Origin of the sequence: Saccharothrix violaceirubra (assembly GCF_014203755.1) — a bacterium.
GTDB classification, from domain to species: domain Bacteria; phylum Actinomycetota; class Actinomycetes; order Mycobacteriales; family Pseudonocardiaceae; genus Actinosynnema; species Actinosynnema violaceirubrum.
In genome coordinates, this window is the sequence record NZ_JACHJS010000001.1 from 624,560 (window position 1) to 682,230 (window position 57,671).

Below are 57,671 nucleotides of genomic sequence, written 5' to 3' on the forward strand. Positions count from 1 at the left end.
TCGGCGACCCAGCGGATGGGCTCGTAGGGCAGGCGCAGCGACGTGAAGACGTCGTCGTAGAAGCCGTCCTCGCCGAGCAGGAGCTGGTGGATGCGCTTGAGGAACTCGCCCGACTCCGCGCCCTGGATGATGCGGTGGTCGTAGGTCGAGGTCAGCGTGATGATCTTGCTGACGCCCATGTCGGTGAGCGCCTGCTCGCTGGTGCCCTGGAAGTGGGCGGGGTACTCCATGGCGCCGACGCCGATGATCGCGCCCTGGCCTGCCTGCAGGCGCGGCACCGAGTGGTTGGTGCCGATCGTGCCTGGGTTGGTCAGCGAGATGGTCGTGCCCGAGAAGTCCTCGGTGGTCAGCGAACCGCCGCGGGCCTTGCGGATCAGGTCCTCGTACGCCTGCCAGAACTGCGTGAACGTCATGTTCTCGCAGCCCTTGACCGAGGCGACGACGAGCGTGCGCGAGCCGTCCTTGCCGGGCAGGTCGATGGCCAGGCCGAAGTTGACGTGCTCGGGCGTGATCGCGAACGGCTTGCCGTCGATCTCGGCGTAGTGCCGGTTGAGGTTCGGGAACGACTGGAGCGCCCGGACCACCGCGTACCCGATCAGGTGGGTGAAGGAGACCTTCCCACCGCGGGTGCGCTTGAGGTGGTTGTTGATCACGATGCGGTTGTCGGCCAGCAGCTTGGCGGGCACGGCGCGCACGCTCGTCGCGGTCGGAACGGTGAGCGACAGCTCCATGTTCTTCGCGATCGCGGCGGCGGCACCGCGCAGCTGCTTCTGCTCCTGCCCGGCCTGCTCCTTCACCGGGGCGGCCTTGGCGGCGCTCGCCGGTGCGGGCTTGGCCGCGGGCTTGGTCTGGGGTGCGGGCTTCGCCTCGGTCTTGGGCGCGGGCCGGGCCGCCGGCTTCTCGGGTGCGGGCCTCGTCGCCGTGGCGGTGGGTGCCGCCGGCGCCGTGCCGCTCTCCGCCTGTGCGGCCGTCGCCCCGTTGCCCGACCGCTGCGTCGACTTGTAGTCGGCGAAGAAGTCGTGCCACGCGGGGTCCACGGACGACGGGTCGGCGAGGAACTGCTCGTACATCTCCTCGACCAACCACTCGTTGGGGCCGAACTGTGAAGCCGGACTGCTGCTGGACACGGCTGACGCTCGCCTCTATCCATCTCGCTTGTTCTGATGACTCAACTCATGGTCAGGCTAGTACCCCGACCGGGGCGATTAACACAGAGGCGGGTGCGGGCAAGGAGGTCTCTGTCACAGGATCGGTCACGGCATCGGTCCCGATGGTGGCGCTCCGGTATCGCTTGAGGTCAGGGGCTCGCGCATGCCCCTGGACGCTAGTGGCTCGGTGCCCGATCGGCGACTGTTCGGAGTCGTGGTCAACCAGTTGGTTGACTAAGGCGGCGGGGGTGCGTACGGTCTTAATCAACCAACTGGTTGAGTAAAGGGGTTGCCGTGGCGAACGACCTGTCGCGGGTCTTCGCGGCGCTGGCCGACCCGATCCGGCGCGACATGGTCGCCCGGCTGGCGTCCGGCGACGCGACCGTGAACGAGCTGGCCGAGCGGTACCCCGTGACCCTCCAGGCGGTGTCCAAGCACGTGAAGGTGCTGGAGGACGCGGGCTTGGTGAGTCGCGGCCGGGACGCCCAACGGCGACCCGTCCACCTCGAAGCGGAGGTGTTCGACCTGATGACCAAGTGGATCGAGCGGTACCGGCGGCAAGCCGAAGAGCGGTACCGGCGACTGGACGAGGTGTTGGCGGAGTCCCTGCCGGACACCGCGGAGAAAGGGGAAGCGTCATGAGCGAGACCACCATCGAGGCGGGCAAGGACACGCCCACGATCGTGATCGAACGGGAGTTCGCCGCACCACGCGCGGCCGTGTTCCGCGCCCACGTGGACGTCGAGCTGGTGAAGCGCTGGCTGGGCCCACGCCGCTTGGAGATGAAGGTCGACGAGTGGAACGCCGTGACCGGTGGGTCGTACCGGTACACGCACGTGGAGGAGAACGGCGAATACGCGTTCTACGGCTCGTTCCACGAGGTGCGCGAGGACACGCGGATCGTGCAGACGTTCACGTTCTGCGGCATGCCCGAGGGCGTGAGCCTGGAAACCCTGACCTTCGAGGACCTGGGCGACGGCCGCACCCGTCTGCGCGGGGTGAGCGTGTTCGACTCGTTCGAAGTCCGCGACCTGGCCCTGTCCAGCGGCATGGAACACGGAGTCGTCGAGGGCTACGAGCGCCTGGACGAGGTCCTCGCCTCCTGACCCGTCCAGTGCACATTTCGCGGTGCCTGAACGCACAACTCACGGTGTCCGAGTGCACAACTCGCGCGTTCGGAACCACAGCCACCGGCAGTACGGCAGCCGGAAACTAAGAAATGCCGTGCGCCCAGAGCGAGGCGTAGACGCCGCCGGCGGCCAACAACGCCGAATGACTGCCCACCTCGACGATCCGCCCCCCGGACAGCACCACGATCCGATCCGCCCGAGCCGCCGTAGCCAACCGATGAGCGACGACGAACGTGGTCCGAGAAGCGGCAAGCCGCCCACCCGCGGCCAACACCGCAGCCTCCGTGGCCGGATCCAACGCCGCCGTCGCCTCGTCCAACAGCAACAGATCAGGCGACACCAACTCGGCCCTGGCCAACGCCACCAACTGCCGCTGCCCGGCCGACAGGTTCTGCCCCCGCTCACCGACCTGCTGACCAAAGGCCGAAGGCAGCGCCGCGACCACCGGCAACGCCCCCACCTCCCGGGCCGCCGACTCGATCGCCGACCGCGACGCGTCCGGCTCGGCATAGGCGATGTTCTCCGCCACGTCCCCGCCGAACAGGTGCGCCTCCTGCGGCACGACCCCCAACCGGGCCCGCAGTTCGCCCAGGTCGTACTGCCGGATGTCCGTGCCGTCCACGAGAATCCGACCATCGGTCACGTCGTAGTACCGGGCGATCAACTTCACCAACGTCGACTTGCCCGCCCCGGTCTCACCCACCAGCGCGACTGTCTCCCCGGCCCGCACGTGCAGCGAGACGGCGTCCAGCGCCGGCACGGAAGTCCCGGGGTACACGAACGTCACCCCGCACAGCTCGACCTCACCGCGCAACGACGTCACCGACACCGGATCGGCTGCCGGCGGCACGCTCGTCGGCGTCCGCAGCAGTTCCCCGATCCGCGACAACCCGACCCGGGCCTGCTGGTACCCGTCGAACACCCCCGACAACTGGAACAACGGCGCGAAGAACAACCCCAGGTACAGCACGAACGCCAACAACACCCCGGGCGAGAGATCACCGACGGCCACCCGGTAGGCCCCCACCACCAGCACCCCGGCCTGCGCGACCCCCGACAGCAGGGCCAGGAACGGGAAGTACGTGGCGATGTACCGCTGGGCTCTGATCCGCGTCCGCCGGTACTCGTCGCTCCGCTCGGCGAACGCCGCCGCCGACCGGTCCTCCCGCGCGTACGCCTGGGACACCCGAAGCCCCGACACGTTCTCCTGGAGGTCGGCGTTCACCGCGCTGACCTTCTCGCGAGCCTCGGCGTACGTCCTCGACGACAACCGCTGGAACACCGCGGTGGCGATGATCAACGGCGGCAGCACCGCCAACGCCACGAGCGCGAGCTTGAGGTCGGTCACGACCAGCGCCACCGCGATGCCGCCCACGGTCAGGAAGCTGATCACGAACGTCGTCAGCCCGGTCTGCAGGAAGGTCGACAGGGCGTCGACGTCCGTCGTCATCCGGGTCATGATCCGGCCGGCGGCCTCGCGCTCGTAGTAGTCCAGGCCCAGCCGCTGGAGGTGCGCGTAACTGCGCACGCGCAGCAGGTACAGCAGCCGCTCGCCGACCCGCGACGTGACCACGGTCCCGGCCGCCGACGACAGCCACCCGGCGACGACCAGCAGCAGGCCGCCCAGCGAGGCCGCCCACAACCACCCCGGCTCGCCGCCGACCACGCCCCGGTCCACGCCCAGCCGGACCAGGTTGGGCAGCCCGATCGCCAGCGCCGAGTCGACCAGCAGCAGAGCGCCGACCGCGAGCATCGCCAGGCGTACGGGTCTGAGCAGCGTCCACAGGCGGAACCCCGGATCCGGTGCGCGCGGGTCCTCGCCCCGCAGCTCCGGTTCGTCGGCCGCGGCCGGCAGCGCGTGGATCCGGGCCAGCAGTTCCGGCGTCGGCGGGGTCGCGCCGACCAGCGCGGTGGTACCGCCACCCCCACGGTGACCGCGCGACGGTCGGGCCGTGCGCACGGCCCGGTTCGCCGCCCGCACGGCGAGTTCGTCCTCCTCGGACTCGGGCCACAGCTCGGGGGTGTACCCGTCGGGACCGGGTTCAAGGGGCACGCCCGCCCGCCGGTCCACCTGCTCGATCGCCTCGCCCGGACCGGCCAGCAGATCCCGGTACAGCGCGCACCGCGCGTGCAGTTCCGCGTCGGTGCCCACGTCCACGACCCGGCCCGCGTCCAGCACCGCGATGCGGTCGGCCAGGGCGAGGGACGACCGCCGGTGCGCGATCAGGACCGTCGTGCGGGATGCCGTCACGGCCGCGAGCGTGCGGTGGATCGCGGCCTCGGTCGCGGTGTCCACGGCCGACGTCGCGTCGTCGAGCACGAGCACACGGGGATCGGACAGCAGCGCCCGTGCCAGGGCGACCCGCTGCCGCTGGCCGCCCGACAGGGTCAGGCCGCGCTCGCCGACCACGGTGTCGTAGCCGTTCGCCAGCGCCGAGATGAACCCGTGCGCCTCGGCCGCCCGCGCCGCGGCCTCCACCTGCTCGTCCGTCGCGTCCGGCACGCCGTAGGCGATGTTCGCGCGCACGGTGTCGGAGAACAGGAACGCCTCCTCGAACACCACGCCCACGGCCCGCCGCAACGACCCCAGGCGCAGCTCGCGCACGTCGACACCGCCGACCGACACCGACCCGGCATGCACGTCGTAGAACCGGGGCAGCAGCAGCGACACCGTCGACTTGCCGGACCCGGCCGTGCCCACGATCGCCAGCGTCTCGCCCGCCGCGACCCGCAGCGTCACGTCCGACAGCACCGGTTCGCTGCGGGTGTACCCGAACCCGACCCCGTCCAGCGCCACCGCCAACGCGCCGTCCGGCAGCTCGCGCCCGCCGTCCACCACGTCCGGCTGCGAGTCGACCAGCTCGTACACCCGCTCGACGCCGGCCCGGGCGAGCTGCGCGGTCACCGTCAGGTTCGACAGCAGCCGGGTCGGGCCGACCAGCGCGGCCACGTAGCTCGCGAACGCGAGGAACGTGCCCAGCGTGACCTGCCCGTGCAGCACGAGGTACCCGCCCAGCAGCAACATCCCGACCTGGCCCAGGTAGGGCAGCGCGGCCAGCGTCGCCGACGGCCGCGCGGTCAGCCGGGCCGCCCGCATCCGCTCCGCGAACAGCACCCGGGCCCGCGCCTCCAGCCGGGCGACCTCTCGTGCCTCCTGCCCGAAGCCCTTGACCACGCGCACGCCGGTCACGGTCTCCTCGACCTGCTGCGCCACGTCCGCCGCCCGCTGCTGCGCCGACCAGGTCGCCGGGAACAGCGTCAACCGGCTGCGACCCGCGACCACCGCGATCGCGGGCAGGACGACCAGCACGACCAGGGTCAGCGTCGGCGACAGCCACAGCATCGCGCCCAGCGAGACCACCGTGAACACCACGGTGCCGAACGCCAGCGGCGCCATGGACAGCAGGCTCTGCACGAGCTGGAGGTCGGTGATCGACCGCGACACCACCTGCCCGGTGCGCAGCGCGTCCTGCTTGGGGCCGTCCAGCCGCTGCACCGCGCGGAACACGGCCTGCCGCAGGTCGTGCTGCACCTCCACGGCCAGCCGACCGCCCAGGTAACGCCGCACGAACGCGGTGCCGAACGTCAGCAGCTCCAGCGCCACCAGGCCCACCGCGAGCCAGGCCAGCCGGTCGGTGCGCCCGGCCACCGAGTCGTCCACCGCGACCTTGACCAGCAGGGGCGTGACCGCCTGGAAGCCGACGCCGACGACCGCGGCGGCCACGGACAGCACCACGAGCGCGCGGTGCCGCCCGCACGCCCTGGCGAGCCTGCGTACCCAGCCGTCGGTTCCGGTCACGCGCTCCACACTAAGCACGGGCACCGACAGTCCCGGACGCAGGTGGGGCCGCCTTCCCGGAGGAAAGCGGCCCCGCCGAGGCGAAGATCACCCGATCACGTGATGTCCTTGCGCTGCGTCGACAGCCAGCCGAACACGAAGAACAACGCCGTCCACGCGAGGAAGATCAACCCGCTGAGCCACCACTCGTGCGCGCCGAGCCCGCCCGCGAGCGCGCGCATGACGTCCTCGAGTTCGTCGGGCACCACGCCCGCGTCGGCCAGGAACAGCGACGCGGCCACCGAGCCGGTCAGGCCGTTCACCGCGCCGTTGGGCAGGAACCCGATCACGTCGGACGCCTCGTTCGCGGTCAGCACGAGCTGGATGCCGTTCTCGATCACCAGCATGTACATGACCAGCACGACGGTCGTCGCGACCACGCTGTTGAGCAGCGCGCCGACACCGACGCCGAACATGGTCATCAGGATCGACGAGAGCAGGCCGACGCCGACCATGGCCAGCCAGCCGGCCGCGTCGGGCAGCGTGTTCGCGGGTGCGGTGAGCGCGATGCCGATGCTCATCGCGGCGACGATCGCGATGCCGTAGAGCGCGCCCCACGCCACGTAGACGATCATCTTCGCGGACAGGGAACTCACCCGGTTCGGCGCGGTGAGGAACGTCGTGGTGATCGTCTTGCGGTTGATCTCGTTCGCGATCGCCAGCCCGCCGAAGATCATCGGGAAGATCGTGGCGATGTTGATGGCGCGCGCCATGCCGAACAGCGACACCTGCCACTGGTCGGGCGAGAGGCCGAACGCCGTGGTCAGCTCCTCGACGTCGCTGCTCTGGACGGCCTCCATGAGACCTTCGCCGATCAGACCGGCGCCCAGGCCCCAGCCCAGGGCCACGAGCACGGTCGGGATCAGCAGGCCCCACCACAGACCGGTGGTCAGGATCTTGCGGAACTCGGACTTGATCAGATTGCCCATCACGCACCGCCCCCGAGGCCGCCCTGGTTCCGCTGTCCGCCCGGCTGTCCGTCCGGCGGTGGTGCCTCACCCGGCGGCACGACCGGATCGGGTGCCGTCCGGTCCGATGCCGGGTCGCCCGGCCGGTCCCCGGCCTGCTCCGCCGTCGGGAAACCCGACTGGTCGGGCGTGACCGCCCCGGACCGGTCGACGACCTGCGTCGGGTGCCCGGCCTGGTCCGACGAGGGGAAGCCCGGCTGCTCGGGCGTGACCGGTCGGGTGTACCCGGACTGCTCGACGGCCTGCGTCGGCTGCTCGGGCGTGACCGGTCGGGTGTAGCCGGACTGGTCGGGGGCCGTCGGCGCGTAGCCGGACGGGCCGGGCGCCCCGTACCCCGACTGGTCGGGCGCCGGGAAGCCCGGCTGCGCGTTCCCCGACGGGAGCGGGGGCGGCGCGTAGCCGGTCTGCCGGGCGTACCCGGACTGGTCCGGCGGCGGGAAACCGGGCTGCGGCGGCGCGTAGCCACCCGGCGGGGGCGCGTACCCGGACTGGTCCGGTGCCGGGAACCCCGGCTGGGCGTACCCCGGCGGCGGCGCGTACCCCGGCGGCACCTGGCCCTGCGGCGCATAACCTGCCGGTGCCGCGTAGTGCGGCCCCGGCGGCGGCTGCTGCCCGTACGGGCCCTGGCCCGTGTACTGGCCGTTGGTGAGCTGGAAGAAGAGCTGCTCGAGGTCGACCTTCTCCTCCTGGATGCCGTAGATCGACACCCCGGCCTGCAACGCCACGTCCGCGATCCGCTTGGCGTCGCCGCCCACGACCGCGATCCGCCCGTCCGGCGCCTGCTCCAGGTTCGTGATCCCGGCCTCCTGCAACGCCTTGACCAGCGCGGGAATGTCCGAGGGCTGCACGAGCACCCGGCCTTCACGCCCGGCGCGCAGGTTCTCCAGCGGCCCGTAGAACATGGTCTGGCCGCGGCTGACGATCACCACCTGGTCGACGGTCTGCTCGACCTCGGCCAGCAGGTGACTGGAGATCAGCACGGTCCGGCCGCTGCGCGCGTACGACTGGAGGAACTGGCGCAGCCACGCGATGCCCTCCGGGTCGAGGCCGTTGGCCGGCTCGTCGAGCACGAGGATCTGCGGGTCGCCGAGCAGCGCGGTCGCCAGCGCGAGCCGCTGCTTCATGCCCAGCGAGAACCCGCCCGCCCGACGGTCGGCCGCCGCGCCGAGCCCGACGAGTTCGAGCACCCGGTCGGCCTGCTGGTCGGGCACGCCGATGGCCGCCGCGTACACCCGCAGGTGGTTGCGGGCCGTGCGCCGGGGGTGGAACCCCTGGGCCTCGAGCACCGCGCCGACGACCCGTGCCGGGTTGCCGAGCTGGTGGAACGGCCGACCGTTGATCAGACCGACCCCGGAGGTCGGCGTCACGAGCCCGAGCAGCATGCGCAGGGTCGTGGTTTTGCCCGCGCCGTTGGGGCCGAGGAAGCCGGTCACCGTCCCGGGTTCGACCGTGAAGCTGAGATTCTGCACCGCTGCGACCGGACCGAACTGCTTGGTCAGGTTCTGCACCACGATGCGGCCAGTGCCGTCGTGCACGCGTCCCTCCCGAATGCTCCTACCGGGCGTCATCCTGCCCTAGGAGGATCATTCAGGTAGCGAATGGCGTGGTTTCGTGTCCACTTCCGTGCGACTTTGTGCCGGTATGCGGGTGAACGGGTTGCGCAACGGGCGCCTCCGCTCACGATGCGTCTCGCCCTCGCCGATGAGGTGGCGGTGCGCGGTCGTCCACACGCGGCACGGCCAGCGCCGGTTGCGCAGGACGCCCTGGCAGGAGTCGCAGCGGCCGTCGGGGTCGGGCTGGTGCAGGCTGAGCAGTAGGCGCCAGCCGTCGGCCAGCCGGTTGATGCCGGTGCGGGCCAGCGGCACCAGCGACTCGGCCTCGTCGTGCGCCACGGCCTGGTCGAGCTGGGCCAGTCGGCGCAGGACGGCGTCGCGCAGGGTCTCGTCCACGCCTTTCACATCCGCCTCGCGGCCTGGCCGAGCAGCGCCCGGAGCCTTCGGGTCTGCGTGACGGACATCACGGCGGACTCGCCGGGTGGTGCGACCAGCAGCACCCGGTCGTCCGCGACGAGGACGGTCATCGACCGGTCGCGCCCGAACGGGTCGTGACAGTCGATCCAACCGTGCGGTTGTGCCATGAGTGCTCCGATCCGAGGTGGTCAGGGGCTCACGCGGGGCGACCGGTCCGCCGCGCTGCGTAGCCGTCGGGTCCTGTGTCCCACCATCGGCCGGATGGACGTCGTGACTTACCCGTTACCCGCTGAATTCACTCGTTTGCTTGAGTCCGATACCGAAGCGCCGGTGAAGAAACCCGCACGGCACTGGGCACCGCACCCCCGGCGACGCTAGGATGGGCTGCGCGGCCCGCTCCCAGTGACCCCCAGGCTGGTTGAGCGGGTCGCCTCTTTTTGCCCGGAAACGCCGAAGGGCGCCCACCGGTCGGGTGGACGCCCTGGTGCGGCGGCGATCACGCTTCGTAAGCGGTGAACTCCAGGTCGTGCGCCTGCGCGACGGGCTCGTTGGTGAGCAGCCCCTCGTGCGCGTTCAGGCCGAGCGCGAGCGAGCGGTCCGCCCGCAGCGCGGTCTGCCAGCCCTTGTCCGCCAACGCCACCGCGTAGGGCAGCGTCACGTTGGTCAGCGCGTACGTCGACGTGCGCGGCACGGCGCCGGGCATGTTGGCCACGCAGTAGAAGACCGAGTCGTGCACGGCGTAGGTCGGGTCGGCGTGCGTGGTCGGCCGGGAGTCGGCGAAGCAGCCGCCCTGGTCGATCGCGATGTCGACGAGCACGGTGCCCGGCTTGAGCTGCGACACCAGCTCGTTGCTCACGAGCTTGGGCGCCTTGGCGCCGGGGACCAGCACGGCGCCGATGACCAGGTCGGCGTCGCGCACGGCCTGCTCGATCGAGTACGAGTTGGACGTGACGGTGCGCAGCCGGCCCTGGAAGAGCGCGTCGATGTGGCGCAGCCGGTCGACGTTGGTGTCCAGGATCTCGACGTCGGCGCCGAGGCCGACGGCGATGGTCGCGGCGTTGAGGCCCGCGACGCCGCCGCCGATGACGACCACGCGCGCCGGGTGCACGCCGGGCACGCCGCCGGGCAGCACGCCGCGCCCGCCGGACGGCTTCATCAGGGCGAACGCGCCGACCTGGGGCGCGAGCCGGCCCGCGACCTCGGACATCGGGGCGAGCAGCGGCAGCGCGCCGTTGGGCGTCTGCACGGTCTCGTAGGCGACGGCCGTGGTGCCGGAGTCGATCAGCGCCTTGGTCAGCGGCAGGTCGGCGGCGAGGTGCAGGTACGTGAACAGCACCTGGCCCTTGCGCAGCCGCGGGTACTCGACCGCGATCGGCTCCTTGACCTTGAGCACGAGGTCGCCCTCGGCCCAGACGTCGTCGGCGGACGCCAGGACCTTGGCACCGGCGGCGACGTACTCCTCGTCGGTGATCGCCGAACCGAGGCCGGCGCCGGCCTCGACGAACACCTCGTGACCGCGGTTGGTCAGCTCGTGCGTGCCCGCGGGGGTCAGCGCGACGCGGTACTCGTGGTTCTTGATCTCGCGGGGTACAGAGATCCGCACGGTGGGCTCCTTCGGCGACAGTCGGTACGCCAAAGGTCGGATACCCGGCTCGAACTGTCATCGTGCCGCGAGCACGAACGCCGGCCCTCCGGTTTGTGGCGATCGGACAACGGCCGACGTCCGTTGACACTTGTCGTGACGGGCACCTAGCGTGGCGACACCCAACTGAATACCGGCCGCGATGCCGTCATGCAGGCATCAGAACCCGCGCGGGAGAGTCCTCGGCACGCGCCGGGGCGCCGAAGGAGCAAGCACCCCGCACACTCTCAGGCAGCGAGAACCGCTCGGGCGAGGCGACTCTGGAAAGCGTGCGACACGCGCGCACCCACGGTGCAAGCCGCGACGAAGCGGTGAAGCTCTCAGGTCCCAGGACAGAGCAGGGGACCCGACCTCGGACACCTTGGAGCGCTGCCGTGACCTACCCGGAACATCTGCTTTACACCGAAGAACACGAGTGGGTCGACTGGAAGCCGGGTACCCGGGATCCCGTGTCGGTAGGCATCACGTCGTACGCCGCGTCCTCGCTCGGCGACATCGTGTTCGTCCAGCTCCCGGACCCGGGCACCGTCGTGAAGGCGGGCGAGGTGTGCGGCGAGCTGGAGTCCACCAAGTCGGTGAGCGACCTGTTCGCGCCGGTCGCCGGTCGGGTCGTCGAGGTGAACACGGCCGTGGTCGACGACCCCGCGCGGATCAACAACGACCCGTACGGCGAGGGTTGGCTGTTCAAGGTCGAGGTCACCGCTGCCGAGGGCCTGCTGACCGCCGCGAAGTACGCGGATTTCACCCGGGAATGACCCGCCGTGGCGATCAGCGTCTTCGACCTGTTCTCCGTGGGCATCGGGCCGTCGAGTTCGCACACGGTCGGCCCGATGCGGGCCGCGGCCCTGTTCGCGGCGCGGCTGCCGCTGGACCGGGTCGACCGGGTCCACGTCGAGTTGTTCGGCTCGCTCGGTGCCACCGGGCACGGCCACGGCAGCCCGAAGGCGGTGCTGCTCGGCCTTGAGGGGCACCGGCCCGAGGAGATCGACCCCACGGCGGCCGACGACCGCGTGGCGGTGATCAGGGAGTCCAAGCGGCTGTCGCTCGGCGGTCGGCGCGAGATCGCGTTCGCCGAGGACACCGATCTGGTCATGCACCGCCGCAAGTCCCTGCCGCTGCACCCCAACGGGATGCGGTTCGCCGCGTACGGCTGCGGCGAGGTCGTCGACGAGGCCGTGTACTACTCGGTCGGCGGCGGGTTCGTGGTCGACGAGACCGCGTCCGGCACGGACCGGATCAAGGCGGACGCCACGCGCCTGCCGCACCCGTTCCGAAGCGGCGACGAGCTGCTGGCCCGCACCCGCGAGACCGGGGCGCCGATCAGCGAGCTGATGCTGGCCAACGAGCGGGTGTGGCGGCCCGAGGCGGAGATCCGCTCGTCGCTGCTGCACATCTGGCAGGTGATGCAGGACTGCGTCGAACGCGGTTGCACGCGGACCGGTGTGCTGCCGGGCGGGCTGAAGGTCCGCCGACGTGCGGCCGAGCTGCGCGACCGGCTGGCCTCCGAGCACTTCGCCACCGACCCGTTGCGGGTGACCGACTGGGTCACGCTGTTCGCGCTCGCGGTCAACGAGGAGAACGCGGCCGGCGGGCGGGTGGTCACGGCACCGACCAACGGCGCGGCCGGCATCGTGCCGGCGGTGCTGCACTACTACGCCCGGTTCGTGCCGGGCGCGTCGGACGACGGCGTGGTGCGGTTCCTGCTCACGGCGGGCGCGATCGGGGTGCTGTTCAAGGAGAACGCGTCGATCTCGGGTGCCGAGGTCGGGTGCCAGGGCGAGGTCGGTTCGGCGTGCTCGATGGCGGCCGGCGGATTGGCCGAGGTGTTGGGCGGTACTCCCGAACAGGTGGAGAACGCCGCCGAGATCGCGATGGAGCACAATCTCGGCCTCACCTGCGACCCGATCGGCGGTCTGGTGCAGATCCCGTGCATCGAGCGCAACGCGTTGGCGGCGATCAAGGCGATCACGGCCGCGCGGATGGCGTTGCGCGGCGACGGATCGCACTTCGTGTCCCTGGACAAGGTCATCAAGACCATGCGGGAAACCGGTCGGGACATGAAGGTCAAATACAAGGAGACGGCCCGCGGCGGACTCGCCGTGAACGTCATCGAGTGCTGAAGTCCGGGCGCCGACCCGATCGGGTCGGCGCCCGGACCCGCGTCACACCTGGCCGGAGAAGACCGCTTTGTCGGCGTTGAAGCCGGGCTGGAGCGTGATCTCCAGCTTTCCGGTCTGCGGGCTGACCGAGTAGGCCACGTCGTAGGTGAACGAGCTGCCCGGTGCGACGGACTGCGTCTCGACGCCGCCGCCGCAGCCGCCGTCGGGGGAGTCCTGGATCAGGTCGGCCTTGCGGTTGTCGAACTTGCCGTCGCCGCCGACGCGGGTCAGCACGGCCGCGTCGAACGGCCGGTCGGTGCCGTTGGTGACCGTGATGGTGACCTTGACCGCGCGGTTGATCTTGCGCGGCACGGCGAACGTGCCGGTCGTGCACACGGTCGGCGTGGCGATCTCGGCGACCAGGCCGTCCTTCCACTTGAACCGCTGGTTCCAGGTCAGCCCGTCGGGCGCGGCCGACGGGCTCGCGGTCGCGCCGCCGCCGACCGTGGCCACGTCGGTCGAGCCGGTGCGCACGACGACCGTGGACGCGATCGCGAGCACGCTGAGCACCACGCCGACCGTCGCGAGCAGCTTGCGTCCGCCGAACAGCGCGATGACACCGAGCACCACGCCGACGCCCGCGACGATCGCGGTGATCCGGTTGATGCCGAGCACCGGCGAGCACGCCAGTCCGACGACGCCCAGGGCGATCGACGGCCACGCGAGCACGCCGAACCAGACCGTCCCGACCGGGTCCTCCGACGCGGGTCTGCGCGGTGCCTCGGGCGATCGGACATCGGACATGCCGGACTCCTCGTGCTCGGTGTACGCGATAGTTCGCGCCTCGCGAAATGTTCGTTACCGAAGAAGCCGGGCGAATATACTCGATCGGGTGATAACGATGTTACGGCAATGCCGACTCGATCGCCTTGATCACCTCGGGCGCTTCCGGGTCGGTGCGGGGTCGAAAGCGCCCGACAATTTCGCCGTCGGGCGAAACGAGGAACTTCTCGAAGTTCCACTGCACGTCGCCCGCTGTGCCCTCCTCGTCCGCGTGCGTAGTCAATTCGGCGTACAGCGGATGCCGCCCCGGGCCGTTCACCTCGATTTTCTCGAATAGCGGGAACGAGACGCCGTACGTCGTGGAACAGAACTCGGCGATCTGTCCGGCGGTACCGGGCTCCTGTCCGGCGAACTGGTTGCACGGGAAACCGACGACCGAGAAGCCCCGTTCGCCGTACTCGCGCTGGAGCCGTTCGAGCCCGGAGTACTGCGGGGTGAGGCCGCACCGTGACGCGACGTTCACCACCAGCAACGCCTTGCCGCGCAGCGAGCCCAGGCTCGAAGGTTCGCCGGACAGGGTGGCCACCGGGATGTCGTGGATGCTCATGCGCCCAGGCTATTGAGTGCGCGGCCGGAAGACGGTCAGGACCACGCGCATGCCCAGCAGCATGCTGATCACCAGCAGGTTGTAGCCGAACACCTGGAACAGCGTGAGGTCCGGACCCACGCGCGGACCGCCGGTCGTGTTGAGCAGCAACGCGGCCATCAGCCCGGCCGTCGCGCCCAGGACCGTGAGCATCACCTGGTGCAGCAGCCCGGTGACGAAGCCCCGGTCCCGCTCGTCGGCGAACAACCGCACGCCCATGCTCAACCGGCCCTGCTCCAGCGCCGACGAGATCCGCTCGGCGCGGCGCGGCAACCGGCGCAGCATCGGCAGCACCGAGTACAGCTCCTCGGTCAGCGTCCGCCGCACCGACTCGGGCGTCAGCCGCGACTCGAACACCCGGTCGGCGAACGCCCGCGACTCGACCACGATGTCGAAGCCCGGCGACAGCGTGCCCAGCGTCCCCTCGACCGTGGCCAGCGTGCGGAACACGGCCGCGATCTCCGGCGGGATGCTCAACCCGTACCGGTACACCAGGCGGACCAGGTCGCCGAACATGTCCACGTCCGCGCGCCCGCCGCCGCCAAGGTGGCGGGCCATGAACTGGCCCAGCGCGCGTTCCAGCCGCTGCTCGTCGATCTCGTCCGGGCGGCTCACCAGTTCCAGCAGCGCGTCCCGCACACCCGCCGGGTCGCCGTGGTCGATCGACAGCAGCAGCTTGCCCAGCGCGGAGCGCAACGCCGCGTCGATCCGGCCCACCGAGCCGAAGTCGAGCATGCCCAGCCGCCCGTCCGACAGCAGGAGCAGGTTGCCCGGGTGCGGGTCGGCGTGGAAGACGCCGGTGACCATCACCTGGTGCAGCAGCACTTCGAGCAGCGACCGGGCCAATGCCGTCCGGCGTTCGGGCTCGACGTCGGCCGCGCGGATCGGCACGCCGGACAGGAACTCCATCACGAGCACGCGCTCGCCGCTGAGGTCCTCGAACACCTGCGGCAGCACCACGTCCGGTGCGCCCGCGCCCGACCGCACCGCGTGCAGGTTGCGCGCCTCGACCCGGAAGTCCAGTTCCTCGCGCAACGCGGCGGCGAACCCGGCCGCCAGGTCGCGCACGCCGATCGCCCGTCCCCAGCGCGTGCGCTGGTGCAGCGTGCCGGCCAGCCGGGTCACGATGTCCAGGTCGCCCTCGGTGGTCCGCCGCACGCCCGGTCGGCGCACCTTGACGACCACGTCCTCACCGGAGTGCAGCCGGGCCCGGTACACCTGGGCGATCGACGCGGCGGCGAGCGGCTTCTCGTCGAACTCGGCGAACACCTCCTCGGGCGGGCGGCCGAGGTCGGCCGTCAGCGCCTCGCGCACCCGGTCCCACGGAGCCTCGGACACCTTGTCCTGCAAGCGGGTCAGCTCGTCGATCACGTCGGCGGGCAGCAGGTCCGGCCGGGTGGACAGGACCTGGCCGAGCTTGACGAACGTGACGCCGCCGTCCTCCAGCGCACGGCGCAGCGACCGGGCCAGACCGGTGTCGGTGCGTTCACGACCGCGCAGGTAGGGGCCGAGGCCGTGGCGGACGGCGATGGCGGTGATGCGGGAGTAGCGGCGGGTGCGGGCGATCCGTCCCCGGATCGCCCGCACCCACTCGGTCGGCGGCGGCACGGACCCGGTCGGGACGACGATCTCGATGAACGTCAGCGTGCCGATCATCAGCAGCAGCGAGATGCCGAGCTGGACGGTCGCGAGAGCGGGTGTGTCGCGCGCGTCGGCGATGCCCGACAGCACGGCTTCGCTGAACGAGAAGCCGAGCATGCAGGCGATGGTGGTGCGGATCAGTCCGACCCGCAGGCCCAGGATGCGCCGGGCGGCCAGTGCCATGCCCAGCACCAGGGCCAGGAACGTCAGCGGAACGCCGACGCTGTAGAGCAGGAAATCGTCCATTCGGTCCTCCCCCGGGCGGATACGCGCGGAGGATAGGACGGGCGGGCTGAGAACGTCGGTCGGGTCACTCGAAGAACGCGAACACGCGGGCGGACTCCGCGTAGGTGACGCACCGGTTGGGGAAGGTCTCCTGGAACGACCGGCGTTGGCCGCGCCACTCGCCCCGCGCCAGGACGCTCACGGGGTCGTACTCCATGGTGCACATGACACCCTGGCCACCGAGGCGCTCGATCCGGCCGTTGACGCGGGACAGGTCGGCGCACGCCTCCATGTGCCGGGGGTGGGTACCACCGTCGGGCCGACAGTTGAGGTTCACCGATCTCGTCACCCCTTGGTAGGTGACGTCGAGCAGGAACGCGTTGCGGGGCGCGACGACGGCATCGGTGACGACTACGGAGGGTAGGAGTGCGGCGAAGGCCGCGATAATCGGGAGTGCCATGGCTCCACACTGAACTGACGGCGACCTGCCGTTCTAGCCAACTCACCGCATCGTGTGAAGACTTCACCAGTCGATCTTCACCCGCCGGGTATCACTCTCCGTGGATGTGACGTGGCCCACTGTAGGAGTCCGGCCCGGTCCGGGAAGGCCAGGGTGAGGGGCATGGGGTCACCAGGAGTGCGCAACGGAGTGCGCAGGGTCGCACTCGCCGCGTCGGCCGGGAACGCGGTCGAGCTGTACGACTTCCTGCTGTACGGCACCGCTTCCGCGCTGGTGTTCGACAAGCTGTTCTTCCCGTCCGTCGACCCGCTCCTCGGCACGTTCCTGGCGCTGGCGACCTTCGGCGCGGGCTTCCTGGCGCGGCCGTTGGGCGGCGTGGTGATCGGGCACTTCGGCGACCGGGTCGGCCGGCGGTCGATGCTCGTGCTCACGCTGACCGTCACGGGCCTGTGCACGGCCGCGATCGGCCTGCTGCCCACCTACGACAGCATCGGCGTGGCGGCACCGATCCTGTTGCTGTGCTTGAGGTTGGTGCAGGGCTTCTTCCTCGGCGGCGAGCAGGGTGGCGCGGCCCTCATGGTCGTCGAACACGCCCCGCCCAACCGCACGGGCTGGTACGGCGGGTGGACGTTCCTCGGTTCGCCGCTGGGACTCCTGCTCGCCAACGCGGCGGTCGCGGGCGCGGTCGTGGTGTCCGGCGACGCGTTCGGGGACTGGGGGTGGCGCCTGCCCTTCCTGTTCAGCCTGGTGCTCGTCGGCGTCGGCCTGTACGTGCGGCTGGGTGTCGCGGAAAGCCCGCAGTTCCGCCGGATGCGCGCCGAGCGCGGGACCGAACGGCTGCCCGTCGTGGTGGTGTTGCGCGATTCCTGGCGGCGCGTGCTGCTCGGCGCCGGGGTGAACGCGGGCTTCAACGCGTTCATCTTCGTGGTCGCGACGTTCGTGATCTCCTACGGCACCAAGCAGTTGGCGCTGCCCCGCTCGGTCATGCTCGACGCGAGTCTGCTCGGGGCGTTCGCGCAGGTGCTCGCGATCCTGGGGTTCGCCCGGCTGTCCGACCGGGTCGGCCGGCTGCCGGTGATGCTCGGCGGCGCGGTGTTCCTGGCGCTGTACGCGTTCCCGCTGTTCTGGCTGCTGGAGACGCGCGTGACCGGGTTGGTGGTCCTCGCCGTCGTGATCGGGTTCGCGGGCGCGGCGGCGGTGTTCGGGCCGATGCCCGCCTACTACTCCGAACTGTTCGGCACGGGCGTGCGGTACACGGGCGTCTCGTTGAGCTACCAGCTCGGCGCGGTGCTCGGCGGCGGGTTGTCGCCCGCCGCCGCGCAGTGGCTGCTCGCCGCGGGCGGGTCCTGGTCGGTGTCGCTGTACCTGGTGGTCGGTGCCGCGGTGAGCACCGCGTGCCTGCTGGTGGTGGGGGAGACGCGGCGGTCAGCGTGACAGGACCGCGTCGAGCACCCGCGTGACGGTCGTGGCCGGGTCGTCCGGCACCGCCCTGGTGCGCCAGGCGACCACGCCGTCCGGGCGGATCAGCGACGCGCCGTCCGGGCCGGTGCCCAGGCGCCGGGCGAGCAGGCCCTCCGGGTCGTCCAGCTCCGGCACGCGGACGGGTGCGTCGCGCCACGCCGCGTGGTCGGCGGTGAGCAACGTCCACTCGCCCGTGAAGTCCACAGTGGACACCTGCCGCCCGGCGTGTCCGACGACCACGTGCGGGACGCGGAAACCCGGTCGCCCGGTGGCCGTTCGCGGGTCCTCGAGTTCGTCGTCGTCCTCGACGAGCACCGCGCCCGAACGGCACCGCTGACCCATGATCAACGTGTCGTGGTCGATCGCCGCGGGCACGTCCGGGCCGGCCAGGTGCGGCGCGAACCGCTCGACGTAGTTGTGGAACGACCCGTCGACGATCCGCCGCGCGTACGGGCGGCGTTCGGCCTCGTAGCTGTCCAACAGCCCGGGGCCGGCCTCGCCGCGCAGGACGGCCGCGAGCTTCCACGCCACGTCGTACCCGTCGCCGATCGCGGTGTTGCCGCCGAGGCCGCCGGTCGGCGGCGTGACCTTGGCCGCGTCGCCGACGAGGAACACCCGGCCGACCCGGAACGCGTCCGCGACCCACGCCGACATCTCCCACGACGTGATCGCGGTGATCTCCGGTCGCAGGTCGGGCCGGTCGGTCGCGACCCGCAGCAGGTCGACGCAGCGCTCGGGCGGGAAGTCGGCGGGCGTCTGCCCGGATCCGGGGTCGTACTCGACGGTGAACAGGTTGTGCGGCCAGGAGTGCGCCGTGGCGAACGCGCCGGTGAAGGCGGGGTTGCGCAGGTAGTAGAGCGTGAACCGGCCCCCTCCGACGTCCGCGCCGACGTCGCCGCGGAAGATCACGCCGATGTGCGTTGCCAGGTGGCCGGGGCCCTGTCGGCCGACGCCGAGCAGCGTGCGGACCAGGCTGCGCCCGCCGTCCGCGCCCACGGCGTAGTCGGCGGTGACCGTGTACTCCTCGCCGGTCCCGCGGTCGAGCAGGAGCGCGGTGACGCCGTCCGCGTCCTGGCGCAACGACCGCAGTTCGGTGTGGAAGCGGACTTCCGCCCCGAGTTCCCGCGCGCGGTCCACCAGCACGGGTTCGACGTGGTCCTGGCTCGCCATGGCGTACGGTTCGGGGCCGAGTCCGCCGTCGATCTCGTCCTCCTCGTGCACGATCGTCCGGAAGACCGGCCCGCCGAGGCTCTCCGCGATCCTGATGACCATGCCGCCGGTCGCGCCGCCGGCCCGGACCTCGTCCGCGACGCCCCCGACGCGCAGCAGTTCCATGGTCCGATAGGTCTGCCCGGTGGCGCGCGGGTGCGGCATCGTGCCCCGGTGCTTCGAGATGCCGAGCACGTGGATGCCAAGGCGGGCAAGGAAAAGCGTCGTGCTCGCGCCGCCGAGGCCGGAGCCGACGACCAGTACCTGGACCTTCATGTCCCCTCTCATGTCGGAAATCTTAGAGACTAAGAGACTTGCTCGACAAGAGGTATGGCGCTCCGGTTGCCGGGGCCCGGGGTCGGCGGTTCGATGCCGTGCGTGCAGCCCATACCGGAACGCCGTGCCCCGCGCGGGCACGCCCGCGTGGTTCCCACGACGTGGACGTACTGTCGCAGGTCGTCACGCAGCGCTAATTTCTTCGCCATGAGTCGGCTCGCGGCACCACGGCACGAAGCACACGTGCCCGCCCCGGGCATGGCCTGTCGCCTCGGCTGATCCACCCGTTCCCGCACGTCGTCCACCTTCGTCGTGCACGCGCATCGCCACAGCCAGACAGGAGCCCCCTGACATGTCCTGGTCGTTCGAAACCAAGCAGGTCCACTCCGGAGCGTCACCGGACCCGGTGACCGGCGCCCGCGCCACCCCGATCTACCAGACCACGTCCTTCGTCTTCCGCGACACCGCGCACGGCGCGGCGCTGTTCAGCCTCGCGGAGCCGGGCAACATCTACACCCGGATCGGCAACCCGACGCAGGACGTGCTCGAGCAGCGGGTGGCGGCGCTGGAGGGCGGTGTCGCGGCGGTCGCGTTCGCGTCCGGTCAGGCGGCCGAGACCGCGACCATCCTCAACCTCGCCCGCTCCGGCGACCACGTGGTGTCGAGCGCCTCGCTGTACGGGGGCACGTACAACCTCTTCCGCTACACGCTGCCCAAGCTGGGCATCGAGGTCTCGTTCGTGGAGGACCCGGACGACTTCGACGCCTGGCGTGCCGCCGTCCGCCCGAACACCAAGCTGTTCTTCGCCGAGACGCTGGGCAACCCGCGCGGCAACGTCCTCGACATCGAGGCCGTCGCGGAGATCGCGCACACGGCCGGGGTGCCGCTGGTCATCGACAACACGGTGACCACGCCGTACCTGCTCCGGCCGCTGGAGCACGGTGCGGACATCGTGGTGCACTCGGCCACCAAGTACCTGGGCGGACACGGCACCGCCATCGCCGGCATCGTCGTCGACGGCGGCAAGTTCGAGTTCTCGGACCCGGAGAAGTTCCCGGACTTCAACGAGCCCGACCCCAGTTACGGCGGGCTGCAGTACTGGCCCGCCCTCGGTCACGGTGCCTTCGCCGCCAAACTGCGGGTGCAGGGCCTGCGGGACACCGGCGCGGCGATCGCACCGCTGACCAGTTTCCTGATCCTGCAAGGGATCGAGACGCTCTCGCTGCGCATCGAGAAGCACGTCGCGAACGCGCGTGCCATCGCCGCGTGGCTTGAGCAGCGTGATGAGGTCGAGAAGGTGCACTACGCGGGGTTGCCGTCCTCGCGTTGGCACTCGCTCGCCTCGAAGTACCTGCCGCACGGCGAGGGCGCGATCGTGTCGTTCGAGCTGCGCGGCGGGGTGGATGCCGGACGGGCGTTCGTGGACGGCGTCGAACTGTTCAGCCTCCTGGTGAACATCGGCGACGTGCGCAGCCTCATCGTGCACCCGGCGTCGACGACCCACGCTCAGCTCTCGGCAGGGGAGCAGCTGATCGCGGGCGTCACGCCGGGTCTCGTGCGGCTGTCCATCGGCATCGAAGGGGTCGAGGACCTCAAGGCCGACCTGGAGGCCGGTTTCCGGGCAGCCAAGTCGGTGCTGTGAGCGTCGTTGTCGGGCGGACCCCTCTCGCCGGGTGGCGGGAGGGCGACCCGGAAGGCCGTCGGCAGTGGGTCTCGGGCTCACTGCCGGGCCTTCCCCTGCGCATCGCCTACGAGACGTGGGGCACCTTGAACGCGTCCCGGTCCAATGCCGTGCTCGTGCTGCACGCGTTGACCGGGGACAGCCACGTGGCGGGCGTCGTCGAGCCGGGCCACCCCACGCCGGGGTGGTGGGACGGCCTGATCGGGCCGGGTCGTGCCCTGGACCCTTCGCGGTGGTTCGTGGTCGCGCCCAACGTGCTGGGCGGGTGTCAGGGGACGACCGGGCCCGGGTCTTCGGCGCCCGACGGTCAGGTGTGGGGCTCTCGTTTTCCTCGGGTATCCGTGCGTGATCAGGTGGCGGCCGAGGTGCTGGTGGCCGATGCGCTCGGGATCTCTTCTTGGGCCGCTGTTCTCGGTGGGTCGATGGGTGGCATGCGTGCGTTGGAATGGGCCGTGTCCTATCCGGATCGGGTCCGTTCCCTGCTGGTGCTGGCCGCGCCCGCTGCTTCCTCGGCCGAGCAGATCGCTCTCGCGTCCGCGCAGTTGCACGCCATCCGCCTGGATCCTGTTGTCGGGTTGGGTATCGCCCGGCGGATCGCGCACATCTCGTACCGCAGCTATGCGGAACTGGACGCGCGCTTCGGGCGGGAGGTGCAGGCGGATGGCCGGTATTCCGTGGAGTCGTACCTGGACCACCACGCTTCGAAGTTGATCAACCGGTTCTCCCCGGAGAGCTACGTCGTCCTCACCGAGGCCATGAATGGCCATGACGTCGGGCGTGATCGTGGTGGTGTGCGTGAGGCTTTGTCCCGGATCACCGCGCGGACCATCGTGGCCGGGATCGACAGCGACCGGCTGTACCCGTTGTCGCAGCAGGAGGAACTGGCCGACGGGATCCCGTCGGTGGACAAGGTCGAGGTCGTGACGTCGCCCTACGGTCACGACGCCTTCCTCCTGGAGACCGACCAGGTCACCCCCTTGGTCCACACCCTCCTCTCCTGACTCCCGCGAGTCCTCCACCCGGACACCCCGAACCACGCACTCAGGCACCCCGATCGGGTGCCACCCTCCCTGATCGCGCGAGTTATACGTTCGGACACCGCGAGTTGTGCGTTCAGGCACCGCGAGTTGTGCGTTCGAGGCGCCGAAAGGTGGGCGGCCTGCGTGCGGGGCTTGGGTCGCCGTGTGGTGGGTTGGTCCGGGGTTGGCTGCTCTGACGAACGAGAAGGGCGGCCCCACCTGGTGGTGGGACCGCCCTCGGGATCAGGGTCGGCTCGCCGGCGCGAGCCGTTCCGGCCGGCTCAGAAGCCGGCGGTGATGCGGGTGAACTCCCATTCCTGCTGGGGCACGCCCGAGCAGCTGCCGGACACCTGGCCGTCGCAGCCGCCGCGGTCGCGGTTGAGTGCCCAGTAGGTGAACCGGCCCAGGCCGTTGGACTTCGCGAAGTCGCGCAGCGCCGTCCAGGTCTGGGGGGTCGTCACTTCCTTCTGGTCCGACAGGCCGTTCATGCCGGAGATGCCCGAGTGCGCCCACGCCTGGGCGTCGGTCCAGCCGAACGTCGACTTCAGCTTGTCCTTCAGCGCCGTCACCGCGTTGATCGTGTCGGTGCGGATGTCGGTGCTGCCGAAGTCGAACGGCATCAGGGTGAAGACGTCGATGTTCGACCCGATCGCCTTGGAGCGCTCGATCAGCCGGTTGCCGTGGGAGTTCGGGCCGGTCTTGAGGGTCGGGATCGTGACGATCGTCTGGATGCCCGGGTTGTTCTGCTTGACGATCTTGAGCGCCTCGAGGATGCGATCCGCGACGGTGGCGTTCTCGAACTCGTCGGTGTTCTCGATGTCGATGTCGATCGCCTTGAGCTTGTAGGCGTCGATCACCTTCTGGTAAGCGCCGGCCAGGGCCTGCGCCGTGGAGCAGTTCGGGCCGAGCTTGTTGCCGCTCCACCCGCCGAACGACGGGATGATGTCGCCGCCCGCCGCGCGGATCTGGTTGATGACGTTGGCATCGTTGCCGCCGGTCAGCGGGCGCTGGCCGTCCCACGACGGGTTGCACCCGTTCTGCGCCAGGATGAACGCCATCGTGAACCACTTGATGCCGGTCGCGTTCATGACCGAAGCGGGCGACGGCGGGTTGCCCCAGCCCAGGTACAGGTACGGTGCGCCACGGTTGCCAGGAGGCGGCGTGGTGCCCGGGTCGGTCTTGGCGGTGACCGCCGTGCTGGCGCCCGACACGTTGCCCGCCGCGTCACGGGCCTTCACCGTGAACGAGTAGGAGGTGTCGGGGTTCAGGCCGTTGACCGTCGCGGTGGTGCCCGGGACGGTCGTGGTCGCACCGCCGGCGACGGTCACGTCGTAGCCGGTGACGCCGACGTTGTCGGTCGACGCGGTCCACGACAGCGAGACGCTGGAGCTGCTCTTGCCGGTGACCGTCAGGCCCGTCGGCACGCTGGGCGGCGTGGGGTCGTTCGGGATCTCGCCGCCGGCGCACGACGCACCGTTGATCTTGCAGTTCTGCGGGACACCCGAGCCGGTGCCGACGAACCCGAAGGTCCGGTTGGCGCCGACCGCGATGCCGCCGTTGTACTCCCGGTTCGTCGCGGTGACGTGGCTGCCGTCCTTGGTGATGATGGCATCCCAGTACGACCCGAGCGTGGTGCCGGCCGGCAGGTCGAACTCGACCTTCCAGCTCGACAGTGCGGTGGTTCCGCCATTGGTGATCGTGAACTTGCCTTCGAAGCCGCTGCCCCAGTCCTGGGGCTTGGCGAACGTGGCGGTGACGCCTGCGGCGGCAGAGGCAGGGGCCCCGACCACCAGAAGTGAACCCATGGCCAGCGCGCTCGCCGCGAGCAACGCTCCCATTCTTGGTTTCATCACGGACTCCTCGGCGGGATTGCAGGGATGAATCGCGCCCAGGGCGAGACTGGTCTAGACCAAAACGCTTGTCAAGACTCCTTAATAACTACTCCTCGAGCGCGGCCTCGATCCACCCCGCCACGGCCAGGTCACGGGTACTGCACTCGGTCGCGAGCTTCACGGTCCAGCGCAACGCCTGCAGCACGACGGTCGCCAGCTCCTGCGGACGCCCGTTGGCCAGCGCGATCTCGATCTGCTCGGCCGCCGCCTCCTGGTCGCCGTGCACCTCCGCGAGCAGCGTGCGGATCGCGGTGCGCACGGGCGGGTCGGCGTCGTCGATCGGCACCTCCTGCCCGTCCTCGTCGAAGACCTGCATCTTCACCGGGGTCGAGCCACCGGAGCCCAGGTGGGACACCATGTCGCTGCACTCGGAGAACAGCAGGAGCACCAGCTCTCTGATCTCCTCGTTCCCCTCGGGCGAACCGCTCAGGTAGCCGGTGACGAGGTCGACGGCGACCGCGTCCTCTCCGACCTTTGCCGCGGCCAGGGCTTCGCCGGCCACGGCCTGTAGCCGCGCCCTGCGGTCCGGATCTCGCTGCGGGTGCATTCAGCCATCTTCCAACACTGCTCGTGGGTGCACAGCTCTCCAGCACTGCCTACCCGGTGGCGTTCGGGTGTCGCAACGGCTTGTCGAGCGGACCACCGGGGTGATACCCGGGTATGACACTCCGCGGGTGCATGTGCCGCAACGCCCCGCCCCCTAGAGTCGGCCGGGTGTTCCGCACCTTCGCGCAGGTCGTGTACGTGTCCGACCGGACGCGGGTGTTCGCGCGGGCGCGACTCCGCCTGGTCTTCCTGGTGGCCGCGCTGGTCTACGGACTCGTCCTCGCGATCGGCACGAGTGCGGACTACGTCGAGTACGAGAGCCCGGACGGCTGGTGGCCGCTGCTCTTCGCGATCGTGTTCGGCTCGTACGCGATCCTGCCGTTCTCGACGATCACGGCCTGGCGGCTGGCCACCGTGTCCCTGCTGGTGTTCCGGGTCCTGCTCCGGACCGAACCGGACGTCGTCGGCTCCTGGCAGTGGTGGTTCTACCTGCCTGTACTGCTGGTCGTAGCCGCCACGCACACCACGCGCGTCGTGCTGCTGGTCGGGCTGCTGACCTCGGGCACGATCGTCCTGGCCGGTCAGTTCAGTGTCTCGTCGTCGGTCGTGCCCACGATTTCCCTGCTGATGGTCCTCTACCTGCTCGCCTTCGCCCTCGGCTCCAGAGGACGGGCCGAGCGCAGGTTCCACGCCGAACGCGACGAGAAAGCCGCGCTGGTCGAACGCGCCCGCATCGCCCGCGAGATGCACGACGTGGTGGCGCACCACATGTCGTTGGTCGTGGTGCGGTGTGAAACCGCGCCCTATCGGATCACCGGGTTGCCCGAACCGGCCGTGCGCGAGTTCGCCGAGCTGGGGGAGTCCGCGCGGTCCGCGATCACCGACATGCAACGGCTGCTCGGCGTGTTGCGCGCCGCCGGCCACCTTGCCGATACCGCGCCCCAACCGGGCCTGGCGCAGATCCGGGAGATCGTCCCGGACGCCGACGTGCCCGACGCGGACGTGCCCGAGGCCGTCGCGCTGACCGCGTACCGGGTCGTGCAGGAGGCGACGACGAACGCCCGCCGCCACGCGCCCGGTTCGACGGTGACCGTGCGCGTGAGCCTGGTCGGGGACGCTTTGGAGGTGGTGGTCCGCAATACGGCGGGCGGCCCGTCGACCGGCGGCGGCAGCGGCCACGGCCTGATCGGCATGCGGGAACGGGTCGGCGTGCACGGCGGCACGGTGACGGCCGAACCCCTGCCCGACGGCGGGTTCGAGGTGCTGGCACGGGTTCCGGTGGGGTGAGGCGTGATCAAGGTGCTGGTCGTGGACGACCAGGAGATGGTGCGCGAGGGGTTCTCCGCGCTGCTGGACGCCCAACCCGACATCACGGTGGTGGGTTCGGCGGGCGACGGCGTGGCGGCGGTCGCGGCCGTGCGCGCGCTGCACCCGGACGTGGTGCTGATGGACGTGCGCATGCCGGAGATGGACGGCCTGACCGCGACGCGGCTGCTGGCCGACGACCCGGTCCGCGTGCTCGTGCTGACCACCTTCGACCTGGACGACTACGTGTACGAGGCGTTGCGCGCGGGCGCCTCCGGGTTCCTGCTCAAACACGCGCCCGCCCGGGAACTGCTCGACGCCGTGCGGGTGGTGGCCAGGGGCGAGGCGTTGCTCGCGCCTTCGGTGACCAAACGGCTCATCGAGGACTTCGTGAAGGCCCAGCCGGTCCGGGTCGTCCGGCCCGCCGCGCTCACCGCGTTGACCGAGCGGGAGACCGAGGTTTTGCGCCTGGTCGCCACGGGTCTGTCGAACACCGAGATCGCCGTCCACCTGGTGTTGGCCGAGCAGACGGTCAAGACCCACGTCAGCCGCGTCCTGACCAAACTGGGGCTGCGCGACCGCGCCCAGGCCGTGATCGCGGCCTACGAGAGCGGCCTGGTCGTACCGGGGTAGCACCGGGAATCGGCTACTCCGGCGGGACGATCCGGACTCCGTGGTCCGCCTAGCTTTCCCGGCATGCGGAGGATCACGCTGCTCGTCACGCTGCTGGTGCTGGTCGCGCCGACCGGCGGCACCCCGGCGTTCACGCCCCGGGTCGAGGTGTTCGGCGACCTGTCGGGCGGCCACGTGGCCGTCGTCGTGCCCGGGTCCGATGTGGATGGTGAGCGGTTCGACGCGACCGTGGGCCTGATGGCCGCACGATTGCGCGCACAACGCCCGGACGTGGCCGTCGTGGCGTGGCTGGGCTACCGCACGCCGCGGGGGCTCGGTGTCGACGCGGCGTCCGGGCGGCTGGCCCGCGTGGGCGCGGTGGCGTTGCGCGAGTACGTGCGCGGCCTGCGCGGGCACGTCCACCTGTTGTGCCACAGCTACGGCACGCTGGTGTGCGCGGACGCCGTGCGCGGCCTGCCCGTGGACGACGTGGTCTTCCTCGGCAGTCCGGGTGTCCGCTTCGCCACGGCCGCCGATCTCGGCACCACCGCGCGGGTCTGGGCCGCGCGCGGCTCGTCGGACTGGACGCGGTGGGTGCCCAAGATCCGGTTCCTGGACCTGGGCCACGGCACCGATCCGACCGCGGAGTCCTTTGGTGCCAGGGTGTTCGACACGGGCGAGGCCCATGCCCACGACGAGTACTTCACGCCCGGCACCGCGTCGCTGGCCATGCTCGCCCGGATCGCGGCCGGTGAGGTGTCGTGACACGCGATCCGTTCGTGGACGCGGTGCGGGCCGTGGGGATCGTCGGCGTGGTCGTCGGGCACTGGCTGGTCACCTCGGTGGTGGCGACCGGGGACGGGTTCGTGGTGGACAGCCCGTTGCGCTGGATGCCGTGGCTCGCGCCGTTCACGTGGTTGTTCCAGACGTTGGGGCTGCTGTTCTTCGCGGGCGGGTTCGCGGCGGCCCGGTCCCGCCGGTCGCGCCTGCGCCGGCTGGTGGTCCCGGTCGGCGTGCTGACGGGCACGTGGGCATTGGTGCTGCTGGGCATGGCGGCCCGGGGCGTGCCGCAGCAGACCGTGCTGACGGTGGGGTACCTGGTCGTGACACCGCTGTGGTTCCTGGCGGTGTACGTCGTGTTCTCGCTCGTCACGCCGCTGTCGCGGTGGTGGTGGGTGCTGCCGGTGGCCGCGGTCGGCCTGGCCTTCGAGTGGACCGCCGTCCTGGCGGTCTGGGTCGTGCCGTGGTGGATCGGCGTGCTGGTCGCCCGGCACGGACAGCGGCGTCGCTGGGGGTCGGCGCTGTTCGTGTCGGGCGGTCTGGCGTTCGCGGTGTGCCTGTGCCTGGGCTATCCGGTGAGTGCGGTCGGGGTGCCGGGCGCGGCCGTGTCGAACCTGTTCCCGCCGACGCCCGCCGCGTTGGCGTTGGCCGTGGCGCAGATCGGCCTGGTGCTGCTGATCCGGCCGACGTTCCGGGCGCGGTGGCTGACCGCGCGGGCGTTGCCGGTGTTCCTCACGCACCAGAGCGCGCTGCTGGTGGTCACGCTCGTGGGTTCGGCGTTCGGCGTGCTGCCCGGTCTGCACGACCTGCCGGACGACCCGCTCTGGCTGGTGTCACGCGTGCTGTGGCTGCCGCTGGTCGCGGGCGCTCTGTTCGTTGGGAATCGCGGCCAGCAGCGCCGCGGCCATCGTGACGACGTGCAACGCGACCATCGGCGTCGTGGGGCGCAGGACGAGCAGCGGGGGCACGCACGCCAACGCGGTCAGCAGCCAGGGCCGGCGCCGGTGGCACGCGCCGGACTTGGCGGTGTGCAGCAGGTACCAGCCCAGCAGCAGGTGGATCAGGTTCTGCAACGGGTCGACGTCCAGCACGACCAGGGTCGCGGTGGTGCCGGAGAACCCGGTGACGACGAAACCCAGCACGCCCAGCACTCCGTACCCGACGCCGAGCGTGGCCGCGAGCCGCGTCCGGTGGGTTTCCCTGGTGTGGCAGGGGGACGGCAGGAACCTGCGCTCGAACCGGTGGAAGGCCAGCAGCAGCGGCACGAGCATGAGCACCAGCACGGCCGGCCAGCGCGGTAGCGCGAACGTCGACGGCGCGTCCAGCAGGCCGAGCACGCCGACCACGCCCGCCAACGCCGTCAGGTAGCCCAGGTACAGGGTCATCGGCGCGGTCCGCGCGTACGCCACGACCCGCCACGCGCGCCGGCCGCCCAGCCACGCCGTGATCCGGTCGCGCAGCAGCAGCACCAGGCAGAGCTGGCCGACGCCCAGCACCAGCAGGCAGATCGTGGGCGGGCTGAGGTTGGACACCCGTTCGTCGGGCAGGGCCATCATCGCGCGCGGGTAGCCGCCGACCGTGATCAACACGAGCAGCACGGGCACGCTCGCACTCGCGACCAGGGCGAGCACCCGGCGGGGGATGTTCCGCAGCGAGCCGTCGGCGTAGTGGAACCCGAGTTGTTGGAGGAACAACGCGCCGAGGACGAGGTTCAGGTAGCCGCCCGTGCGCCAGCCGAAGATCACGCGTACCAGGTCGACGACCGTCATCACGCCGAGCAGCACGAGCGGTGTGGCGTGGCGGAACGCCCGGTGCAGGCGGGCCATGACCGGGGTCGCGGCGATGGCGACCAGGTAGAGGCCCAGGAACCACAGCGGGTGCGCGATGAGCCGGCCGAACGTCTCGACGCGGCTCTTGTCGGCGTCGAGCAGTTCCAGCGGCAACGGCAGGACGAGCCACGCCAGCACGAACCCCAGGATCGGGCGCAGCAGCCACGTGATGCGGCCGGTCAGGTAGCGGCCGTACCCGCCGCCGTGCGCGCGGACCGCGTGCCAGCCGACGAGGTTCGCGTGGCCGCCCGCGAAGTAGAACACCGACGTGGCCTGGAGGACCCAGGTCAGCGGCCACAGCCGGTCCGCGTCCAACCCGGCCCAGTGCAGGACGGTGAGCACCGACTGGGCGACCACGACCGTGCCCAGCGAGCCCAGGCGCAGGAACGTGGCGTAGCGGTCGTCCTCGGGCGGCACGACCGGGCCGTGCGCGGGACCGCGTCGGCGCGGCAGCCGGGCCAGCAGCAGGAACACCACGACCGCGCTGCCCAGGCCCCAGGCGACCACGGGTTCGTGACCCGGCGGACCCCAGCGCTGCCGCCACGAGTTGAACGCCAGGCCGCCCGCGTAGATCCGGGCGACGAGGTGGCAGCGGGTGGCCGCGCCGCGCGGGTTGAGGTCGCACTGGCCGTGCATGTCGGCGGCGAGTCGGGCGTCGAGGCTCCGCCGTGCGTTCGCGGGTAGCGGGCGGCCCTTGTGCTCGGCGTAGCGCAGCAGGTCGTAGCCGAGGTCGTGCGCGCGGCACGCCGTGCCGAAGTCCCACTCGGTGTCGCCCGCCGGTCCCGAGCAGCCGCCGCCCGGGTCGACCGCGCGCAGCGTGCCGTCGGGCGCGGTGATCGTGCGCGGGTCGCGCCCGGTGACCTCGTCGAAGTCGGCGGGGAACGCGGCCAGCGGGTCGGTGGTGCGATCAGGTGCCGTCATGCGCCCGACCGCGCGCGCCGCGTCGGCGACGTCGCCGGTCAGCGGGCGGTCGTCGGCGGCACCGGCCGGTCGGGAGGCGATCACGCCGCAGACGAACACCGCGAGCGTGACGAGGACGAACCGGAACCACGCCGGCAGCCGGTCGAGCACCCGGAGCCCGACCCGCCCGTGCCTGTCCACCGCTCCGACGCCCATCGGCAACCCAGGTTACGGAACGGCAACGCCCGCCGCCAAACGCCCCGGGTCAGGCCGGGGTGAGGTCGGTGGACGGCAGGCCGGTCAACGCGGCCAGCGCCATCCCGGACAGCAGCGAGGCCATCTGGTCGCGGTCGAGGTGCGCGCTGTGCGGCGTGGAGTTGATCAGACCGAACACGGCGTGCGCGGCGGCGCGTGCGGTGGGCTCGTCGACCTCGGGCGCGGTGCGGCGGATCGTCTCCACCCACACCTCGACGTAGCGGCGCTGGAGCGCGCGCACCCGGCGGCGGTCGGGGTCGGTGAGGTTGGCCAGGTTGCGGATCTGCACGGTGATCAGCGCGGGGTCGTCCAGTGCGAAGTCGACGTGCCAGCGGACCAGGTCGCGCAACGCGGCGGCGGCGTCGTCGCCGGCCGCGGCGACCCGGCCGAGACCGCCGTCGAGCAGGCGGTCGCTGATCGCGGTCAGCATCTCGCCGAGCATCGCGTCCTTGGACTTGAAGTGCCGGTAGAGCGCGGGGCCGGAGATGCCGACGGCGGCGCCGATGTCGTCGATGCCCACGCCGTGGAACCCGTGCCGGGCGAACAGTTCCGCGGCGGCGTCCAGGATCTGGTCCCGTCGGCTGGGCTTCACTCCATCGGTGGCTGGCACGGCTTCATCCTAATCGGCCCACCGCGCTCAGGTGAACGTCCGTTAACGCATCCGTGGACAGGTGCTCGTCAACCGCCGAGACGCACTCCTCGTTAACTCTTGACCAAGGGGTGCCGATCACCTCGTACCTGCTGGTAACTCTGAGAACGCACTCCGCATCACACCCTGCGAAATCCCTGGACGGGAGAGTCCGATGCGTCCGATCCGCACCCTGGCCACCCTGGTCGCCGCCGCCGCGGTGGCCGTCCTCACCGCGTTACCCGCCCAAGCCGCCGCGGCCGAGAACTACGTCGCGCTCGGCGACTCCTACTCGGCCGGCACGGGCACCGGCTCGTACTACGGCGACAGCGGGAGCTGTAAGCGTGGCCAGTACGCGTACCCCGCGCTCTGGGCCGCCACGCACGCGCCCGCGAGCTTCAAGTTCGTGGCCTGTTCCGGGGCCAAGACCTCCGACGTGCTCAACAACCAGATCGGCGCGCTGTCCGCGACGACGTCGCTGGTCACCGTCTCCGTCGGCGGCAACGACGCCGGTTTCGTCGACGTGATCACCACGTGCACGCTGGGCTCCGACGCGACCTGCGTCAACCGGGTCAACCAGGCCAAGAACTACACCAACAACACCCTGCCCGGCCTGCTCGACAACGTGTACGCCCAGATCCGCAACCGTGCCCCGTCCGCCCGCGTGGTCGTGCTCGGCTACCCGCGCATGTACCAGGTGCCGGGCTCGTGCTCGGTCGGCCTGAGCGACACGAAGCGCGCCGCGATCAACTCGGCGGCCGACACCCTGCACACCGTCGTGTCCGGTCGGGCGGCGGCGCGTTCGTTCACCTACCGCGACCTGCGGGGCTCGTTCTCGGGACACGAGATCTGCTCGTCCGCGTGGTGGCTCAACAGTCTGTCGTGGCCGGTCGAGGAGTCGTACCACCCGAACCGCGACGGTCAGCGGCTTGGCTACCTGGCACAGCTCAACGCCGTCACGGGCTGACACCGCACGCCACGAAGGGGGTCGCCTCGGTGACCCCCTTTACGGTGGACGCGGCCGTTAACAAGCGCTAACCTGGGGCCGGGTTAACGTCTGCTAACGCGAGGAGCCCATGGACGCCCCCGTCCTGCGCAGCGTCGCCGACAAGTCGAGCGACGCGTTCCGCCGCAACACCGAGGACCACACCGCGCTCGTCGACGACCTGCGCGAGAAGCTCGCCGCGGCGTCCCGGGGCGGCCCCGAGAAGGCCCGGACCCGGCACGTCGACCGGGGCAAACTGCTGCCCCGCGACCGCGTCGACACGCTGCTCGACCCCGGTTCGCCGTTCCTGGAACTCTCGCCGCTGGCCGCCGACGGCCTGTACGGCGGCGAGGCGCCCGCCGCGGGCGTGATCACCGGCGTCGGCCGGGTGTCCGGGCGCGAGGTCGTCGTCGTCGCCAACGACGCCACGGTCAAGGGCGGCACCTACTACCCGATGACCGTGAAGAAGCACCTCCGCGCGCAGGAAGTGGCCCTCCACAACCACCTGCCGTGCGTCTACCTGGTGGACTCCGGCGGCGCGTTCCTGCCCCGCCAGGACGAGGTCTTTCCCGACCGCGACCACTTCGGCCGGATCTTCTTCAACCAGGCCACGATGTCCGCGCGGGGCATCCCGCAGATCGCCGCCGTGCTCGGCTCGTGCACCGCCGGCGGCGCGTACGTGCCCGCCATGAGCGACGAGGCGGTCATCGTCCGGAACCAGGGCACGATCTTCCTCGGCGGTCCGCCGCTGGTGAAGGCCGCGACCGGCGAGGTCGTCACGGCCGAGGAACTCGGCGGCGGCGACCTGCACTCGCGCACGTCCGGCGTGACCGACCACCTGGCCGACGACGACGCGCACGCGTTGCGGATCGTGCGGTCGATCGTGAGCACGCTGGGTCCGCGCGGCCCTCGACCGTGGCAGGTCGAACCGTCCGTCGAACCGGTGGTCGACCCCGGCGAGTTGTACGGCGTCGTACCTACGGACAGCCGAACCCCTTACGACGTCCGCGAGGTCATCGCCCGCGTGGTCGACGGAAGCCGGTTCCACGAGTTCAAGAAAGACTACGGACACACGCTCGTAACCGGGTTCGCGCGCATCCACGGCCACCCGGTCGGGATCGTGGCCAACAACGGGGTCCTGTTCGGCGAGTCGGCGTTGAAGGGCGCGCACTTCATCCAGTTGTGCGACCAGCGCGGCGTGCCGCTGGTGTTCCTCCAGAACATCAGCGGGTTCATGGTCGGCCGCGAGTACGAGGCGGGCGGCATCGCCAAGCACGGCGCCAAGATGGTCACCGCTGTGGCGTGCGCGCGCGTACCCAAGTTCACCGTCGTGATCGGTGGCTCGTTCGGCGCGGGCAACTACTCGATGTGCGGCCGGGCCTACTCGCCCCGGTTCCTGTGGATGTGGCCCAACGCGCGCATCTCCGTGATGGGCGGTGAGCAGGCGGCGTCCGTGCTCGCGACCGTGCGGCGCGACCAGCTCGACTCCTGGTCCGAGGAGGACGAGGAGGCGTTCAAGGCGCCGATCCGGCGGCAGTACGAGGACCAGGGCAACCCGTACTACTCCACCGCGCGGCTGTGGGACGACGGCGTGATCGACCCGCGCGACACCCGCACCGTGCTCGGCCTGGCGTTGTCGGTGTCGGCGAACGCCCCGATCGAGCCGGTCTCCTACGGCGTCTTCCGGATGTGATGACGATGTTCGACAGCGTCCTGGTCGCCAACCGAGGCGAGATCGCGGTGCGCGTGATCCGCGCGTTGCGTGGCCTGGGCATCCGGTCCGTCGCCGTGTACAGCGACGCGGACGCCGATGCCCTGCACGTGCGCTCGGCCGACGTGGCGGTGCGGCTCGGCCCGGCCGCCGCGCGGGAGAGCTACCTGTCGATCGAGAAGGTCGTGGACGCGGCGTTGTCCACGGGTGCGCAGGCCGTGCACCCCGGGTACGGGTTCCTCGCGGAGAACGCGGACTTCGCCCGTGCCTGCGAGAAAGCGGGCCTGGTGTTCATCGGCCCGTCGCCCGAGGCCATCGAGGCGATGGGCGACAAGATCCGGGCCAAGCTCACGGTGTCCGCCGCCGGCGTGCCGGTCGTGCCTGGCCGGACCCGGGCGGGCATGACCGACGACGACCTGGTCGACGCCGCCCTGGAGATCGGCTTCCCGGTGCTGCTCAAGCCGTCCGCCGGCGGCGGGGGCAAGGGCATGCGGCTGGTGCACCGGGTCGAGGACCTGCGTGACGCGATCGAGTCGGCGCGGCGCGAGGCGTCCGGGTCGTTCGGCGACGACACGTTGCTCATCGAGCGGTTCATCACCAACCCCCGGCACATCGAGATCCAGGTGCTGGCCGACGCGCACGGCGGCGCGGTGCACCTGGGCGAGCGGGAGTGCAGCCTCCAGCGCCGGCACCAGAAGATCATCGAGGAGGCGCCGTCGCCGCTCCTGGACGCCGCCACCCGCTCGGCGATGGGCGAAGCAGCGGTGTCCGCCGCGAAATCCGTCGGCTACCGGGGTGCGGGCACGGTCGAGTTCATCGTCGACGGCACCACGGGCGACTACTTCTTCATGGAGATGAACACCCGGCTCCAGGTCGAGCACCCGGTGACCGAGCTGGTCACGGGCGTGGACCTGGTCGAGTGGCAGCTCCGGGTGGCGGCCGGGGCGCGGCTGGACCTCCCGGCGCTCACGTTGACCGGCCACGCGGTCGAGGCCCGGGTCTACGCGGAGGACCCGGCGCGGGGGTTCCTGCCCACGGGTGGGACCGTGCTGGCCCTGCACGAGCCCGCGGACGTGCGGGTCGACTCGGCGTTGACCGTCGGACTGACGGTCGGGAGTTCCTACGACCCGATGCTCGCGAAGGTGATCGCCCACGGTGCCACGCGTGCGGAGGCGTTGCGGCGCTTGGATTCCGCGCTGGCGCGCATGGTTGTGCTGGGCGTGACTACGAACATCCCGTTCCTGCGCGCCCTACTGTCCGATGAGGACGTCCGGTCCGGTGCGCTGGACACCGGGTTGGTCGAGCGCAAGCTGGATTCGTTGGTGACGTCGTCGCTGCCGCCGGAGGTGCTCGCCGCCGCGGCTTTGGAGCGCCGGTTGGCCCTGGGCGGTCCGGACCCGTGGGATCGGCCGTCGGGATGGCGGGTCGGCGACCACGCCTGGGCGACCTGGCGGTTCGACGGGGTCGACGTGCGCGTGCGCGGTGACGAGGTCGCCGTCGGCTCGGAAACGTATTCGTACAGTGCCTTCTGGCGTGACGGGTCCCTTGTCGTGGGCACGAGTTCGTACGCCGCGGTGCGCGACGGGCGGACGCTGTGGCTCGGCCGGGACGGGCACACCTGGGCACTGACCGAGGACGAGAGCACTTCCGCGGGTGCGTCGTCCACCGGCGTCGGCGGCCCGGTGACGAGTCCGATGCCCGGCACCGTGCTGGTTGTGCGTGCCTCGCGCGACGACGTGGTCGAAGCCGGCCAGGCCCTGTTCGTGGTCGAGGCGATGAAGATGGAGCACACCGTCACCGCACCGGTCGACGGTGTGCTCACCGAGGTCAACGTCCAGGCAGGCCAACAGGTCGCGCTGGACGAGGTACTTGCCGTCGTGGTCCCCCACCAGGAGTGAGCGATGTTGGACTTCCGCCTTGACGAGGAGTACGAGGCCCTGCGCAAGACCGTCGAGGAGTTCGCGCGCGAGGAGGTCGCGCCGGTCATCGGCGGGTTCTACGAGCGCGAGGAGTTCCCGTACGAGATCGTGGCGAAGATGGGCCGGATGGGCTTGTTCGGCCTGCCGTTCCCGGAGGAGTACGGGGGCATGGGCGGGGACTACTTCGCCCTGTGCCTGGTGCTGGAGGAGTTGGCACGCGTCGACTCGTCTGTGGCGATCACGCTGGAGGCCGGGGTCTCCCTGGGCGCGATGCCCCTGTACCGGTTCGGGTCGGCCGCGCAGAAGGACGAGTGGCTGCCGAAGCTGGTGGCGGGTGAAAGCCTGGGAGCCTTCGGTCTGACCGAGCCGGGCGGGGGGTCGGACGCGGGTGCCCTGACCACGTCGGCGCGGATCGACGGCGACTCGTGGGTGTTGAACGGCACGAAGGCGTTCATCACGAACTCGGGCACGGACATCACGGGCCTGGTGACGGTCGCCGCGGTCACGGGTCGGCGCGACAACGGGAAGCCCGAGATCTCGGCCATCCTGGTACCGGCCGGGACCGAGGGCTTCTCGGTGTCCCGCAAGTACTCCAAGGTGGGGTGGAACGCGTCGGACACCCGCGAACTGTCCTTTCAGGATTGTCGAGTCCCACTGGAGAACCTGGTGGGGGAACGGGGACGGGGCTACGCCCAGTTCCTCCAGACGCTGGACGAGGGCCGGGTGGCCATCGCCGCCCTGTCGGTGGGCCTGGCCCAGGGCTGCGTCGACGAGTGCTTGAAGTACGTCCACGAACGCGAGGCCTTCGGCCACAAGATCGGCTCCTACCAGGCGATCCAGTTCAAGATCGCGGACATGGAGGCCCGAACCCACGTCGCCAGGCTGGCGTACTACCAGGCGGCGTCGAAGATGCTCCGCGGCGAACCGTTCAAGCGGGAGGCGGCGATCGCCAAGCTGGTGTCGTCGGAGACGGCCATGGACAACGCCCGCGAGGCCACCCAGATCTTCGGCGGCTACGGGTTCATGAACGAGTACCCGGTGGGCAGGTTCTACCGCGACGCCAAGATCCTGGAGATCGGCGAGGGCACCAGCGAGGTCCAACGCATCCTGATCGCCCGCGACCTGGGCCTCTAGGACAACAGGACCGCACAACGAGGCCCGGGACGGCAAGGCCCGGCACCTACCATCCGAGATGGCCGGAATGGCCAGGTCCACAGCCCCCAGCCCCCGGACACACCAGGTACAGGTGCCTCACAGACCCACCCCGGGTCCCGTAGCAGGCGGCACGGCCGTGGCCACTCAACCGGCCGTGCCGCCTCCACCCAACCCAGACCCGCCCCTATCCACTACCACCTCCGACCGTTCCCGTTACCGCCGCAGCAACTCCACGCAGCCACCACTCCACCCCGACGGCCGCCGCACTCAGACAAGCCGCCACAGAGGCAGCGCCGCAGCCCTCAGTGGCCTCCGGCGACTTCTGCCTACTCTCACCGCCGCGTCGTGCCACCGCTGCCCGCAGTCGCGTGGCACAGCACAGCCGCCCGGCAAAGCAGCCCGACGAGCCACCCACATCCGCCCGCGACGGCTATTGCCGCTGCACCATGCCACCACCGGCATCCGCTGCCGCCACAACCGCTGCCGCTGCCGCCACAACCGCTGCCGCTGCCGCTGCCGCCACAACCGCTGCCGCTGCCGCCACAACGCTGCCGCTGTGGTCGCGGCACTGCCGTCACAGCGACGCCTTACTCGTGGCCGCGCCACCACGGCCGAGCATCCTGCCTGCCTACGGACAGGCCCGCACCGAGCCGTACCCCGCAACATCTCGGTGTCCTCGGTGGTCACTGCCACAAGCGGCCCACCAACCAGCCGTCACCGCCTCCTCTCGGGCACCTCAACCGCCACCACGGCCTGACCCTCCCGCCGCACGGTCGGCACCTGGTCTGCGGACCACCGGCCCGAGCATCAGCCCGCCCACAGCCCCGCGACGCTCGCGGCCTTTCACCCCATGGGCGCCACATCACTCGACACAGCGCTCCCCACAGGCTCGACTCACGAGCACCACGACCCTCAAACCCGTTCGCTCACAACCAAAAGCTCCCCCTCCAGTCCCTGTGACAGTGCTCAGGACAACACCGGACATCCCCGCTCGACGATCGCCGCGAAGTCCACCCCGCGCGGCAACGTGCCGAACGCCACGCCACCCTCACCACCGAGCCGCGACGCGCAGAACGCGTCCGCCACCGCCGGATGCCCATACCGGAGCAGCAAGGAACCCTGGAGCAGCAATGCCATCCGTTCCACCAGCACCCGTGCCCGCAGCTCGAGGTCATCCCGGTCGGACAGCGCGACCTTCACGGCGTCCGCCGCCGCGTCGAACCGCCGATCACCGCCCCGCCCCGCGTCGACCTCGGCCAGGAACTCGTCCACCGCCTCCGGCTCGCGCGCCATCGCCCGCAACGCGTCCAACGCCGCGACGTTGCCCGAGCCTTCCCAGATCGACATCAGCGGCGACTCCCGGAACAGCCGAGGCAGCCCCGAGTCCTCCACGTACCCGTTGCCGCCCAGGCATTCCAATGCCTCCGCCGCGTGCGCCGGTCCCCGCTTGCACACCCAGTACTTCGTCACCGCCAATCCCAGCCGACTCCGCGTACCGGCCAACCACAACGCCACCGTCGTCGCGGCCTCGGACTCGACGGCCAGGTCCGCGAGCACGTTGCGCATCGCGGGCTGGTCGACCAACGCCCGGCCGAAGGCCTTTCGGTGCACGGCGTGGTGCGTCGCCTGGACGAGGCCGGACCGCATGCCGGCCGCCGTGCCGAGCACGCAATCCAGACGGGTCGCGTTGACCATCTCGATGACGGTCCGCACGCCCCGACCTTCCTCACCGACCAGCAGACCGACCGCGCCGTCGTACTCCAGCTCGGCCGACGCGTTCGACCTGTTGCCCAGCTTGTCCTTCAGCCGTTGCAGGAACATCCGGTTGCGCGAGCCGTCCGGCAGCACCCGAGGCACGACGAAGCACGACAACCCACCCTGCGTGTAAGCCAACGCGAGGAACAGGTCCGACATCGGTGCCGACGTGAACCACTTGTGCCCGGTCAGCACATGGTGGTCACCCGCCGGCACGGCCGATGTCGTGTTCGCGCGCACGTCCGAGCCGCCCTGCTTCTCGGTCATGGACATGCCCGCGAGCAGCCCGCGCTTCGCCTCCGGCGCCCGCGTGCCGAAGTCGTACTCGCGCGCGGCGAGCAGCGGCTCGTAGCGACGTGCGAGTTCCGGTGACGTCCGCAGCGCCGGAACGACCGCGTACGTCATCGAGACCGGACAACCATGCCCCGCCTCGGCCTGGCTCCACACGTAGAACTTCGCCGCCCGCGCCACGTGCGCACCTGGCCGCTCGTCACGCCACGGCGCGGCGTGCAAGCCGTGCCCGACCGCCGTGGCCATGAGTTCATGCCACGCCGGATGGAACTCGACTTCGTCGATGCGATGGCCGTACCGGTCATGCGTGTGCAGGACCGGCGGGTGGATATCCGCCTGCCGGGCCAGAAGTCGGGCGTGTGCGGAGCCCGCCTTCAAGCCGAGTTCGTGCAGCTCGGTTTCTGCCCATGCGGCATCACTTCGGCGTAACGCTTCCAGAAGCGCCGGATCGTCGGCCACGTCGTAGCCGTCCAGGGATGGGACCTGGTTCGTCACCTCATGCGTCATGGCGCCACGGTACTACCGGTCGGTAACATCGTTGCCTTATCGATTTGGACGTGCTGATCCTCTCTGCTCGGCTTAACGTCGGACGGGTGGGCGATCACGAGCGGGCGGTGGCCGCGCTGTGCGGCCAGTACGCGGCGATTCCGACGGGTGCACCCGTCAGGCTCGCCAAGTCGACGTCGAACCTGTTCCGGTTCCGCGCCGACCACTCCGGCGGACTCGACGTCGCGCGGTTCGACCGGGTCCTGTCCGTCGATCCCCGAACGAGGACCGCGCAGGTCCAGGGCATGACAAGGTACGAAGACCTGGTCGACGCGACCCTGGCACACGGGCTGATGCCACTGGTCGTGCCGCAGTTGAAGACGATCACGCTCGGTGGAGCGGTCGCCGGTCTTGGTATCGAATCAAGCTCCTTTCGCAACGGCCTGCCGCACGAGTCGGTGCGCTCGCTGGAGGTCCTGACGGGCAGTGGTGAGGTGGTGGTCGTCGGTCCGGAGGACGACCTGTTCCGCGGATTCCCGAACTCCTATGGCACCCTGGGCTACGCGCTGCGAGTGGAGCTCGAGTTGGAACCGGTTCACCGGTTCGTCCGGTTGACACACCTCCCGTTCGGTGATGCGTGGTCGTGTACCGACGCGCTCAAAGCGATCTGTGACGAGCAGTCGTTCGAAGGCACACGCGTCGACTTCATCGACGGCGTGGTCTTCTCGGGCCAGGAGCATTACCTGACCCTTGGGACATGGATGGACGAAGCCCCGTGGACGTCCGACTACACCGGCAACGCGGTCTACTACCGGTCCATCCAGAGACGGCGGACCGACTACCTCACCGCACGCGACTACCTGTGGCGTTGGGACACCGACTGGTTCTGGTGTTCGCGAGCGTTCGGCGTGCAGCACCCGGTCGTGCGGCGACTGGTGCCGAAGCGGTACCTGCGTTCCGATGTCTACCGGAGGCTCGTGGCCCTCGACCGTCGGACCGGGTTCAGTTCGCGTGTGAGCCGCGTGACGCGTGAACCCGTGATCCAGGACGTCGAGATCCCGGTCGACAGAGTGCCGGAGTTCCTGGAGTTCTTCCACCGAGAGGTGGGGATCGAGCCTGTCTGGTTGTGCCCCGTGAAGCTGCGCGACCCCGCCGGATGGCCGCTGTACCCGATGGACTCGAGGGTACTGTATGTCAACGTCGGATTCTGGTCCTCAGTGGACCTTCGATCGGATGAACTGATCGGCGACCGGAACCGGCTGATCGAGGCCGAGGTCGCCCGGCTGGGCGGGCACAAGTCGCTCTACTCCGACTCTTACTACACGCCCGAAGACTTCCACGAGAAGTACAACGGTGAGCACTACGACGACCTCAAGCGGCACTACGACCCGGACGGGCGTCTGCCCGGCCTGTACGCCAAATGCGTCCTCCGCGGCTGAAGGGAGCCTCCTCGTGCGGTTGGCGGAAGTGTTCCGGCAGGCGGTCGGCGGCGACGCGACCGTGCGTTTCAGTGCGTACGACGGCAGCTCGGCGGGACCGTCCGACGCTGACGTGAGCGTCGAGGTCCGATCGCCGGAAGCGTTGTCCTACCTGGCTTCCGCGCCCGGTGAGCTGGGGCTGGCGCGTGCGTACGTGACCGGTCACCTCGAGGTCGTGGGTGACCTTTATGCGGCGCTGGGGCACCTTTCGGTGCTGTCGCTGAGTGCGGTGTCGTGGGCGAACCGGGTGGATCTGCTGCGGGTCGTCGGCAGGCAGTTGCTGTCGTCGCGGGTCGAGATTCCCAAGCAGGAGCGGCGCCTGCGGGGACTTCGCCACTCCAAGACGCGGGACCAAGCCGCCATCGCCCACCACTACGACGTGTCGAACACGTTCTATGAGTACGTGTTGGGCTCATCCATGGCCTATACGTGTGCGGTGTACCCGACAGAGACATCCACATTGGAGGAAGCGCAGCACGCCAAACACGACCTGGTCGCGCGCAAGCTCGCCTTGAAGCCGGGCATGAGGTTGCTCGACGTCGGCTGCGGTTGGGGAGGCATGGTGATGCATGCCGCGCGTGAGTACGGCGTGCGTGCGTTGGGCGTGACGTTGTCGCGCAATCAAGCTGAGTGGGCACGTAAGGCGATCGTGGCCGCAGGCCTGTCGGATCTCGCGGAGGTGCGTCACCTCGACTACCGGGACGTGCGGGAGAGCCGCTTCGACGCGATCAGCTCGATCGGGCTGGCCGAGCACATCGGCAAGGCCAAACTCCCCGGCTATTTCAGGTTCCTCGCGCGCAAGCTCCGGCCCGGCGGTCGGATGCTCAACCATTGCATCACTCGATCCGGCAACCGGGAGCGCGCCCGGACCGGCAGGTTCATCGACCGGTACGTGTTCCCGGACGGCGAGCTGGTCGGTCCGGGGCACATCGTGTCCGTGATGAGCGACAACGGTTTCGAGGTCCGGCACGAGGAAAACCTTCGGGAGCACTACGCGCTCACCCTCGCGGCGTGGGGCGAGAACCTGGAGGAGCGGTGGGACGACGCCGTGTCCGAAGTGGGTACGGCGCGTGCGCGGGTCTGGCGGCTGTACATGGCGGCGTCGCGGCTGGGTTTCGAGCGCAACGCCGTGCAGTTGCATCAGGTGCTGGGCGTGAGGCTCGATGGGTCGTCGTCCCGGATGCCGTTGCGGCCGGATTGGCGCTGAGGGCGCATTCCGTCGAGGAAGACCGAGAGCACGCGCTCGTGAGCGTCCGGACCTGCGTGTCCCAGTGCGTTGCCGATGCCGACCAGGAGTGCGCGCAGTTCGGCGAAGCCCAGGTCGTCGCGGACCGCATCGACGTGTTGGGCGTCGTCGAGGAGTCGGGTGAGGTTCGTGCGTAGTTGACCGGCGATCTCCTCCTCCGCGTCGGCCAGGTCGACGCCCGCCGCGATCAGGGCCTCGACCGTCGTGTTCTTGAAGTCGTCCTGGCCTGCGACGGCGCGCACGAACGCGAAGAACGCCTCGCCGGGCGACCGCTCGGTGCTGAACGTCCCCGCCTGTTCGGCCAGCCTGCGCAGGCGGGCGGCGTTGACCTCGGCGAGCAGGTCGTCCTTGGTCGGGAAGTGTCGGAACACCGTTCCGATGCCGACGCCCGCCTCCTTGGCGATGAGGTCGGTGGACACCGTGACGCCGTGTCGCGCGAAGCAGATGTCGGCCACCGCGACCAGTTTCGCCCGGTTCCGTACCGCGTCGATCCGCATTTCACCCGTCCGAGATGTTGACAGCCGGAGTGATCACTCCGAAACTGATACCGGAGCCGCAACTCCGAATACCGGGAGGATCCAGTGCACGACCCGTCCAGTAGAGCACCGCCTCATCGACCCGCCGTCGCCCCGTGACCCGTCCGCCGCCCCGTCGTGGAAGGGAGATCCGAAACCGTCCGTTCCGAAGTCCCGTGAGACCCGCAGTCCGCGTTCGAACCAGGAGGTAGATACATGTCCGTAGTCCGCACGTCGCCGTCCGGAACACCGTTGGCGCCTGTCCGGCCATGTGCCAGGAGCCGTCCTCCGACGATACGGGTGCGGCCCGGGTAGGAGGTGGGCCGTCAGTTCCGGCGAAGCGCGGAGTGCTCCGCCAACTCCAGGTCGACGAACGCGGTGATCATCGCCCGCCACACCGACTCGGCCACGTCCGGGGACAACCCGGCCTCCTCCGCGCGGGAGCGGGCCAGGGCGATCACTTCGGCCACACGGTCGGGTGCGCGGACGTCCTGCTCGTCCTTCTTGAACGCCGCCGCGGTGCGCACCAGCTCCTGGCGGTCGGCGAGAAGGCGGATCAGGGCCGAGTCCACGGTGTCGATGCGGGACCTGGTCTCGGTCAGTGATCGGGGTTCGGTCATGCGGTGATCATGGCAGCGAGGCTCGGCGGGCGCCGAGCCTCGTGGCCTAACCCACCCGTTCATCCCAACCGGGAGAGGATCTGGGTGACCTGGTTCGAGGGGATCGCGAAGCCAATGCCGACACTGCCGGCCTCGCCGCCGTCGGTGGCGGGCGAGTAGATGGCCGAGTTGATCCCGACGACCTCGCCGGCCGCGTTGATCAGCGGGCCGCCCGAGTTGCCGGGGTTGATGGAGGCGTCGGTCTGGATCGCCTGGTAGCTCACCGTGCGTCGGCCCGTGCCGGGGACGGTGACGGTGCGGTCCAGGGCGCTGACGATGCCGGTCGTGACAGTGCCCTGGAGACCTTCGGGTGAACCGATCGCTACGACCTGGTCACCGATGTGGACCTGGTCGGAGTCGGCAAAGGTCGCCGGGGTGAGGTTGCCGGCGTCGGTGGCCTGGACGACGGCGAGGTCGCTGTTCGGGTCGGTGCCGACGACCTCGGCGTCGACGGTGCGGCCGTCGGCGAGGGTCACGGTCACCTGGCGGGCGCCGGACACGACGTGGTTGTTGGTGAGGATTCGGCCGTCTGCGTTCAGGACGACGCCGGAGCCGAGGCCCTCGCCCTGCGTGGTCGTGACGTTGATCTGTACGACGCTGGGCAGGGCCTTGGCGGCGATCGCGCTGACGTCGAAGCCGGTCGACGTGCTCGTCTGCCGCGCGACCGTCGTGCCGGTCGCGGTCGGTGTGACGGGTGCCTCGGCGCTGGAGTAGCCGACCACGCCACCGGCGATGCCGCCGAACAGGGCGGCTGCGAGGGCCGCCGAAGTCACCACGGTGCCGGTCCGCCGCCAGAACGGCGACCGTGTCTCCAGGGGCCCGCGGGGGGCGGGAATGTCGTCTGCCATGGGTTCCACGGTGATGCCGGTGGTTGTGAGCAAGCTGAGCGTCGGCTCAGGACTCGCCAAGAATCGTGGCGACCTGGTCGGCGTCGAGCGGGCCGGGGCCGAACAACGGTCCTTGGGCCGCGGTCACCCCGAGGTCGAGGAGTGCGGCGGCCTCGTCCTCGGTGGTGATGCCGCACGCGTGCAGCGCCAGACCGGCGCGGCGGGCGGTGTCGGGCAGTGTCGGGTCCGGGATGCCCTGGACCTTGATGCCGCTCACCGGAAGCCGACGCAGGCGGTCGGCGGGGAGCGTGTCGGAGATCTGTGCCAGTACGAGGCGGACCCCGTCGTCGGTGAGGATCGTCAGCTCTTCGGCCTGGTCGTCGCTTACCAGCGTCGGAACGCTTTCACCGAGTTCGAACTGGAGGAGGGAGGCAGGCAATTCGGCGGCGCGCAGGGCGCGGCGGACCTCGGCGACGAGTTCCGGTTCCTGGCACTGGCGTGCGGTCAGGTCCATGGTCAGCACGGGTGCGGCCGGGCCGAATCGGCGGTACCACTCGCCCGCGTCGGAGCAGGCGCGTTCGAGGACCCACCGACCGAGACGGACGACCATGCCGGTGACCGTGGCCAGTGACAGGACCGAGAGCATCGTGGTGGTGTCGAGCAGGCCGAGCACCGGGTGGTCCCAGCGCAAGCGGGTCTCGACCGCGACCACGGTGCGCGAGGGCAATGCGTAGACGGGCTCGTAGTCGACGCGGAATTCGTCCTGCTCCAAGCCTCCCGCGATGGAGGCGGCGAGTCGGAGTAGTTCCTGTTCGCGGTCGTCGCGTGCCGGGTCGTAGAGTGCCCACTGCGCTTTGCCCTCGTCCTTGGCCCAGCCGAGGGTCACGGTGGCACGGCGCAGGAGTTCGACGGGGTCGGCGCCTCGGGTCTGGGCGACGACGATGCCGACGCTCGCCGCGACACCGATGCCGTAGTCGCCGATCCACAGGGCTTCGGAGAACAGATCGATCGCTTCCTCGACCTGTGCGACGACGGTGGCCACGTCGGTCGGGTCGTGGACGAGTACCCCGAACTCGTCCGCGCCGATCCGGGCGACGCGGCCGTCGGCACCGAACACCGACCGCAGGTGGTTGGCGACCTCGATCAGGACGCGGTTGCCGGTCTCGTGGCCGAAGGCGTCGTTGACCACACGGAAGCCGTCGAGGTCGAACACGACGAGAGCGGCGGTGGTCGGGCCGAAACCGCCGACCGCGCCTTCGACCCAACCGAGGAACTGGGCGCGGTTGGCGAGGCCGGTGTGCGGGTCGCGCAGGCTCTGCCGGAGCAGTTGGTGTTGGAGTGCGCGGACCTCGTCGAGGTTCTCGACCAGCATCACGTGGTACGCGGGCGTGCCTTCGTCGCGGACCAGGGAGATGCCGACGAGGACGTCGACGACCTCGCCGTCGGAGCGGAGCATGCGCTTCTCGGAGCGCACGTGTTCGCGCACACCGGAGGCGAGCGTGGCCAACGCCGAGTCGAGGTCGGCCTGGTCGTTGAGGTGGAAGAGATCGCGCGCGTTGGTCGCGGCCAGGGTGGTCGCGTCGTCATACCCGAGAAGGGAGAGGAGGGCGTCGTTGAACTCTCGTAGTCCGCCGTCGAGTCCGGTGATCACGATCGCCACGCCGGACGCTCGGAACAGGGCACGGAAGCGAGCTTCGCTGTCGCGCGACGTGTGTCGTAGCTCGCGTTCGGTCGAGTCGAACGTGTGCTCGCGGGATGCCTCGGCGTAGCCGGCGGCGATTCCGCCGAGCACGGCCATCAGGTGGGCGGCCTGGTCGTCGGGCAGACCGAACGCGGGTACGAGGCAGGTGCCGACGTGGGCGATCGACCGTTCCAGCGCGGTGACCGAGACGAATCCGTGCTCGACCAGTGCCCGTCCGACGCCGTGCACGGTCGTGGTCGGATAGGCGGGGCCGGTGAGGGCGTCGTGGAGCTGTTCGGTCAGGCGGCCGAGCAGGGCTACGAGGTGGTCGCGGTCGAGGTCGGACCGGGTCGGCGGGCCCAGGGCCGAGGCCCAGCTGCGTGCGAAGTCGTCGCAGGCGGCGTCGAACGCGAGGACGTTGTCGTGCCTTGGCGGCACGGCGTCTGTCTGTCCGACCATTTGCCCGGTATGCCCATCGTCGAAGGTCGTCGTGAACGGGTCCGTGTGGGTGGGCACGGCCTGTCGAGCGCCTTTTCTTCAATTGTCACTCGAATGGGGGAATTGGTTGAATCGTTGCGCGGACGTGAGCTTACTCAGGGCCGGCCGCGTGGGCACAGGGCGTCGGCCGAGAATTCCCGGGGCCGCAATTCGCGTACACGGACGTGAGCCCCTCGCCCGGTAGGGGGAGGGGCTCACGGGACCGGCGCCGGCGAAGTGCGTCGGTCCGTCCTGGCGTCCGGTGTCGCCGGACGAGTCGGGCGTGTCGAGCGAGTTGAGCGGCGAGTTGAGAGCGATGAGGAGGCGGCGGGGCCGCAGGGTTGGCCGGGGGTGGGCCGGGGATTGGCCGGTGGCGCCCAGTGGGTGTCGGTGGCGCCTTGAGCGGTGGCTGTCGGTGGTTCGTGCTTGGCGGTTCGTGATCGGTGGACCATTGCGCGGGGACCGCTGATGGTGGGCCGCTGGGAGGCGGGGTCGCAGGAATGCGTTGGCGCGCTGGGTGGAGGGTCGCCGACGTCGGGGCCAGGGGCGGCGGGCTGTCGCCAGTGGCCTGGTGGTGGGCTGGCTGCGGGCTGGTGGTTGTCGGTGTTCGGCGGTGGTGTGTCGGGAGTGGTGTGTCGGGAGTGGTGTCCAGGCGTCCCGATGGCGGGACGCCTGGACCTTGGAGGGTGGATCGGGAGGTGGGGTGAGGCCTGAGGGGATGGCGGTTCGGGCGGGGTGGTCTGCCGGGGTGGTGATCTGGGTGGGCTGAGCGGGCGTGGGCTGGGAACGGGTGTCCGGGAGGAGTCTGGCCCGTTGCGGGTCGTTGGGGAGTGGGCTGTCAGTTGTGTCCGCTGTCAGGAGCGCCCGCTGTCAGGATCGCCCGTCGTCAGGTGTGTCGGTCGTCAGGAGTGTTCCGGCGGGCTGATCTCCGAGCGGGGGATGGCCGAGTCCTGGGTGCCCCACTTGGCGAGGATCTTGGAGTAGGTGCCGTTCTCGATCAGCTTGTTCACCGCTGCCTGAAACGCCGGTGCCAAGGGCGAGTCCTTGCGGAAGGCGAAGCCGACGTCGAGGCGCTTGAACTCGCCCAGGAACTTCAGGTTCGGCTGCTTGGTGGCGGCGAACCTGAGGCCGTTGATCGTGCTCATGATCACGTCGATGTGCTTCTGCTGGAGCCCCAGGTAGATCGCGGAGTTCTCGGAGAAGCTCAGCACCTCGTACGCCGGTTTGCCGGCGTCGGTGCAGACGTGCTTCTCCTTCTCCAACGTCGCCTCGAAGGTGGTGCCCGCGCCCGTGCCCACCTTCAGGCCGCAGAGCTGGTCCAGCTTCTTGATCTCGGTGAACCTCGTGTCGTCCTTGCGGATGGCGAAGCCCTGCCCGTCGTTGATGTACGTGGCGAAGTCGATCGTCTTCTTCCGCGCCTCGGTGACGCCGAAGTTTCCGGTGCCCACCTGGTACTTGTCGCTGGTCAACCCCGGGAGGATGTTCTCGAAGCTGGCGATCTCCCGCTCGACCCGCACGCCGAGGACCTTGCCCACCGCGTCGGCGATGTCGATGTCCAGGCCGATCGGGGTCTTGTTGTCGTCCGAGAAGTACGACGACGGGCCCGTGCCGCCGACCGACACGCCGAACTTGACCACACCCGCGTCGCGGACGTTCGCCGGCAGCAGTGCCGCCGCCGCGTCGTCCTTCACGACCTCGGCGACCGGGTTCTCCGACGGCTTCTCGGCCGCGCCCGGCAACGGGGTCTCGCCCGTGCCGCAGCCGCTCACCACCAAGGCGAGCAGCATCGTCAACGCCACCAGGCACTTCGTGCGCACAGCGGTCACCCCAGGTCTTTCTCGAAGGGCAACGGCCCGACGGTCGGTGGATTCGCCACGTCGAACAACGCCGTGTACCCCGTGGCCAGGTACAGGTCGCGTGCCTCGGGCTGCCGTGGGCCCGTGGTCAGGTACATGCGGCGGTAGCCGTAGGAGGCCGCCTCCCGCTCGAGCTCGGCCATCACCCGACGGGCCAGGCCGCGCCGGCGGTGCGCGGCGGCCGTCCAGATGCGCTTGGCCTCCGCGGTGCGGGCGTCGTACCGCTTGAACGCCCCGCCGGCGACCGGCACGCCCTCCTCCAGCAGGAGGAGCAGGGTGCCGTGCGGCGGCTCGAACGCGTCGGCCGGGTAGCGGGTCATCTCGTCGACGGCACCGGGGCCGTAGCGGGTCGTGTACTCGAACAGCAGCTCGTCGAGCATCGGCGTGACGAGCGGGTCCGCCAGCGTCACCCGCCGCACGTCCAACGCCCCCAGCGATCGGCTCATCCGTCGACCGCGATCGACTCGACCGACGCGCGGGACTCCCGGTCGCGCTTGGCGACCTCCTCCCGCACGATCGGGATCACGTAGCGGCCGAAGTCGATCGCGTCGTCGAGCAGGTCGTAGCCGCGCGCCGAGATGATGTCCACGCCCAGGTCGACGTAGTCCAGCAACGCCGCGGCCACCGTCTCCGGCGTGCCGACCAGCGCGTTCGAGTTGCCCGCGCCGCCCGTCGCCGCCGCCGTGGGCGTCCACAGTGCACGGTCGTGGCGTTCACCCCGGGCCGCGATCTCCAGCAGGCGCTGCGAGCCGGTGTTCTCCGGCTTGGTCAACGAGTGCCGCCTGGTCAGCGCTTTGCCACCCGCCGTGCGCTCCTTGATCGCGCCCACGATCCGGTGCGCCTTCTCCCACGCCAGTTCCTCCGTGGCGCCCAGGATCGGCCGGAACGCCACCTGGATGCGCGGCACGTCCGTCCGCCCCGCCTCCCGCGCGGCCTGTCGCACCGACTCGATCTGCGCGGCCGTGTCCGCGAGCGGCTCGCCCCACAGGCAGAAGATGTCCGCTTCCGCCCCTCCCGCCCGGTAGGCGGCCGGCGAGGAACCGCCGAACGAGACGCCCGGTCGGGGCTGCTGGACGGGGAACACGTCGCTCACGAAGTCCGCGAACCGGTAGTGCTCGCCCGAGTGGTCGAACGGAGTGCGCGACGTCCACGCCTTCTTCACGATCCCGATGTACTCGCGGGTCCGCGAGTACCGGTCGTCCTTGGTCAGGTAGTCGCCTTCGCGCTGCTGCTCGTGGTCCGTGCCGCCGGTGATGAAGTGCACCGTCAGCCTGCCGTCGCTGATCTGGTCGAGCGTGGCGAACGTCTTGGCCGCGAACGTCGGGTACGACACGTTGGGCCGGTGCGCCAACAGGATCTGCAACCGGTCGAGCTTCGTGGCCACGTAGGCGGCGGCCTGCGCCGGGTCGGGCGCCCCCGAGCCGTACGCGAACAGCACCCGGTCCCACCCGTGCTCCTCGTGGGCGCGGGCCAACCGCAGCGTGTACTCCTTGTCGAACGAACCAGCGGTGCGAGGGGCCGTCTCCGAACCGTCGTTCGTGCCGCCTATCCCCAGGAACTCAACAGGCACGGCAAACCTTCCACGTGGAATCGGGTGTGAGGACTGGCCGACGGCGTTGAGGGAGACGCGCGGCGGACTGGAAGGCTCGGTGTCAGCGGGAACTCGACGACGACCACACGCGACCGAAGTCGATGTGACCGCGAATCACCAGCGGCACGGGAACCATGGTCCCAGTAGAACTCTGTGAACAACATGCGTCAACGAAGCACCCCCGGCGTCCAGATCGCGGAATCCCTTGACCGCACAGGGGGAAACGCACCTACGATCGGGCGCAGCGGCGTTGAGGGACGCGGCCGGTGACACCGTGTTCCCTCGACACCTGGGGAGATCGTCCATGACCGCCTCGACCGACGTCGCGCCGAAACAATCCGGCCGCACCGCCGCGAAGATCGTCCCCCTGCGCCGCCCGTGGCGCTGGGCGTCGGCCGCCCTCGTGTCCGTCGCCGTGCTTCTGCTGCTGTGGTCCGTGGTGACCAACGACCAGTTCCAGTGGGACGTCGTCGCCGCCTACTTCACCACCGAGGCCGTGCTGCGCGGCCTGTGGCTCACGCTCTGGCTGACGGCCGTCACGATGGTGCTCGGCTTCGCGATCGGCGGCGTGCTCGCCGTGATGCGGCTGTCCGGAAACCCGGTGCTGTCGTCGGTCGCCTGGGGCTACATCTGGCTGTTCCGGGCGGTCCCGCTGCTGGTCCAGCTCCTGTTCTGGTTCAACATCGGCATGCTCTACCCGGCGTTGGGCGGTGACGCGCCGCTCATCGGCCCGCTCACCGCCGTCATCCTCGGCTTGACGCTGCACGAGGCCGCGTACGCCGCGGAGATCGTGCGCGGCGGCATCCTGTCGGTGGACCGGGGCCAGGTCGAGGCCGCGCTCGCGCTGGGCATGGGCCACGGCCGCATCCTGCGCCGCATCGTGCTCCCGCAGGCCATGCGCTCGATCGTCCCGGCCGCCGGCAACGCCCTGATCGGCACGTTGAAGGGTACGTCGATCGTGAGCGTCCTGGCGGTCCAGGACCTGCTCTACTCCGTGCAGCTCATCTACAACCGCAACTACCTCATCATCCCGCTCCTGCTGGTCGCGACGGTCTGGTACGTGATCGTCACGAGTCTGCTGAGCATCGGTCAGCACTACGTGGAGCGCTACTACTCGCGTGGCGCGGGAAGGCAGTCGTGACGGTCGCGGTCCAGGTCACCGACCTGCACAAGAGCTTCGGCGGCACCGAGGTGCTGCGCGGTGTCGACCTGTCGGTCCGACGGGGCGAGGTCACGTGCGTGATCGGCCCGTCGGGCTCGGGCAAGAGCACCCTGCTGCGGTGCCTGAACCACCTGGAGAAGCTCGACCACGGCGAGATCGAGGTGGACGGCGAGCTGATCGGCTACCGCCGGCACAACGGCCGCCTCCACGAGCTGAGGGAACGCGCCGTCACGCGGCAGCGCGCGGGCATCGGCATGGTGTTCCAGGGCTTCCACCTGTTCGGGCACCTGACCGTGCTCCAGAACGTGGTCGAGGCGCCGATCGGCGTGCTCGGCGTGCCCCGGGCGGAGGCCGAGAAGCACGCGCGCGAGCTGATCGCCCGGGTGGGCCTGGCCGGTCGCGAGGGCGCCTACCCCCGGCAGCTCTCCGGCGGCCAGCAGCAACGCGTGGCCATCGCACGGGCGTTGGCCATGCGCCCCAAAGTGATGCTGTTCGACGAACCGACGTCCGCGCTGGACCCGGAACTGGTCGGCGAGGTGCTCGAGGTCATGCGGGGCCTGGCCGCCGAGGGGATGACCATGGTCGTGGTGACGCACGAGATCGGTTTCGCCCGCGAGGTCGCCGACACCGTGGTGTTCCTCGACCAGGGCCTGGTGGTGGAGCAGGGTCCGCCCGCCGCGGTGATCGACGCCCCGACGCACGAGCGGACCAGGGAATTCCTCGCGAGGGTCCGATGACCGTTCCGGTGGTCGTGCTGGCCGGCGGCGGTCCGCGCGCGGCCGGGCTGCTGGAACGGCTCGGTGCCAACGCCTCGGTGTTCGGCGGCCCGCTGGAGGTGCACGTCGTCGACCCGTTCCCGGCGGGTGCCGGCCGGGTGTGGCGGCACGAGCAGTCGGGGCTGCTGCGGATGAACTCGATGGCCGAGGACGTCACCGTGTTCACCGACGACAGCGTGGTGTGCGAGGGGCCGATCGTGCCCGGTCCGTCGCTCGCCGAGTGGGCAGCCGGCCCGGCACTGTCCGAAGTGGACCTCGATTCGGAGGTGCGGGCGGAGCTGCTCGCGTTGACGCCGCGTTCGTTCCCGAGTCGCCGCGTGCAGAGCGCGTACCTCAAGTGGTTCCTGGGCGTCGCGGCTGCGTCGTTGCCCGAGGGAAGCGTGGTGCGTGTGCACCCGCACCGGGTCGTCGGGCTGGACGGGGATTCCGCCGAGCGCCAACGCGTCCGGCTCGACGGCGTCGACGAGCCCATCGTGGCGGACGTCGTCGTGCTGACGTTGGGGCACCTGGACAACGAGATCGACCCCGAGCACGCGGCGTTGGCGGCGTACGCGGCCGAGCACGGGTTGACGTACCTGCCGCCGGACTACACCGCCGACACGGACCTGTCCGCCGTGCCCGCGGGCGAGGACATCGTGGTGCGTGGCATGGGGTTGGCTTTCGTCGACCTCTTCGTGCTGCTGGCCGAGGGGCGCGGCGGGGTGTTCGAGCGCGTCGACGGCACATTGGTGTACCGGCCGTCGGGGCGGGAACCGCGGCTGCACGTCGGTTCACGACGCGGCGTGCCGTACCACTCCAAGACCGGGTACAAGCTCCAGGGCGTGCCGCCCGAGCCGCCGAAGTTCTTCCACGCCGAGGAAATCCTCGCACTTCCGGGTGATCTCCAGTTCCGGTCGCAGCTCTGGCCTTCGATGGCCAGGGACATCGCGTACTCCTACTACCGCGAGCTGTTCACGGGGCACCCGTCGCGCGTCACCACGGACTGGGAGACGTTCTCCGCGCGGTTCGGCGAGCTGGACTGGTACTCCGACGGGATGCGGGAGCTGGTGGCGCGCAGCGTGCCGGCCGACGAGGACCGGCTGGACTTCGAGCGGCTGGACCGGCCGATCGCCGGGGTGGTGTTCGACGATTCGGCGGCGTTGCAGGAGTACCTGCGCGGGTACGTCGAGGCGGACGTCGCGCGGCGTTCCGACACCGCCTACAGCGCGGACCTCGGGGCGTTCTTCGGGCTGTTGGGCGTGTACGGGCAGCTCCCGGGGGTGTTGGCGTCCGGACGGTTGCGTGGTGACAACGGGTGGTGGCACGGGTTCTTCAGCTACCAGGCCAGCGGCCCGCCGCCGGAGCGGTTGGAGGAGCTGCTCGCGTTGTCACGGGCCGGGATCGTGACGTTCCTCGGCGCGGACGTGTGGGTGCGGGCCGAGGACGGCGTCTTCCTCGCGGGCGGGGCGAGCGTGCCCGGTCACGTGGTGCGCGCACGCGGCTTGATCGAGGCGCGGTTGCCGGAGCACAGCCTCGACCGGACGGCCGATCCGCTGCTGCGGTCGTTGCGGGACGCGGGCGAGGTGTTCGACGCGGAGGGCCAGGTGCGGGTGGCGGCCGACGACTGCCGGGTGTTGGACGCTTCGGGCGTGCCGCACGCGCGTAGGTTCGCGATCGGGCCTTACACCAACAACAAGGCCTATGCGGCCTTCGCGCGTCCTCGGACCAACGCGCCCGCGTTCCGGCAGAACGACCTGGTCGCCCGTGCGGTCCTGAAGTTCCTGTCCTGATCCGACGAAACCCGCGCCCGGCCGATGCCGGAGCGCGGGTTTCGTGGTGTCCGAGTGCACAACTCGCGGTGTCTGAACGTATGACTCGCGGGTCAGGCCACCGACGTGTAGCGGCCCTGGAAGCGGACCAGGGGCGAGTTGCCGGTGGCGTGCTGGATCTCCAGGGGCTCGCCGACCAGTGCCACGTGGTCGCCCACGGAGATGCGGCGGGCCGTGCGGCAGCGCAGGCGCAGCGGCGCTTCCAGCAGGTGCGGCACACCGTCCACATCGGACTCCCACTTGGTGTCCGGCCCGAAGCGGTCCGAACCGGTGCGGGCGAACAGGTCCGACAGGTCGGTCTGCCCGGCGTGCAGCAGGTGCACGGCGAACAACGGCGCGGTGCGCAGGACGGGCCACGCGGACGCGCCCTCGCCGATCCACACCACGATCAACGGCGGGTGCATGCTCGCCGAGGTGAACGAGCTGACCGTGACGCCCACCGGTCCCTCGGGACCCGAAGCGGTCACGATTCCCACACCCTGGGGGAAATCACGCAACGCCGTGCGCAGATCGCTCATGCCGTCATACCCCCACCGGTGTCGTGAACCAGCCCGCCTCGGTCAGCAGCTCGGCGAACCCGGCCGTCAGCCCGGCGGGTTCGGCCAGCGCCGACTCGTTCAGGAACAGCCCGCGTCCCGGCACCGAACCGCCCAGCTCGACCAGCACGGGCCGCAGGTGCAGCTCCACGGCCAGCGCGTGCCGGTCGGACGCGGCCACCAGCAGCGGCACGACGGTCTTGCCGCGCAGCCACCCGCCGGGCGCCTGGTCCAGCACGGCCTTGAGCAGGCCGGTGTAGGTCGCCTTGTACGTCGGCGACGCCACCACGAGGATGTCCGCCGCAGACAACGACTCCAGCGCGTCCCGCACCGCCGTCGAACCGGGCGCGAACAGTTCCGTCGCGATCTCGGCCGCGTCGACCACCGGTCCGGCGGAACCGCCCGACGCGGTGCGCACCGCGTCGGAGAGGGCGAGCGCGGCGTTCAGCGTCCGGGAACCCGGACGGGGATTGCCTACGAGGGTGCCGACTACGTGGGTCACGCTCCCGAGCATGACAACGGCGCCGGCACCGCTCAAGGCGGTCCACGGTGCGGGATCACCCGAACCGGTGGGAATTTCCGCTAGGCGAACGCGGACAGGACGGTCGTCAGCCGGTGCGCGATCCGGTCGTTGTCGGTCGGCGCGAGGCTGAGCCAGCCGTGCTCGTTGACCATCAGGTAACGGCCGTGCGCGGTGTCGAACCACGTCACCAACGCGCCGACCCGCGACCCGCCCACCGAGACGCCGAACTGCCCGCCGGCCACGCGGCCGGCCGCCAGTTCCGTCAGGGCGGTGGCGTCCTCGCGCGACACCCCGGCCCGGTGCAGCGCCTCGCGCTCGCCGAGCCCGGCGTCGCCCCACGGGTCGTCCGACTCGGCGAAGTCCTGCGTCACGGCCTGGCTCAACGCCGTGACCGGCAGCGACAGCGCGTTGCCCGGCCCGGCGGTCCCGTCGGGGAGGATCTCCACGACCGCGTGCGCCAGCGCCGTCGGTCGCACCTCCAGCAGGCCGATCCGGTCGTCGTCGATCACGGCGAGCACGGCGCGGGCGCCGTCGGAGACGGCCACCGCCCGCACGACACGGCCCAGGTCCGCGACACCGTCGACGGCGACCCGACCCCGGCCGAGCAGCAGGAGGAGGTCCGCGAGACGAGGCGACGGCTGTCCCACCTCGTCGCGCAACCGCGCGCGGTCCTCCTCCGTGCCGCCCAGGCTCGGCACGTCCAGGGGGTAGGGCAGACGCCCGGCCCCCAGGTCGTGCCACACCACGTCGAGCTGACGTGGAGTCAACAGGAACTCCGGTTCGATCACGGCCGTCCGCCCGTGGGCGGGGTGCCGCCGATCACCGAGGGCGGCAGGTCGGCGCCGGGCACCTCGAAGATGTCCTCGCCCCGCAGGTACGCGGCGGACTTGCGTTCCTGGTCGTCGTCCCGGCCGCCGGCCCCGCCCGGGCCGCCCATCGGCGAACCGGCCATGCCGGAGGCGGAACCGGCGCCCGGACCGCCGGTCGGCGCGATGCCCGCGGGCATCGGTCCGCGCGCGCCGAGCTGGCCGGTCGAACCGCCGGTCGCGAGCTGTCCGGCACCCGGCTGGCCGTAACCGCCGCCACCGCCGCCGTAACCGCCACCGCCACCGTAACCGCCACCGCCGCCGTAACCGCCGCCTCCACCACCGCCGCCGAAGCCACTGGGAACGCCACCACGACCGCCGGGAACTCCGGGAGCACCGGGAATCCCGGGACGCGTCCCGCTGGTCGGGACACCGGGCGTGGTCGGGTACGAGGCGGGTCGGGGCGTCGGGTAGGTGCCGGGCCGGTTGGCCGGGTAGTCCGGCTGGACGGGCGTCGGGTACACCGGGCCGGGCTGGTTCGTCGGCGGCCGGTACGGGTGCGCCACGGGCACCTGTGGCGTTGCGTTCGAAGTCGTCGTCGTGCCGCGCGGCTGGTAGTTGGACGGCGGCGGTTCGTACCCGCCGGAGCCGCCGCCGGGTACGTAACCGCCGTTCGACCCGCTGCCGGGTACGTAACCGCCGTTCGAGCCACCGGGCTGGTAAGAGGGCTGGTACGCGGCCGCCGGCGCGTAGCGGGGGCCGGCACCGGCCTCGACCTGCGGACTGTAGGCGGATGCCGTCGTCCTGCCGACCACCGTTTCCGTGAACGCGGACAGGTTCACGGGGGGCGGTTGCTCGTCGCGGCCGGTCACCGGGTTGAAGGGCAGCGTGAACCGCGGTGTCGTGCGATCGATGGCGCGCGACTGCTCCTCCATCGCGCCCATGACCGCGACGGCCGACTCGTGCGCGAGCCGCGCCCGCTCGTTCGCCATCGACACGTCCGCCGCCGACGACAGCAGGCCCTGCATGCCGCCACCGGTGAACACGCCGGTGGCCGCGTCCCAGCTGAACTCCACCGGCTCGGGCATCGCCGATCGTGTGCCCGCCATGACCTGGCTCTGGTCGCGCACCTTGTCGCCGACCAGGACGGCGGTCTCGGCGGTCCGCGTGACCCACTCGGCGAGCCGGCCGATGGCCTCCCGCGCGGTGTCCGCGGCGACGCCGGTCCAGCCCGACTCCGACGCCGTGATCCGATCGGTGATCACGCGCGCGGACTCGGTCAGCTCCGCACCGAACTGGCCCCACTCGGCGCCGAGTTCACCGGTCCGGCCGGGGTCGTTGTTGTGGTGCACGGAGTCGTACAGCTCGCGGTGCGAGCGGGACGCCCAGTTCTGGGTGTCCGTCAGGACGAGGTCGATCTGCTGCGCGTCGGCCATCCCGGTTCGCTCCCTCAGTTCCCGTTCAGGCGCTTGAGTTCGTGCCGGTGTTCGTCGTCGACCTGCTGGAAGTTGCGGATCGCGCCGTCCACGGCGTCATAGGTCTGCCGGAGCACCTCGCGGTACGAGGTCATCACGGCCACGAAGGACAGCGGCTCGCCGTCGGCGCGGATCTCGAACTTGTGCGCCATCAGGTTGCCGACGGGGTTGGTGCCCAGCGGCGCCGGCTGCGCGAGGCGTCCGGCGCGTTCGAGCCACGAGTCCACCTGGTCCATCTGCTCGACGAGCATCCGGCGCAACTCCTCGCCGGTCGTGGGGTCGAGCGACACCCGGCCGGACCTGACCGTCTCGCTCAACGCGACGACGCGCGGCGGAAGTTCACTGCCCGCTTCGGCGATGTACATCGGAATCCCTTGTGAACGCTGCCTGCTGGATGCCGATCAGTCTCACCGTGTGCGCCAACGCCCGACCAACGCGCCGCCAATGCCGGCTGTGCCAGACTCGGCGCCGACCACACCGTGGTGATCACGCCGAGAGGTGTCAGCGATGCGGGTGAACCTGCTCGGTCCGATCGAGCTGGTTTCGGCCGACGGCGTACCCGTGCCGGTGGGCGCGGCGAAACGGCGGACCGTCCTGGCGGCGTTGGCGTTGGACCTCAACCGCGTGGTGTCCGGCGACCGGCTGCTGTCGCTGGTGTGGGACGACGCGCCGCCGCCGCAGGCGAAAGCCGCACTCCAGGGGCACGTCGCGCAGCTGCGCAAGGTGCTCGGCGACGGGGTGGACCTGGTCACGCGGGCGCCCGGCTACGTGCTCGTCGGCGACCGGTCGGCGGTCGACGTGTTCCGGTTCGAGGACCTGGTGGACGCCGCGCGGGACGCGCCCGACGAGGTCGCCGTCGGGCATCTGCGCGCGGCGTTGGCGTTGTGGCGCGGCCCGGTGCTCGCGGACGTGCCCGGCGACCGGTTGCGCGAGGCGGTGTCGGCACGCCTGGACGAGGCGCGGTTGGTGGCCGTGCAGGAGATGGGCACCCGGCTGCACCGTCTCGACAG

At 70.6% G+C, this 57,671-nt stretch carries 49 protein-coding genes, 1 pseudogene and 1 riboswitch (2 of these 51 running past the window's edge); of the genes and pseudogenes, 21 read left to right on the forward strand and 29 right to left on the reverse strand.

Features of this window, described 5'->3' with window-relative positions; all coding sequences use genetic code 11:
• On the reverse strand, window positions 1-1,127 hold the beginning of the coding sequence (locus F4559_RS03090) for a multifunctional oxoglutarate decarboxylase/oxoglutarate dehydrogenase thiamine pyrophosphate-binding subunit/dihydrolipoyllysine-residue succinyltransferase subunit (RefSeq protein WP_184666059.1). The gene continues 2,557 nt to the left of window position 1, outside the view; only the first 1,127 of its 3,684 coding nucleotides appear in the window; it begins with the start codon at window positions 1,125-1,127; its stop codon lies beyond the left edge, outside the window.
• Between the two features lie 315 nt (window positions 1,128-1,442).
• Here F4559_RS03090 and F4559_RS03095 point away from each other — a divergent pair, with 315 nt between their 5' ends.
• Entirely contained in the window at window positions 1,443-1,790 is a 348-nt protein-coding gene (locus F4559_RS03095) for an ArsR/SmtB family transcription factor (protein WP_184666060.1), read from the forward strand.
• Entirely contained in the window at window positions 1,787-2,254 is a 468-nt protein-coding gene (locus F4559_RS03100) for an SRPBCC family protein (RefSeq protein ID WP_184666061.1), read from the forward strand. Before F4559_RS03095 ends, F4559_RS03100 begins: the two co-directional genes overlap by 4 nt.
• A gap of 106 nt (window positions 2,255-2,360) precedes the next feature.
• Here F4559_RS03100 and F4559_RS03105 read toward each other — a convergent pair whose 3' ends face one another.
• The 6 genes from F4559_RS03105 to ald all read right to left on the reverse strand — a co-directional run bounded on the left by F4559_RS03105 (window position 2,361) and on the right by ald (window position 10,657).
• Complete coding sequence (locus tag F4559_RS03105) at window positions 2,361-6,086, reverse strand: ABC transporter ATP-binding protein (protein ID WP_184675422.1); 3,726 nt, start codon at window positions 6,084-6,086, stop codon at window positions 2,361-2,363.
• An 86-nt stretch (window positions 6,087-6,172) separates the two neighbouring features.
• Window positions 6,173-7,045 carry an ABC-2 transporter permease gene (locus F4559_RS03110; RefSeq protein WP_184666062.1) on the reverse strand — a complete coding sequence of 291 codons (873 nt, stop codon included), beginning with the start codon at window positions 7,043-7,045 and terminating at the stop codon, window positions 6,173-6,175.
• Complete coding sequence (locus F4559_RS03115) at window positions 7,045-8,619, reverse strand: ATP-binding cassette domain-containing protein (RefSeq protein ID WP_376774621.1); 1,575 nt, start codon at window positions 8,617-8,619, stop codon at window positions 7,045-7,047. The genes F4559_RS03110 and F4559_RS03115 overlap by 1 nt, the downstream gene beginning before the upstream one ends.
• 48 nt (window positions 8,620-8,667) lie before the next feature.
• A complete protein-coding gene (locus F4559_RS03120; protein WP_184666064.1) occupies window positions 8,668-9,033 on the reverse strand; it encodes a hypothetical protein in 366 nt (121 codons plus the stop codon).
• A 5-nt stretch (window positions 9,034-9,038) separates the two neighbouring features.
• Window positions 9,039-9,221, reverse strand: coding sequence for a hypothetical protein (locus F4559_RS03125; protein WP_184666065.1), 183 nt, complete (start codon window positions 9,219-9,221; stop codon window positions 9,039-9,041).
• 329 nt (window positions 9,222-9,550) lie between these two features.
• A complete protein-coding gene (ald, locus tag F4559_RS03130) occupies window positions 9,551-10,657 on the reverse strand; it encodes an alanine dehydrogenase (RefSeq protein WP_184666066.1) in 1,107 nt (368 codons plus the stop codon).
• A gap of 200 nt (window positions 10,658-10,857) precedes the next feature.
• Window positions 10,858-10,950: riboswitch (glycine riboswitch) on the forward strand.
• Between the two features lie 120 nt (window positions 10,951-11,070).
• Between ald and gcvH the strand changes: the two genes are divergently transcribed.
• Entirely contained in the window at window positions 11,071-11,451 is a 381-nt protein-coding gene (gene gcvH, locus F4559_RS03135) for a glycine cleavage system protein GcvH (RefSeq protein WP_184666067.1), read from the forward strand.
• 6 nt (window positions 11,452-11,457) lie between these two features.
• On the forward strand, window positions 11,458-12,816 hold the full coding sequence (locus F4559_RS03140) for an L-serine ammonia-lyase (RefSeq protein WP_184666068.1): 1,359 nt from the start codon (window positions 11,458-11,460) through the stop codon (window positions 12,814-12,816).
• 42 nt (window positions 12,817-12,858) lie between these two features.
• Here F4559_RS03140 and F4559_RS03145 read toward each other — a convergent pair whose 3' ends face one another.
• The 4 genes from F4559_RS03145 to F4559_RS03160 form a co-directional block, all read right to left on the reverse strand.
• Window positions 12,859-13,599: a hypothetical protein gene (locus F4559_RS03145; protein ID WP_184666069.1), complete on the reverse strand. Its 741-nt coding sequence runs from the start codon at window positions 13,597-13,599 to the stop codon at window positions 12,859-12,861.
• 100 nt (window positions 13,600-13,699) lie between these two features.
• Window positions 13,700-14,185 (reverse strand): glutathione peroxidase, encoded by a 486-nt coding sequence (locus F4559_RS03150; protein ID WP_184666070.1) that lies wholly within the window; start codon window positions 14,183-14,185, stop codon window positions 13,700-13,702.
• A gap of 9 nt (window positions 14,186-14,194) precedes the next feature.
• The gene (locus tag F4559_RS03155; protein ID WP_184666071.1) at window positions 14,195-16,111 is read right to left on the reverse strand and encodes an ABC1 kinase family protein; all 1,917 of its coding nucleotides are present in this window, start codon (window positions 16,109-16,111) and stop codon (window positions 14,195-14,197) included.
• A 64-nt stretch (window positions 16,112-16,175) separates the two neighbouring features.
• Window positions 16,176-16,550, reverse strand: a complete 375-nt coding sequence (locus F4559_RS03160) for an SSI family serine proteinase inhibitor (protein WP_184666072.1) — start codon at window positions 16,548-16,550, stop codon at window positions 16,176-16,178.
• Window positions 16,551-16,712: 162 nt separating this feature from the next.
• On the opposite strand from F4559_RS03160, the gene F4559_RS03165 reads away from it, so the two are divergent.
• On the forward strand, window positions 16,713-17,984 hold the full coding sequence (locus F4559_RS03165) for an MFS transporter (RefSeq protein ID WP_184666073.1): 1,272 nt from the start codon (window positions 16,713-16,715) through the stop codon (window positions 17,982-17,984).
• Here the strand turns inward: F4559_RS03165 and rdmE are convergent.
• The gene (gene rdmE, locus F4559_RS03170) at window positions 17,976-19,508 is read right to left on the reverse strand and encodes an aklavinone 12-hydroxylase RdmE (RefSeq protein ID WP_184666074.1); all 1,533 of its coding nucleotides are present in this window, start codon (window positions 19,506-19,508) and stop codon (window positions 17,976-17,978) included. The genes F4559_RS03165 and rdmE overlap by 9 nt on opposite strands.
• A 310-nt stretch (window positions 19,509-19,818) precedes the next feature.
• Here rdmE and F4559_RS03175 point away from each other — a divergent pair, with 310 nt between their 5' ends.
• Both F4559_RS03175 and metX read left to right on the forward strand, forming a co-directional pair.
• Complete coding sequence (locus F4559_RS03175; RefSeq protein ID WP_312865977.1) at window positions 19,819-21,138, forward strand: bifunctional o-acetylhomoserine/o-acetylserine sulfhydrylase; 1,320 nt, start codon at window positions 19,819-19,821, stop codon at window positions 21,136-21,138.
• The gene (metX, locus tag F4559_RS03180) at window positions 21,135-22,178 is read left to right on the forward strand and encodes a homoserine O-acetyltransferase MetX (protein WP_184666076.1); all 1,044 of its coding nucleotides are present in this window, start codon (window positions 21,135-21,137) and stop codon (window positions 22,176-22,178) included. The genes F4559_RS03175 and metX overlap by 4 nt, the downstream gene beginning before the upstream one ends.
• Window positions 22,179-22,477: 299 nt before the next feature.
• Here the strand turns inward: metX and F4559_RS03185 are convergent, their stop codons facing one another.
• Entirely contained in the window at window positions 22,478-24,046 is a 1,569-nt protein-coding gene (locus tag F4559_RS03185; RefSeq protein ID WP_184666077.1) for a cellulose binding domain-containing protein, read from the reverse strand.
• Window positions 24,047-24,134: 88 nt separating this feature from the next.
• Entirely contained in the window at window positions 24,135-24,635 is a 501-nt protein-coding gene (locus F4559_RS03190) for a hypothetical protein (RefSeq protein WP_184666078.1), read from the reverse strand.
• Between the two features lie 167 nt (window positions 24,636-24,802).
• Here F4559_RS03190 and F4559_RS36180 point away from each other — a divergent pair, with 167 nt between their 5' ends.
• The 4 genes and pseudogenes from F4559_RS36180 to F4559_RS36660 all read left to right on the forward strand — a co-directional run.
• A complete protein-coding gene (locus F4559_RS36180; RefSeq protein WP_184666079.1) occupies window positions 24,803-25,921 on the forward strand; it encodes a sensor histidine kinase in 1,119 nt (372 codons plus the stop codon).
• Window positions 25,922-25,924: 3 nt separating this feature from the next.
• Window positions 25,925-26,572 carry a response regulator gene (locus F4559_RS03200; protein WP_184666080.1) on the forward strand — a complete coding sequence of 216 codons (648 nt, stop codon included), beginning with the start codon at window positions 25,925-25,927 and terminating at the stop codon, window positions 26,570-26,572.
• 63 nt (window positions 26,573-26,635) lie between these two features.
• Window positions 26,636-27,316, forward strand: a complete 681-nt coding sequence (locus F4559_RS03205) for an alpha/beta hydrolase (protein WP_184666081.1) — start codon at window positions 26,636-26,638, stop codon at window positions 27,314-27,316.
• Between the two features lie 47 nt (window positions 27,317-27,363).
• Window positions 27,364-28,140: pseudogene (locus F4559_RS36660) on the forward strand (acyltransferase family protein); the annotation flags it as partial.
• 24 nt (window positions 28,141-28,164) lie between these two features.
• Here the strand turns inward: F4559_RS36660 and F4559_RS03210 are convergent.
• Together F4559_RS03210 and F4559_RS03215 are read right to left on the reverse strand one after the other, a co-directional pair.
• Window positions 28,165-30,276, reverse strand: coding sequence for a phospholipase A2 (locus F4559_RS03210; protein ID WP_184666082.1), 2,112 nt, complete (start codon window positions 30,274-30,276; stop codon window positions 28,165-28,167).
• 49 nt (window positions 30,277-30,325) lie between these two features.
• Window positions 30,326-30,925, reverse strand: coding sequence for an SACE_7040 family transcriptional regulator (locus F4559_RS03215; protein WP_184666083.1), 600 nt, complete (start codon window positions 30,923-30,925; stop codon window positions 30,326-30,328).
• Between the two features lie 193 nt (window positions 30,926-31,118).
• On the opposite strand from F4559_RS03215, the gene F4559_RS03220 reads away from it, so the two are divergent.
• The 4 genes from F4559_RS03220 (at window position 31,119) to F4559_RS03235 (ending at window position 36,692) form a co-directional block, all read left to right on the forward strand.
• On the forward strand, window positions 31,119-31,910 hold the full coding sequence (locus tag F4559_RS03220; RefSeq protein WP_184666084.1) for an SGNH/GDSL hydrolase family protein: 792 nt from the start codon (window positions 31,119-31,121) through the stop codon (window positions 31,908-31,910).
• A 109-nt stretch (window positions 31,911-32,019) separates the two neighbouring features.
• Window positions 32,020-33,621: a carboxyl transferase domain-containing protein gene (locus tag F4559_RS03225; RefSeq protein ID WP_184666085.1), complete on the forward strand. Its 1,602-nt coding sequence runs from the start codon at window positions 32,020-32,022 to the stop codon at window positions 33,619-33,621.
• Between the two features lie 5 nt (window positions 33,622-33,626).
• On the forward strand, window positions 33,627-35,537 hold the full coding sequence (locus F4559_RS03230; RefSeq protein WP_184666086.1) for an acetyl/propionyl/methylcrotonyl-CoA carboxylase subunit alpha: 1,911 nt from the start codon (window positions 33,627-33,629) through the stop codon (window positions 35,535-35,537).
• 3 nt (window positions 35,538-35,540) lie between these two features.
• Window positions 35,541-36,692 carry an acyl-CoA dehydrogenase family protein gene (locus F4559_RS03235; protein WP_184666087.1) on the forward strand — a complete coding sequence of 384 codons (1,152 nt, stop codon included), beginning with the start codon at window positions 35,541-35,543 and terminating at the stop codon, window positions 36,690-36,692.
• Window positions 36,693-37,679: 987 nt separating this feature from the next.
• On the opposite strand, the gene F4559_RS03240 is transcribed toward F4559_RS03235, so the two are convergent.
• On the reverse strand, window positions 37,680-39,266 hold the full coding sequence (locus tag F4559_RS03240) for an acyl-CoA dehydrogenase family protein (RefSeq protein WP_184666088.1): 1,587 nt from the start codon (window positions 39,264-39,266) through the stop codon (window positions 37,680-37,682).
• 86 nt (window positions 39,267-39,352) lie between these two features.
• Between F4559_RS03240 and F4559_RS03245 the strand changes: the two genes are divergently transcribed.
• Both F4559_RS03245 and F4559_RS03250 read left to right on the forward strand, forming a co-directional pair.
• Window positions 39,353-40,684 carry an FAD-binding oxidoreductase gene (locus F4559_RS03245; protein ID WP_312865457.1) on the forward strand — a complete coding sequence of 444 codons (1,332 nt, stop codon included), beginning with the start codon at window positions 39,353-39,355 and terminating at the stop codon, window positions 40,682-40,684.
• Between the two features lie 13 nt (window positions 40,685-40,697).
• A complete protein-coding gene (locus F4559_RS03250; RefSeq protein ID WP_184675426.1) occupies window positions 40,698-41,930 on the forward strand; it encodes an SAM-dependent methyltransferase in 1,233 nt (410 codons plus the stop codon).
• On the opposite strand, the gene F4559_RS03255 is transcribed toward F4559_RS03250, so the two are convergent.
• The 7 genes from F4559_RS03255 to F4559_RS03285 all read right to left on the reverse strand — a co-directional run bounded on the left by F4559_RS03255 (window position 41,864) and on the right by F4559_RS03285 (window position 49,554).
• Complete coding sequence (locus F4559_RS03255; protein WP_184666089.1) at window positions 41,864-42,466, reverse strand: TetR/AcrR family transcriptional regulator; 603 nt, start codon at window positions 42,464-42,466, stop codon at window positions 41,864-41,866. The genes F4559_RS03250 and F4559_RS03255 overlap by 67 nt on opposite strands.
• A gap of 344 nt (window positions 42,467-42,810) precedes the next feature.
• On the reverse strand, window positions 42,811-43,104 hold the full coding sequence (locus F4559_RS03260) for a chorismate mutase (protein WP_184666090.1): 294 nt from the start codon (window positions 43,102-43,104) through the stop codon (window positions 42,811-42,813).
• A 59-nt stretch (window positions 43,105-43,163) separates the two neighbouring features.
• On the reverse strand, window positions 43,164-43,991 hold the full coding sequence (locus F4559_RS03265; protein ID WP_184666091.1) for a S1C family serine protease: 828 nt from the start codon (window positions 43,989-43,991) through the stop codon (window positions 43,164-43,166).
• A gap of 46 nt (window positions 43,992-44,037) precedes the next feature.
• Complete coding sequence (locus tag F4559_RS03270) at window positions 44,038-46,110, reverse strand: putative bifunctional diguanylate cyclase/phosphodiesterase (protein WP_184666092.1); 2,073 nt, start codon at window positions 46,108-46,110, stop codon at window positions 44,038-44,040.
• A 920-nt stretch (window positions 46,111-47,030) separates the two neighbouring features.
• Entirely contained in the window at window positions 47,031-47,954 is a 924-nt protein-coding gene (locus tag F4559_RS03275; protein WP_312865458.1) for an ABC transporter substrate-binding protein, read from the reverse strand.
• Complete coding sequence (locus F4559_RS03280) at window positions 47,951-48,430, reverse strand: GNAT family N-acetyltransferase (RefSeq protein ID WP_184666093.1); 480 nt, start codon at window positions 48,428-48,430, stop codon at window positions 47,951-47,953. The genes F4559_RS03275 and F4559_RS03280 overlap by 4 nt, the downstream gene beginning before the upstream one ends.
• Window positions 48,427-49,554: an LLM class flavin-dependent oxidoreductase gene (locus tag F4559_RS03285; protein WP_184666094.1), complete on the reverse strand. Its 1,128-nt coding sequence runs from the start codon at window positions 49,552-49,554 to the stop codon at window positions 48,427-48,429. The genes F4559_RS03280 and F4559_RS03285 overlap by 4 nt, the downstream gene beginning before the upstream one ends.
• Window positions 49,555-49,879: 325 nt before the next feature.
• On the opposite strand from F4559_RS03285, the gene F4559_RS03290 reads away from it, so the two are divergent.
• Genes F4559_RS03290 through F4559_RS03300 form a run of 3 tightly spaced genes read left to right on the forward strand, consistent with a single transcriptional unit; the run spans window position 49,880 to window position 53,282 of the window.
• Window positions 49,880-50,716: an amino acid ABC transporter permease gene (locus F4559_RS03290; protein ID WP_184666095.1), complete on the forward strand. Its 837-nt coding sequence runs from the start codon at window positions 49,880-49,882 to the stop codon at window positions 50,714-50,716.
• On the forward strand, window positions 50,713-51,474 hold the full coding sequence (locus F4559_RS03295; RefSeq protein WP_184666096.1) for an amino acid ABC transporter ATP-binding protein: 762 nt from the start codon (window positions 50,713-50,715) through the stop codon (window positions 51,472-51,474). The genes F4559_RS03290 and F4559_RS03295 overlap by 4 nt, the downstream gene beginning before the upstream one ends.
• Window positions 51,471-53,282 (forward strand): FAD/NAD(P)-binding protein, encoded by a 1,812-nt coding sequence (locus tag F4559_RS03300; protein WP_184666097.1) that lies wholly within the window; start codon window positions 51,471-51,473, stop codon window positions 53,280-53,282. The genes F4559_RS03295 and F4559_RS03300 overlap by 4 nt, the downstream gene beginning before the upstream one ends.
• Window positions 53,283-53,374: 92 nt before the next feature.
• On the opposite strand, the gene F4559_RS03305 is transcribed toward F4559_RS03300, so the two are convergent.
• The 5 genes from F4559_RS03305 to F4559_RS03325 form a co-directional block, all read right to left on the reverse strand.
• Window positions 53,375-53,839 carry a flavin reductase family protein gene (locus F4559_RS03305; RefSeq protein WP_184666098.1) on the reverse strand — a complete coding sequence of 155 codons (465 nt, stop codon included), beginning with the start codon at window positions 53,837-53,839 and terminating at the stop codon, window positions 53,375-53,377.
• Window positions 53,840-53,843: 4 nt separating this feature from the next.
• The gene (locus tag F4559_RS03310; protein WP_184666099.1) at window positions 53,844-54,359 is read right to left on the reverse strand and encodes an NADPH-dependent FMN reductase; all 516 of its coding nucleotides are present in this window, start codon (window positions 54,357-54,359) and stop codon (window positions 53,844-53,846) included.
• Between the two features lie 80 nt (window positions 54,360-54,439).
• On the reverse strand, window positions 54,440-55,168 hold the full coding sequence (locus F4559_RS03315) for an ESX secretion-associated protein EspG (RefSeq protein ID WP_184666100.1): 729 nt from the start codon (window positions 55,166-55,168) through the stop codon (window positions 54,440-54,442).
• Window positions 55,165-56,622 carry a PPE domain-containing protein gene (locus tag F4559_RS03320; protein WP_184676543.1) on the reverse strand — a complete coding sequence of 486 codons (1,458 nt, stop codon included), beginning with the start codon at window positions 56,620-56,622 and terminating at the stop codon, window positions 55,165-55,167. The genes F4559_RS03315 and F4559_RS03320 overlap by 4 nt, the downstream gene beginning before the upstream one ends.
• Window positions 56,623-56,636: 14 nt before the next feature.
• Window positions 56,637-57,026 (reverse strand): hypothetical protein, encoded by a 390-nt coding sequence (locus tag F4559_RS03325; protein ID WP_184666101.1) that lies wholly within the window; start codon window positions 57,024-57,026, stop codon window positions 56,637-56,639.
• Between the two features lie 142 nt (window positions 57,027-57,168).
• Here F4559_RS03325 and F4559_RS03330 point away from each other — a divergent pair, with 142 nt between their 5' ends.
• A protein-coding gene (locus F4559_RS03330; RefSeq protein ID WP_184666102.1) for an AfsR/SARP family transcriptional regulator crosses the window boundary here: on the forward strand, window positions 57,169-57,671 show its 5' portion. 2,221 nt of this gene lie beyond the right edge of the window; 503 of the gene's 2,724 nt are visible here — the first part of the coding sequence; its start codon is at window positions 57,169-57,171; its stop codon lies beyond the right edge, outside the window.

What these genes read in the sequence shown, in the direction of transcription:
- F4559_RS03100 (WP_184666061.1), top strand. Translation starts at nt 1,787, where the DNA reads ATGAGCGAGACCACCATCGAGGCGGGCAAGGACACGCCCACGATCGTG.
- F4559_RS03110 (WP_184666062.1), bottom strand. Translation starts at nt 7,045, where the DNA reads ATGGGCAATCTGATCAAGTCCGAGTTCCGCAAGATCCTGACCACCGGT.
- F4559_RS03125 (WP_184666065.1), bottom strand. Translation starts at nt 9,221, where the DNA reads ATGGCACAACCGCACGGTTGGATCGACTGTCACGACCCGTTCGGGCGC.
- F4559_RS03145 (WP_184666069.1), bottom strand. Translation starts at nt 13,599, where the DNA reads ATGTCCGATGTCCGATCGCCCGAGGCACCGCGCAGACCCGCGTCGGAG.
- F4559_RS03150 (WP_184666070.1), bottom strand. Translation starts at nt 14,185, where the DNA reads ATGAGCATCCACGACATCCCGGTGGCCACCCTGTCCGGCGAACCTTCG.
- F4559_RS03155 (WP_184666071.1), bottom strand. Translation starts at nt 16,111, where the DNA reads ATGGACGATTTCCTGCTCTACAGCGTCGGCGTTCCGCTGACGTTCCTG.
- F4559_RS03160 (WP_184666072.1), bottom strand. Translation starts at nt 16,550, where the DNA reads ATGGCACTCCCGATTATCGCGGCCTTCGCCGCACTCCTACCCTCCGTA.
- F4559_RS03165 (WP_184666073.1), top strand. Translation starts at nt 16,713, where the DNA reads ATGGGGTCACCAGGAGTGCGCAACGGAGTGCGCAGGGTCGCACTCGCC.
- rdmE (WP_184666074.1), bottom strand. Translation starts at nt 19,508, where the DNA reads ATGAGAGGGGACATGAAGGTCCAGGTACTGGTCGTCGGCTCCGGCCTC.
- F4559_RS03185 (WP_184666077.1), bottom strand. Translation starts at nt 24,046, where the DNA reads ATGAAACCAAGAATGGGAGCGTTGCTCGCGGCGAGCGCGCTGGCCATG.
- F4559_RS03190 (WP_184666078.1), bottom strand. Translation starts at nt 24,635, where the DNA reads ATGCACCCGCAGCGAGATCCGGACCGCAGGGCGCGGCTACAGGCCGTG.
- F4559_RS03205 (WP_184666081.1), top strand. Translation starts at nt 26,636, where the DNA reads ATGCGGAGGATCACGCTGCTCGTCACGCTGCTGGTGCTGGTCGCGCCG.
- F4559_RS03210 (WP_184666082.1), bottom strand. Translation starts at nt 30,276, where the DNA reads ATGGGCGTCGGAGCGGTGGACAGGCACGGGCGGGTCGGGCTCCGGGTG.
- F4559_RS03220 (WP_184666084.1), top strand. Translation starts at nt 31,119, where the DNA reads ATGCGTCCGATCCGCACCCTGGCCACCCTGGTCGCCGCCGCCGCGGTG.
- F4559_RS03225 (WP_184666085.1), top strand. Translation starts at nt 32,020, where the DNA reads ATGGACGCCCCCGTCCTGCGCAGCGTCGCCGACAAGTCGAGCGACGCG.
- F4559_RS03230 (WP_184666086.1), top strand. Translation starts at nt 33,627, where the DNA reads ATGTTCGACAGCGTCCTGGTCGCCAACCGAGGCGAGATCGCGGTGCGC.
- F4559_RS03235 (WP_184666087.1), top strand. Translation starts at nt 35,541, where the DNA reads ATGTTGGACTTCCGCCTTGACGAGGAGTACGAGGCCCTGCGCAAGACC.
- F4559_RS03240 (WP_184666088.1), bottom strand. Translation starts at nt 39,266, where the DNA reads ATGACGCATGAGGTGACGAACCAGGTCCCATCCCTGGACGGCTACGAC.
- F4559_RS03255 (WP_184666089.1), bottom strand. Translation starts at nt 42,466, where the DNA reads ATGCGGATCGACGCGGTACGGAACCGGGCGAAACTGGTCGCGGTGGCC.
- F4559_RS03260 (WP_184666090.1), bottom strand. Translation starts at nt 43,104, where the DNA reads ATGACCGAACCCCGATCACTGACCGAGACCAGGTCCCGCATCGACACC.
- F4559_RS03265 (WP_184666091.1), bottom strand. Translation starts at nt 43,991, where the DNA reads ATGGCAGACGACATTCCCGCCCCCCGCGGGCCCCTGGAGACACGGTCG.
- F4559_RS03270 (WP_184666092.1), bottom strand. Translation starts at nt 46,110, where the DNA reads ATGGTCGGACAGACAGACGCCGTGCCGCCAAGGCACGACAACGTCCTC.
- F4559_RS03280 (WP_184666093.1), bottom strand. Translation starts at nt 48,430, where the DNA reads ATGAGCCGATCGCTGGGGGCGTTGGACGTGCGGCGGGTGACGCTGGCG.
- F4559_RS03290 (WP_184666095.1), top strand. Translation starts at nt 49,880, where the DNA reads ATGACCGCCTCGACCGACGTCGCGCCGAAACAATCCGGCCGCACCGCC.
- F4559_RS03300 (WP_184666097.1), top strand. Translation starts at nt 51,471, where the DNA reads ATGACCGTTCCGGTGGTCGTGCTGGCCGGCGGCGGTCCGCGCGCGGCC.
- F4559_RS03305 (WP_184666098.1), bottom strand. Translation starts at nt 53,839, where the DNA reads ATGAGCGATCTGCGCACGGCGTTGCGTGATTTCCCCCAGGGTGTGGGA.
- F4559_RS03320 (WP_184676543.1), bottom strand. Translation starts at nt 56,622, where the DNA reads ATGGCCGACGCGCAGCAGATCGACCTCGTCCTGACGGACACCCAGAAC.
- F4559_RS03325 (WP_184666101.1), bottom strand. Translation starts at nt 57,026, where the DNA reads ATGTACATCGCCGAAGCGGGCAGTGAACTTCCGCCGCGCGTCGTCGCG.